66 protein-coding genes, 3 tRNA genes and 2 pseudogenes (1 of these 71 cut by a window edge) are annotated in these 54,460 nt (G+C 49.8%); 39 read left to right on the top strand and 32 right to left on the bottom strand.

Features of this window, described 5'->3' with window-relative positions; translation table 11 throughout:
• Window positions 1-341, bottom strand: partial view of an arabinose ABC transporter substrate-binding protein AraF gene (araF, locus tag ACJHXB_RS14170; RefSeq protein ID WP_000548675.1) — the start only. Its footprint begins 649 nt before the window's first position; only the first 341 of its 990 coding nucleotides appear in the window; it begins with the start codon at window positions 339-341; its stop codon lies beyond the left edge, outside the window.
• A gap of 796 nt (window positions 342-1,137) precedes the next feature.
• Between araF and ACJHXB_RS14165 the strand changes: the two genes are divergently transcribed.
• On the top strand, window positions 1,138-1,641 hold the full coding sequence (locus ACJHXB_RS14165) for a non-heme ferritin-like protein (RefSeq protein ID WP_000179469.1): 504 nt from the start codon (window positions 1,138-1,140) through the stop codon (window positions 1,639-1,641).
• A 79-nt stretch (window positions 1,642-1,720) separates the two neighbouring features.
• Here ACJHXB_RS14165 and yecJ read toward each other — a convergent pair whose 3' ends face one another.
• Entirely contained in the window at window positions 1,721-1,972 is a 252-nt protein-coding gene (yecJ, locus tag ACJHXB_RS14160) for a DUF2766 family protein YecJ (RefSeq protein ID WP_000082127.1), read from the bottom strand.
• 113 nt (window positions 1,973-2,085) lie between these two features.
• Window positions 2,086-2,172: a stress response protein AzuC gene (gene azuC, locus ACJHXB_RS14155; RefSeq protein ID WP_010723106.1), complete on the bottom strand. Its 87-nt coding sequence runs from the start codon at window positions 2,170-2,172 to the stop codon at window positions 2,086-2,088.
• 262 nt (window positions 2,173-2,434) lie between these two features.
• Here azuC and ACJHXB_RS14150 point away from each other — a divergent pair, with 262 nt between their 5' ends.
• Together ACJHXB_RS14150 and ftnA are read left to right on the top strand one after the other, a co-directional pair.
• Window positions 2,435-2,758 carry a YecR-like lipofamily protein gene (locus tag ACJHXB_RS14150; RefSeq protein WP_001237859.1) on the top strand — a complete coding sequence of 108 codons (324 nt, stop codon included), beginning with the start codon at window positions 2,435-2,437 and terminating at the stop codon, window positions 2,756-2,758.
• Between the two features lie 170 nt (window positions 2,759-2,928).
• Window positions 2,929-3,426 (top strand): non-heme ferritin, encoded by a 498-nt coding sequence (ftnA, locus tag ACJHXB_RS14145; RefSeq protein ID WP_000917208.1) that lies wholly within the window; start codon window positions 2,929-2,931, stop codon window positions 3,424-3,426.
• A 37-nt stretch (window positions 3,427-3,463) separates the two neighbouring features.
• Here ftnA and ACJHXB_RS14140 read toward each other — a convergent pair whose 3' ends face one another.
• Window positions 3,464-3,703: a YecH family metal-binding protein gene (locus ACJHXB_RS14140; RefSeq protein ID WP_000377224.1), complete on the bottom strand. Its 240-nt coding sequence runs from the start codon at window positions 3,701-3,703 to the stop codon at window positions 3,464-3,466.
• 190 nt (window positions 3,704-3,893) lie between these two features.
• Between ACJHXB_RS14140 and tyrP the strand changes: the two genes are divergently transcribed.
• Window positions 3,894-5,105, top strand: a complete 1,212-nt coding sequence (gene tyrP / locus ACJHXB_RS14135) for a tyrosine transporter TyrP (protein WP_000797561.1) — start codon at window positions 3,894-3,896, stop codon at window positions 5,103-5,105.
• Window positions 5,106-5,166: 61 nt separating this feature from the next.
• On the opposite strand, the gene yecA is transcribed toward tyrP, so the two are convergent.
• The 7 genes from yecA to uvrY all read right to left on the bottom strand — a co-directional run bounded on the left by yecA (window position 5,167) and on the right by uvrY (window position 9,572).
• Window positions 5,167-5,832 (bottom strand): UPF0149 family protein YecA, encoded by a 666-nt coding sequence (gene yecA, locus ACJHXB_RS14130; RefSeq protein ID WP_000847874.1) that lies wholly within the window; start codon window positions 5,830-5,832, stop codon window positions 5,167-5,169.
• Window positions 5,833-6,027: 195 nt separating this feature from the next.
• A tRNA-Leu gene (locus ACJHXB_RS14125) sits at window positions 6,028-6,114 on the bottom strand.
• 12 nt (window positions 6,115-6,126) lie between these two features.
• Window positions 6,127-6,200 (bottom strand) — tRNA-Cys (locus ACJHXB_RS14120).
• Between the two features lie 54 nt (window positions 6,201-6,254).
• A tRNA-Gly gene (locus ACJHXB_RS14115) sits at window positions 6,255-6,330 on the bottom strand.
• A 151-nt stretch (window positions 6,331-6,481) separates the two neighbouring features.
• Window positions 6,482-7,030 carry a CDP-diacylglycerol--glycerol-3-phosphate 3-phosphatidyltransferase gene (pgsA, locus tag ACJHXB_RS14110; protein ID WP_001160187.1) on the bottom strand — a complete coding sequence of 183 codons (549 nt, stop codon included), beginning with the start codon at window positions 7,028-7,030 and terminating at the stop codon, window positions 6,482-6,484.
• A 56-nt stretch (window positions 7,031-7,086) separates the two neighbouring features.
• Window positions 7,087-8,919, bottom strand: a complete 1,833-nt coding sequence (gene uvrC / locus ACJHXB_RS14105) for an excinuclease ABC subunit UvrC (protein WP_001283421.1) — start codon at window positions 8,917-8,919, stop codon at window positions 7,087-7,089.
• Window positions 8,916-9,572, bottom strand: a complete 657-nt coding sequence (uvrY, locus tag ACJHXB_RS14100) for a UvrY/SirA/GacA family response regulator transcription factor (protein ID WP_000611328.1) — start codon at window positions 9,570-9,572, stop codon at window positions 8,916-8,918. The genes uvrC and uvrY overlap by 4 nt, the downstream gene beginning before the upstream one ends.
• 141 nt (window positions 9,573-9,713) lie before the next feature.
• Between uvrY and ACJHXB_RS14095 the strand changes: the two are divergent.
• The 3 genes and pseudogenes from ACJHXB_RS14095 to yecF all read left to right on the top strand — a co-directional run.
• Window positions 9,714-9,785: pseudogene (locus ACJHXB_RS14095) on the top strand (transcriptional regulator); the annotation flags it as partial.
• 82 nt (window positions 9,786-9,867) lie between these two features.
• A complete protein-coding gene (gene yecU, locus ACJHXB_RS14090) occupies window positions 9,868-10,044 on the top strand; it encodes a protein YecU (protein WP_000590347.1) in 177 nt (58 codons plus the stop codon).
• On the top strand, window positions 10,031-10,255 hold the full coding sequence (gene yecF, locus ACJHXB_RS14085) for a DUF2594 family protein YecF (protein ID WP_000106474.1): 225 nt from the start codon (window positions 10,031-10,033) through the stop codon (window positions 10,253-10,255). The genes yecU and yecF overlap by 14 nt, the downstream gene beginning before the upstream one ends.
• 66 nt (window positions 10,256-10,321) lie before the next feature.
• Here the strand turns inward: yecF and sdiA are convergent, their stop codons facing one another.
• The 8 genes from sdiA to ACJHXB_RS14045 form a co-directional block, all read right to left on the bottom strand.
• Entirely contained in the window at window positions 10,322-11,044 is a 723-nt protein-coding gene (gene sdiA, locus ACJHXB_RS14080; protein ID WP_001154271.1) for a transcriptional regulator SdiA, read from the bottom strand.
• Window positions 11,045-11,273: 229 nt separating this feature from the next.
• Window positions 11,274-12,026 carry an L-cystine ABC transporter ATP-binding protein TcyN gene (tcyN, locus tag ACJHXB_RS14075; RefSeq protein ID WP_001272991.1) on the bottom strand — a complete coding sequence of 251 codons (753 nt, stop codon included), beginning with the start codon at window positions 12,024-12,026 and terminating at the stop codon, window positions 11,274-11,276.
• Window positions 12,023-12,691 carry a cystine ABC transporter permease gene (tcyL, locus tag ACJHXB_RS14070; protein ID WP_001158220.1) on the bottom strand — a complete coding sequence of 223 codons (669 nt, stop codon included), beginning with the start codon at window positions 12,689-12,691 and terminating at the stop codon, window positions 12,023-12,025. Before tcyL ends, tcyN begins: the two co-directional genes overlap by 4 nt.
• A 14-nt stretch (window positions 12,692-12,705) precedes the next feature.
• Window positions 12,706-13,692 carry a D-cysteine desulfhydrase gene (gene dcyD, locus ACJHXB_RS14065; protein ID WP_001128215.1) on the bottom strand — a complete coding sequence of 329 codons (987 nt, stop codon included), beginning with the start codon at window positions 13,690-13,692 and terminating at the stop codon, window positions 12,706-12,708.
• Between the two features lie 104 nt (window positions 13,693-13,796).
• Window positions 13,797-14,597 carry a cystine ABC transporter substrate-binding protein gene (gene tcyJ, locus ACJHXB_RS14060; RefSeq protein WP_001295643.1) on the bottom strand — a complete coding sequence of 267 codons (801 nt, stop codon included), beginning with the start codon at window positions 14,595-14,597 and terminating at the stop codon, window positions 13,797-13,799.
• 87 nt (window positions 14,598-14,684) lie between these two features.
• Window positions 14,685-15,236, bottom strand: coding sequence for a flagella biosynthesis regulatory protein FliZ (gene fliZ, locus ACJHXB_RS14055; RefSeq protein ID WP_001366384.1), 552 nt, complete (start codon window positions 15,234-15,236; stop codon window positions 14,685-14,687).
• 45 nt (window positions 15,237-15,281) lie between these two features.
• Entirely contained in the window at window positions 15,282-16,001 is a 720-nt protein-coding gene (fliA, locus tag ACJHXB_RS14050) for an RNA polymerase sigma factor FliA (protein ID WP_001087467.1), read from the bottom strand.
• A gap of 319 nt (window positions 16,002-16,320) precedes the next feature.
• Window positions 16,321-18,009 (bottom strand): FliC/FljB family flagellin, encoded by a 1,689-nt coding sequence (locus ACJHXB_RS14045; protein ID WP_000079748.1) that lies wholly within the window; start codon window positions 18,007-18,009, stop codon window positions 16,321-16,323.
• A 265-nt stretch (window positions 18,010-18,274) separates the two neighbouring features.
• On the opposite strand from ACJHXB_RS14045, the gene fliD reads away from it, so the two are divergent.
• The 4 genes from fliD to amyA all read left to right on the top strand — a co-directional run bounded on the left by fliD (window position 18,275) and on the right by amyA (window position 22,046).
• On the top strand, window positions 18,275-19,681 hold the full coding sequence (fliD, locus tag ACJHXB_RS14040) for a flagellar filament capping protein FliD (RefSeq protein ID WP_000146793.1): 1,407 nt from the start codon (window positions 18,275-18,277) through the stop codon (window positions 19,679-19,681).
• 24 nt (window positions 19,682-19,705) lie between these two features.
• Window positions 19,706-20,116: a flagellar export chaperone FliS gene (fliS, locus tag ACJHXB_RS14035; protein ID WP_000270663.1), complete on the top strand. Its 411-nt coding sequence runs from the start codon at window positions 19,706-19,708 to the stop codon at window positions 20,114-20,116.
• The gene (gene fliT / locus ACJHXB_RS14030; RefSeq protein ID WP_001015036.1) at window positions 20,116-20,481 is read left to right on the top strand and encodes a flagella biosynthesis regulatory protein FliT; all 366 of its coding nucleotides are present in this window, start codon (window positions 20,116-20,118) and stop codon (window positions 20,479-20,481) included. Before fliS ends, fliT begins: the two co-directional genes overlap by 1 nt.
• Window positions 20,482-20,558: 77 nt before the next feature.
• Window positions 20,559-22,046 (top strand): alpha-amylase, encoded by a 1,488-nt coding sequence (gene amyA / locus ACJHXB_RS14025; RefSeq protein ID WP_001245703.1) that lies wholly within the window; start codon window positions 20,559-20,561, stop codon window positions 22,044-22,046.
• Window positions 22,047-22,079: 33 nt separating this feature from the next.
• On the opposite strand, the gene yedD is transcribed toward amyA, so the two are convergent.
• Window positions 22,080-22,493, bottom strand: coding sequence for a lipoprotein YedD (yedD, locus tag ACJHXB_RS14020; protein WP_001353137.1), 414 nt, complete (start codon window positions 22,491-22,493; stop codon window positions 22,080-22,082).
• A gap of 186 nt (window positions 22,494-22,679) precedes the next feature.
• Between yedD and yedE the strand changes: the two genes are divergently transcribed.
• The 5 genes and pseudogenes from yedE to ACJHXB_RS13995 all read left to right on the top strand — a co-directional run.
• Window positions 22,680-23,885 (top strand): selenium metabolism membrane protein YedE/FdhT, encoded by a 1,206-nt coding sequence (gene yedE / locus ACJHXB_RS14015; RefSeq protein WP_000118897.1) that lies wholly within the window; start codon window positions 22,680-22,682, stop codon window positions 23,883-23,885.
• Window positions 23,882-24,115, top strand: a complete 234-nt coding sequence (gene yedF, locus ACJHXB_RS14010) for a sulfurtransferase-like selenium metabolism protein YedF (RefSeq protein WP_000790504.1) — start codon at window positions 23,882-23,884, stop codon at window positions 24,113-24,115. Before yedE ends, yedF begins: the two co-directional genes overlap by 4 nt.
• Window positions 24,116-24,223: 108 nt before the next feature.
• Window positions 24,224-24,892 carry an SOS response-associated peptidase gene (locus tag ACJHXB_RS14005; protein WP_000334570.1) on the top strand — a complete coding sequence of 223 codons (669 nt, stop codon included), beginning with the start codon at window positions 24,224-24,226 and terminating at the stop codon, window positions 24,890-24,892.
• A gap of 110 nt (window positions 24,893-25,002) precedes the next feature.
• Window positions 25,003-25,482: a GNAT family N-acetyltransferase gene (locus ACJHXB_RS14000; protein ID WP_000494158.1), complete on the top strand. Its 480-nt coding sequence runs from the start codon at window positions 25,003-25,005 to the stop codon at window positions 25,480-25,482.
• 253 nt (window positions 25,483-25,735) lie between these two features.
• Window positions 25,736-25,882, top strand: a pseudogene (locus ACJHXB_RS13995) (integrase); the annotation flags it as partial.
• A 17-nt stretch (window positions 25,883-25,899) separates the two neighbouring features.
• Here ACJHXB_RS13995 and fliE read toward each other — a convergent pair.
• A complete protein-coding gene (gene fliE, locus ACJHXB_RS13990) occupies window positions 25,900-26,214 on the bottom strand; it encodes a flagellar hook-basal body complex protein FliE (RefSeq protein ID WP_001301376.1) in 315 nt (104 codons plus the stop codon).
• A 214-nt stretch (window positions 26,215-26,428) separates the two neighbouring features.
• Between fliE and fliF the strand changes: the two genes are divergently transcribed.
• The 14 genes from fliF (at window position 26,429) to rcsA (ending at window position 37,791) form a co-directional block, all read left to right on the top strand.
• Window positions 26,429-28,087 carry a flagellar basal-body MS-ring/collar protein FliF gene (gene fliF / locus ACJHXB_RS13985; RefSeq protein WP_000994438.1) on the top strand — a complete coding sequence of 553 codons (1,659 nt, stop codon included), beginning with the start codon at window positions 26,429-26,431 and terminating at the stop codon, window positions 28,085-28,087.
• Entirely contained in the window at window positions 28,080-29,075 is a 996-nt protein-coding gene (fliG, locus tag ACJHXB_RS13980; RefSeq protein WP_000067950.1) for a flagellar motor switch protein FliG, read from the top strand. The genes fliF and fliG overlap by 8 nt, the downstream gene beginning before the upstream one ends.
• A complete protein-coding gene (fliH, locus tag ACJHXB_RS13975) occupies window positions 29,068-29,754 on the top strand; it encodes a flagellar assembly protein FliH (RefSeq protein ID WP_001282659.1) in 687 nt (228 codons plus the stop codon). Before fliG ends, fliH begins: the two co-directional genes overlap by 8 nt.
• Window positions 29,754-31,127 carry a flagellar protein export ATPase FliI gene (gene fliI / locus ACJHXB_RS13970; RefSeq protein WP_000213277.1) on the top strand — a complete coding sequence of 458 codons (1,374 nt, stop codon included), beginning with the start codon at window positions 29,754-29,756 and terminating at the stop codon, window positions 31,125-31,127. Before fliH ends, fliI begins: the two co-directional genes overlap by 1 nt.
• A gap of 18 nt (window positions 31,128-31,145) precedes the next feature.
• A complete protein-coding gene (gene fliJ / locus ACJHXB_RS13965) occupies window positions 31,146-31,589 on the top strand; it encodes a flagellar export protein FliJ (RefSeq protein ID WP_000807584.1) in 444 nt (147 codons plus the stop codon).
• On the top strand, window positions 31,586-32,713 hold the full coding sequence (locus tag ACJHXB_RS13960; protein WP_097446960.1) for a flagellar hook-length control protein FliK: 1,128 nt from the start codon (window positions 31,586-31,588) through the stop codon (window positions 32,711-32,713). Before fliJ ends, ACJHXB_RS13960 begins: the two co-directional genes overlap by 4 nt.
• A 104-nt stretch (window positions 32,714-32,817) precedes the next feature.
• The gene (gene fliL, locus ACJHXB_RS13955) at window positions 32,818-33,282 is read left to right on the top strand and encodes a flagellar basal body-associated protein FliL (RefSeq protein ID WP_000133118.1); all 465 of its coding nucleotides are present in this window, start codon (window positions 32,818-32,820) and stop codon (window positions 33,280-33,282) included.
• Between the two features lie 4 nt (window positions 33,283-33,286).
• On the top strand, window positions 33,287-34,291 hold the full coding sequence (gene fliM, locus ACJHXB_RS13950; protein ID WP_001295641.1) for a flagellar motor switch protein FliM: 1,005 nt from the start codon (window positions 33,287-33,289) through the stop codon (window positions 34,289-34,291).
• Window positions 34,288-34,701, top strand: a complete 414-nt coding sequence (gene fliN / locus ACJHXB_RS13945) for a flagellar motor switch protein FliN (RefSeq protein ID WP_001282091.1) — start codon at window positions 34,288-34,290, stop codon at window positions 34,699-34,701. The genes fliM and fliN overlap by 4 nt, the downstream gene beginning before the upstream one ends.
• Before the next feature lie 2 nt (window positions 34,702-34,703).
• Entirely contained in the window at window positions 34,704-35,069 is a 366-nt protein-coding gene (gene fliO / locus ACJHXB_RS13940; RefSeq protein WP_001302429.1) for a flagellar biosynthetic protein FliO, read from the top strand.
• The gene (fliP, locus tag ACJHXB_RS13935; RefSeq protein WP_001253450.1) at window positions 35,069-35,806 is read left to right on the top strand and encodes a flagellar type III secretion system pore protein FliP; all 738 of its coding nucleotides are present in this window, start codon (window positions 35,069-35,071) and stop codon (window positions 35,804-35,806) included. The genes fliO and fliP overlap by 1 nt, the downstream gene beginning before the upstream one ends.
• A gap of 9 nt (window positions 35,807-35,815) precedes the next feature.
• Entirely contained in the window at window positions 35,816-36,085 is a 270-nt protein-coding gene (gene fliQ / locus ACJHXB_RS13930) for a flagellar biosynthesis protein FliQ (protein WP_000187358.1), read from the top strand.
• Window positions 36,086-36,092: 7 nt separating this feature from the next.
• Window positions 36,093-36,878: a flagellar biosynthetic protein FliR gene (gene fliR, locus ACJHXB_RS13925; RefSeq protein ID WP_000942314.1), complete on the top strand. Its 786-nt coding sequence runs from the start codon at window positions 36,093-36,095 to the stop codon at window positions 36,876-36,878.
• A 289-nt stretch (window positions 36,879-37,167) separates the two neighbouring features.
• Complete coding sequence (gene rcsA / locus ACJHXB_RS13920) at window positions 37,168-37,791, top strand: transcriptional regulator RcsA (protein ID WP_000104001.1); 624 nt, start codon at window positions 37,168-37,170, stop codon at window positions 37,789-37,791.
• A 43-nt stretch (window positions 37,792-37,834) separates the two neighbouring features.
• On the opposite strand, the gene dsrB is transcribed toward rcsA, so the two are convergent.
• Window positions 37,835-38,023, bottom strand: a complete 189-nt coding sequence (gene dsrB / locus ACJHXB_RS13915) for a protein DsrB (RefSeq protein ID WP_000867217.1) — start codon at window positions 38,021-38,023, stop codon at window positions 37,835-37,837.
• 162 nt (window positions 38,024-38,185) lie between these two features.
• Here dsrB and yodD point away from each other — a divergent pair, with 162 nt between their 5' ends.
• On the top strand, window positions 38,186-38,413 hold the full coding sequence (yodD, locus tag ACJHXB_RS13910; RefSeq protein ID WP_000844800.1) for a peroxide/acid resistance protein YodD: 228 nt from the start codon (window positions 38,186-38,188) through the stop codon (window positions 38,411-38,413).
• Window positions 38,414-38,710: 297 nt separating this feature from the next.
• Entirely contained in the window at window positions 38,711-39,526 is an 816-nt protein-coding gene (locus ACJHXB_RS13905; protein WP_000949107.1) for a mannosyl-3-phosphoglycerate phosphatase-related protein, read from the top strand.
• On the opposite strand, the gene dgcQ is transcribed toward ACJHXB_RS13905, so the two are convergent.
• The 3 genes from dgcQ to ACJHXB_RS13890 form a co-directional block, all read right to left on the bottom strand.
• Window positions 39,523-41,217, bottom strand: coding sequence for a cellulose biosynthesis regulator diguanylate cyclase DgcQ (gene dgcQ / locus ACJHXB_RS13900; protein ID WP_001353855.1), 1,695 nt, complete (start codon window positions 41,215-41,217; stop codon window positions 39,523-39,525). The genes ACJHXB_RS13905 and dgcQ overlap by 4 nt on opposite strands.
• Before the next feature lie 170 nt (window positions 41,218-41,387).
• Window positions 41,388-41,570, bottom strand: coding sequence for a YodC family protein (locus ACJHXB_RS13895; protein WP_000009306.1), 183 nt, complete (start codon window positions 41,568-41,570; stop codon window positions 41,388-41,390).
• Window positions 41,571-41,648: 78 nt separating this feature from the next.
• Entirely contained in the window at window positions 41,649-42,566 is a 918-nt protein-coding gene (locus ACJHXB_RS13890; RefSeq protein WP_000922683.1) for a DUF808 domain-containing protein, read from the bottom strand.
• 172 nt (window positions 42,567-42,738) lie between these two features.
• Between ACJHXB_RS13890 and yedA the strand changes: the two genes are divergently transcribed.
• On the top strand, window positions 42,739-43,659 hold the full coding sequence (yedA, locus tag ACJHXB_RS13885; protein ID WP_001212226.1) for a drug/metabolite exporter YedA: 921 nt from the start codon (window positions 42,739-42,741) through the stop codon (window positions 43,657-43,659).
• Here the strand turns inward: yedA and vsr are convergent.
• From vsr to drpB, 4 genes are all read right to left on the bottom strand, one after another.
• On the bottom strand, window positions 43,648-44,118 hold the full coding sequence (gene vsr / locus ACJHXB_RS13880; protein WP_000785999.1) for a VSPR family DNA mismatch endonuclease: 471 nt from the start codon (window positions 44,116-44,118) through the stop codon (window positions 43,648-43,650). The genes yedA and vsr overlap by 12 nt on opposite strands.
• The gene (gene dcm / locus ACJHXB_RS13875) at window positions 44,099-45,517 is read right to left on the bottom strand and encodes a DNA-cytosine methyltransferase (protein ID WP_001157232.1); all 1,419 of its coding nucleotides are present in this window, start codon (window positions 45,515-45,517) and stop codon (window positions 44,099-44,101) included. The genes vsr and dcm overlap by 20 nt, the downstream gene beginning before the upstream one ends.
• 66 nt (window positions 45,518-45,583) lie before the next feature.
• On the bottom strand, window positions 45,584-46,279 hold the full coding sequence (locus tag ACJHXB_RS13870; protein ID WP_000365573.1) for a phosphohydrolase: 696 nt from the start codon (window positions 46,277-46,279) through the stop codon (window positions 45,584-45,586).
• A gap of 39 nt (window positions 46,280-46,318) precedes the next feature.
• Complete coding sequence (drpB, locus tag ACJHXB_RS13865) at window positions 46,319-46,600, bottom strand: cell division protein DrpB (RefSeq protein ID WP_001297704.1); 282 nt, start codon at window positions 46,598-46,600, stop codon at window positions 46,319-46,321.
• A 649-nt stretch (window positions 46,601-47,249) separates the two neighbouring features.
• Here drpB and ACJHXB_RS13860 point away from each other — a divergent pair.
• Entirely contained in the window at window positions 47,250-48,323 is a 1,074-nt protein-coding gene (locus tag ACJHXB_RS13860; protein ID WP_000824361.1) for a porin, read from the top strand.
• Between the two features lie 208 nt (window positions 48,324-48,531).
• Here the strand turns inward: ACJHXB_RS13860 and ACJHXB_RS13855 are convergent, their stop codons facing one another.
• Entirely contained in the window at window positions 48,532-48,768 is a 237-nt protein-coding gene (locus ACJHXB_RS13855) for a hypothetical protein (protein WP_071528350.1), read from the bottom strand.
• A 145-nt stretch (window positions 48,769-48,913) separates the two neighbouring features.
• Between ACJHXB_RS13855 and hchA the strand changes: the two genes are divergently transcribed.
• Window positions 48,914-49,765: a glyoxalase III HchA gene (gene hchA / locus ACJHXB_RS13850; protein WP_000218214.1), complete on the top strand. Its 852-nt coding sequence runs from the start codon at window positions 48,914-48,916 to the stop codon at window positions 49,763-49,765.
• 106 nt (window positions 49,766-49,871) lie between these two features.
• Here hchA and hprS read toward each other — a convergent pair whose 3' ends face one another.
• Both hprS and hprR read right to left on the bottom strand, forming a co-directional pair.
• Window positions 49,872-51,230 (bottom strand): two-component system sensor histidine kinase HprS, encoded by a 1,359-nt coding sequence (gene hprS, locus ACJHXB_RS13845; RefSeq protein WP_000826793.1) that lies wholly within the window; start codon window positions 51,228-51,230, stop codon window positions 49,872-49,874.
• Entirely contained in the window at window positions 51,230-51,901 is a 672-nt protein-coding gene (gene hprR, locus ACJHXB_RS13840) for a response regulator transcription factor HprR (RefSeq protein ID WP_001339045.1), read from the bottom strand. Before hprR ends, hprS begins: the two co-directional genes overlap by 1 nt.
• Window positions 51,902-52,033: 132 nt before the next feature.
• Between hprR and hiuH the strand changes: the two genes are divergently transcribed.
• The 4 genes from hiuH to ACJHXB_RS13820 all read left to right on the top strand — a co-directional run.
• Window positions 52,034-52,447: a hydroxyisourate hydrolase gene (gene hiuH, locus ACJHXB_RS13835; protein WP_000920135.1), complete on the top strand. Its 414-nt coding sequence runs from the start codon at window positions 52,034-52,036 to the stop codon at window positions 52,445-52,447.
• 108 nt (window positions 52,448-52,555) lie between these two features.
• On the top strand, window positions 52,556-53,560 hold the full coding sequence (gene msrP, locus ACJHXB_RS13830; protein ID WP_000740080.1) for a protein-methionine-sulfoxide reductase catalytic subunit MsrP: 1,005 nt from the start codon (window positions 52,556-52,558) through the stop codon (window positions 53,558-53,560).
• On the top strand, window positions 53,561-54,196 hold the full coding sequence (gene msrQ, locus ACJHXB_RS13825; RefSeq protein ID WP_001240089.1) for a protein-methionine-sulfoxide reductase heme-binding subunit MsrQ: 636 nt from the start codon (window positions 53,561-53,563) through the stop codon (window positions 54,194-54,196). It begins immediately after the preceding gene.
• Between the two features lie 102 nt (window positions 54,197-54,298).
• Window positions 54,299-54,460: helix-turn-helix domain-containing protein (locus tag ACJHXB_RS13820; protein ID WP_021535487.1), on the top strand; the 162-nt coding region annotated here is incomplete at its 3' end.

Raw genomic sequence — 54,460 nt, 5'->3', positions numbered from 1 at the left:
TGGTCATCCACGGCAATGACTTTCATATCGTAGCCACGCGCTTTCGCCACGATGGCAGAGCCGAGTTTCGGGTCCGGAGTACAAATAACGAAACCTTTCGCGCCACTGGCAGCCAGGCTGTCGATAGCGTTCAATGTTTTTTCGCCATCCGGCACGGCAATCTTAATAACTTCAAACCCTAAATCCTTCCCGGCTTTATCGGCAAACTTCCATTCGGTCTGGAACCACGGCTCTTCCGGTTGCTTCACCAGGAAACCGAGCTTCAGGTTCTCCGCCATAGCGGATTGTGACATAACGGCTGCCAGACCAATGGCTGCCAGGGCTTTAGTAAATTTGTGCATGGTTCTCTCCAGCTTTAGTGTCGTTTTGTGTAGGGCAAAAACGAATGACTTTCGTTAAATTAATCGGAAAACAAAGCATTACCTTTTAACTAAAAGATAAGTGACTGTGTTGACATAGTTTTAGCGAGAAATTAATTCTCCATAGGAGAGCAATATCACATCGCAGAATTACAGTGAGAACGTGCATAAATTTAGCGGGAAAAGACATAAGGGAAAGCCAATTTGTCAGACAAATTGTCGAATGCACAGCAGATTAATCCATAAGATTAGCCTGGAAATCCTTGTTGTCTTTGGTACCCATGCGGGATGTCTTCTTTTTAACCAGTCAACAGGCCGCATTACCTGGCGTTGAGTTTTTGAAATGGTGTAATAACCACAACTCAAAGATGTGGAAAATGCGCGTCATTCATTTCGCCATTAATTATCACTGTGCTCATTAATTAACAGAACACGTATAATGAGAGCCATCTCGCAAAAATGAAAAAACGTTTTATAAAATCATCACTTCATCATGAATTCAAATTCATCGATTAATATCAACAAGATACAAAAAGCACTATCATTAAAATTCATTGCAGTTACATTGATTTCATCAATGAAATGTAAAAATATATAAACTTGATGATTTAAGCATTTTCTTATACCCGCTCAGACGTTATTCTTATTTCAGATCATCGTCAGAATTGACTCCACGATCACATTTCGGACCGGCAGAAAGGAATTATTCTGCAAACAGTAATTATGGTGTTTTGATTTATCTTGCACCTCTCCACTTCTGGATATAAGGATATTAGGTATGGCAACCGCTGGAATGCTTCTCAAACTCAACTCTCAAATGAACCGCGAGTTTTACGCATCCAATCTCTACCTTCACCTGAGTAACTGGTGTTCTGAACAGAGTCTGAACGGCACCGCCACTTTCCTTCGCGCCCAGGCACAGAGTAACGTGACCCAAATGATGCGCATGTTTAACTTTATGAAGAGTGTCGGCGCTACCCCCATCGTTAAAGCCATTGATGTTCCCGGTGAAAAACTGAACTCTCTGGAAGAACTGTTCCAAAAAACGATGGAAGAATACGAGCAACGTTCAAGCACGCTGGCGCAGTTAGCCGATGAAGCGAAAGAACTGAATGATGATTCAACCGTCAATTTCCTGCGCGATCTGGAAAAAGAACAGCAGCATGATGGCCTGTTGCTGCAAACCATTCTTGATGAAGTGCGCAGTGCGAAACTTGCGGGTATGTGCCCTGTGCAGACCGACCAACATGTTCTGAATGTCGTGTCGCATCAGCTGCATTGATCATACATCGGCGCTAATGCATTGCGCCGATGAAGTTTTTGAGAAACCGCTGCCTCATCTTTTTGAAGCAGCGGTTTTTTTAATGGGATTCGCCCTGTGGGGTAAACTTGAGTTCAATCAGCGCGATGGCTTTTTGGATTGCCCGCATGGTGACCGGGTCTGCGGCGGCGGGATGGTTAGTAAAGTCGATATTCTTCAGCTGGCTGGACATTTTTTCACGAACTTCAACGGGCGCGATTACATCGAGAACATCCAGAATTTGTTTGATAACCAACTGGCAAGCAACCACATCAGAAACCAGTTCCTGATCGGCATTCAGCGGCTGGGACATCGTAAACTCCTGATAGCATTTTGAAAGCCGTTATAGTAGCGGCTTCACATCTTCAGCGATAGTCACATCCACCGTCATCAGGACACAAAAAACCTGCCGGAGCAGGTTTTTTGTTATCGGAACATATTGCCTGGCGGTACGTCTTTGAACGTCTTGCAATAGTTGTTGAACATACTTTTCAGGATTTTGCGCAGTTTCATCGCGGCACTCCGACCATTTGTTATACAGGTGTTATTGTCTTTGCGCTTATAATATGACAACCATCACAAAAATCAATCTTTATGTGATGCAAATCACATAAATACCCCTTTAATGTTATAAAAATGATAATCAAAAAGCAGCTACCCCCTTTCTGACACCTACAGATGGCAAGAAATAGCGCCTGCCAGGCGTCTTTTCCGGCCATTGTCGCAGCGCTGTAACGCGTAAAATACTGCTTTCTTTTACTCTTCTGGCTGGACCATGAGACTTCTGATTCTGACTCTTTCATTAATAACGCTGGCGGGGTGCACAGTTACTCGCCAGGCTCATGTGGGCGAAGTTGACGCGGCAACAGGTATTGTTCGGTTGGTTTATGATCAGGCTTTTTTGCAGCATGCCCGTACCGATCGTTATGTCAGTCGCGGGATCGCCGATCGCGCATGCCAGCAGGAAGGCTATACCCACGCTATCCCCTTTGGTCAGCCAGTAGGCAACTGTAGCCTCTTTGCGGGTTCCTTATGTTTGAATACGGAATTCACTTTGTCATATCAGTGCCATCATTCCGCCTTCCCTGTCTTTCTCTAAATATTTTAATCAGCGAGGGGATCTTCGCTGATTAAAGAAATAGCGGTAATGCGTTTTATTCCCATTCGTATTTTTAATAAATGAAGTTTATATTTTACCTTTTGCAAATAATAAAATAACAAATTATAGTGACGCCACAGCAACAAATATAACCTTTGTGGAGCACTATCATGCTGAAACCAGAAATGATTGAAAAACTTAATGAGCAGATGAACCTGGAACTGTACTCTTCACTGCTTTATCAGCAAATGAGCGCCTGGTGCAGCTATCATACCTTCGAAGGTGCTGCCGCGTTCCTGCGCCGCCACGCCCAGGAAGAGATGACGCATATGCAGCGTCTGTTTGATTATCTGACTGATACCGGCAATTTACCGCGTATTAATACCGTTGAATCTCCGTTTGCTGAATATTCCTCACTTGATGAATTATTCCAGGAAACCTATAAACACGAACAATTAATCACGCAGAAAATTAACGAACTGGCTCATGCTGCAATGACCAATCAGGACTACCCAACTTTTAATTTCCTGCAATGGTATGTTTCTGAGCAGCATGAAGAAGAGAAACTGTTCAAATCGATTATTGATAAATTAAGCCTGGCAGGCAAAAGCGGCGAAGGTTTGTATTTTATCGACAAAGAACTCTCTACCCTCGACACACAAAACTAATGTTCTCCGGCGGCAGGTTTACTGCCGCCGTTTCAAATCAGTGACGGCAAATCTTACTCTGATCGGTCGAAAAACCTTCTTCCGAAGGTATAAATTTGCCTTTTGCTGCCAGAAACGCTACCAGCTCTCCCGCTGTCATCCCTTCTGCCGAGCAAGTGTGAAAACGTGCCTGTTCACCAAAACGCGCTTTAATCGCAGCTTCCAGACTGGCATGCGTATATTGCTCACCTGATTCAATCATCATATTTAACACTTCATGACCGTGAATAGAGTCCATCGTTCCTCCTCGAAAAAAGGCTAGCGTAGCGATTGCCGCTTACCAAGACTTTGCGCCAGCGCAGGACTGAACGCATTTTATTGTACATTTATATTTACACCATATGTAACGCCGGCTTGACGAAGCAGCCGTTATGCCTTAACCTGCGCCGCAGATATCACTCATAAAGATCGTCAGGACAGAAGAAAGCGTGAAAAACAGAACTCTGGGAAGTGTTTTTATCGTGGCGGGAACCACAATTGGCGCAGGCATGCTGGCAATGCCGCTGGCTGCGGCAGGTGTTGGTTTTAGCGTCACGTTAATCTTGTTGATTGGGCTTTGGGCGTTGATGTGCTACACGGCGCTATTACTGCTGGAGGTGTACCAGCATGTACCGGCAGATACTGGCCTGGGCACGCTGGCAAAACGCTATCTGGGACGCTACGGTCAGTGGCTGACGGGCTTCAGTATGATGTTCTTAATGTATGCTCTGACTGCGGCATACATCAGCGGTGCCGGTGAATTGTTGGCCTCCAGCATCAGCGACTGGACAGGTATTTCAATGTCGGCAACCGCTGGCGTGCTGTTGTTCACTTTTGTTGCCGGTGGCGTGGTTTGTGTCGGGACATCGCTGGTCGATTTGTTTAACCGTTTTCTGTTCAGCGCCAAGATTATTTTTCTGGTGGTAATGCTGGTACTACTGCTGCCGCATATTCACAAAGTGAATCTTTTAACCCTGCCGTTGCAACAGGGGCTGGCACTATCTGCAATCCCGGTGATTTTTACATCGTTTGGTTTTCACGGTAGCGTGCCGAGTATTGTCAGCTATATGGATGGCAACATTCGTAAGCTACGCTGGGTGTTTATAATCGGTAGTGCGATCCCCCTGGTGGCATATATTTTCTGGCAGGTGGCGACGCTTGGCAGCATTGATTCAACAACCTTTATGGGATTGCTGGCTAATCATGCCGGATTAAACGGGCTGTTACAGGCGTTACGCGAAATGGTAGCCTCTCCGCATGTTGAACTGGCGGTGCATTTATTTGCTGATTTAGCCCTCGCCACGTCATTTCTCGGCGTTGCGTTAGGCTTATTTGATTATCTGGCTGATTTGTTTCAGCGTTCAAATACCGTTGGTGGACGATTGCAAACTGGTGCAATTACCTTTCTGCCGCCGTTAGCGTTTGCACTGTTTTATCCACGAGGATTTGTGATGGCGCTGGGTTACGCCGGTGTGGCGCTGGCGGTACTGGCATTGATTATCCCTTCGCTGTTGACCTGGCAAAGCAGAAAGCACAATCCTCAGGCGGGTTACCGGGTGAAAGGTGGTCGTCCGGCGCTGGTGGTGGTGTTTCTCTGTGGTATTGCTGTGATTAGCGTGCAATTTTTGATTGCGGCAGGCTTGTTACCAGAAGTGGGGTGATCAGATAGCCTCAAATTCCTTATTGGGTGCCAGAATTAACGCTGACACCCAATTTGATCTCTTAATGCAGGCAGCACTGCTTAAATTTCTTACCACTACCGCACGGGCAAGGATCATTACGCCCCGGTTTCTCTTCTGCTTTGATCGGTTGCTGAACAGCTTTTTCCTGCGGATGCGCCATCCAGTATGCATGTAAATCAAGCGCCGCCAGTCGAATGGCATCTACGCTCTCTTCAAACGCTTCTGGCGACATCTTCTCTACCCGCTCGAAGTTTTCCTCAGTACCGTGCAGCGCAATCGCATCCAGCGCTGGTTTTAACGAATCGGGCAACGTTGACCAGTCAGAAAGTGCCACGCCCCGCATATAGCCAAAGCACCACTCCTCAACAATCGTCAGCTCGCTGCCATCGACTTCTCGCAAGCCGAATAACGGCTCAAACTGCTCCGGGAATTCGTTCAGACGCTCTGCGGTATCGGCCATATGTTGAAAAGCCAGGTTCATAAAGCGTGTCATCTCTTTCTCTGACGCCCAGTGCGGCACATAGTCAGCCCCACCCCACACGGCAACCAGCCACTGTGCCGGTTCAATCTCTTGCGGAGAACTCAACACCGCCGTCAATAAACCGTCCAGCTCCGCCACATCAAGGATGGCGTGGTCAGTGTTGTATTTGGTCAGAATATCGTCCAGCCATTCCAACTCACTTTCGTTTAACGGTCCCGTTTTCATACGCTTTTCCTTGTGGATCTCAACTCGCCAGCACCTATCTTACATGCCGGTCCGTATCAGAGATACTTTTTGAGTGGCTTTGCCGGTGATTAAAAATTAAGGAGGGTGTAACGACAAGTTGCAGGCACAAAAAAACCACCCGAAGGTGGTTTCACGACACTGCTTATTGCTTTGATTTTATTCTTATCTTTCCCATGGTACCCGGAGCGGGACTTGAACCCGCACAGCGCGAACGCCGAGGGATTTTAAATCCCTTGTGTCTACCGATTCCACCATCCGGGCTCGGGAAGAAAGTGGAGGCGCGTTCCGGAGTCGAACCGGACTAGACGGATTTGCAATCCGCTACATAACCGCTTTGTTAACGCGCCAAATTCTTCAGGCCTTTCAGCCAGACATCCGCTTGACGCCGATGTCTTTTAAACTGGAGCGGGAAACGAGACTCGAACTCGCGACCCCGACCTTGGCAAGGTCGTGCTCTACCAACTGAGCTATTCCCGCATTCATCAAGCAATCAGTTAATCACTTGATTTTATTATCGTCTGGCAATCAGTGCCGCCGTTCGATGCGTTGCATTCTACTTACCTGGCGCGATGAGTCAACGATATTTTTCACCACTTTTGATCGTTTGCTGAAAATTGCGCCGAAACGATCACTGATCAAGCAAATCTGCACGCGCAGCGCTCAAATATTGCAACATTGACCACAGAGTCAGTACCGCAGCCACAAAGAAAAGTGCAATACCGGCGTACTCAACCCAAATGTTCGGACGCCACAGCAGCCAGGCCAGCGCTACCATCTGGGCAGTGGTTTTCACTTTCCCAATCCAGGAGACAGCCACGCTACTGCGTTTACCCAACTCCGCCATCCATTCGCGTAGCGCAGAAATAATAATTTCACGGGCGATCATCGTTGCCGCCGGCAAGGTCACCCACCAGCTGTGATAATGCTCGGTTACCAGCACCATGGCGATAGCCACGAGAACTTTATCTGCCACAGGGTCAAGGAAAGCACCAAACCGGGTACTCTGGTTCCAGCGGCGTGCCAGAAAACCATCGAACCAGTCAGTCACCGCCGCGACGCAGAAAATGAGCGCGGCGGCAAACGGCGACCAGGTGACAGGCAGATAAAAGACCAATACAAAGAATGGGATAAGGATGACACGGAACAGTGTAAGCAACGTAGGGATATTAAATTGCATAATGACGGGTAACTATCTGTTGTCAGTAAGATTACCCCTATGTTGCTACAGAGACATCAATGTTTCAACGACCAGAAGATCTTTTCTGCCAGACCTTGCGAAATACCCGGCACTTTTGCAATTTCCTCAACGCTGGCGTTACGTAAACCTTGCAAACCGCCCATATATTTCAACAACATTTGCCGACGTTTTGGCCCGACGCCTTCAATGGTTTCCAGGGAACTGGTATTTTTGACCTTCGCCCGTTTCTTACGGTGCCCGCCAATCGCGTGATCGTGTGATTCATCGCGAATATGCTGGATAACATGCAGCGCGGGAGAATCTGGCGGCAAACTAAATCCCTCACCTTCCGGCTCAAAGAACAGCGTTTCCAGCCCAGCCTTACGATCTGCTCCTTTGGCAACGCCAAGTAGCAGCGGATGATTTTTATCCCATGAGACATCCAGTTCGGCGAAGACATTTTTCGCCTGCGCAAGCTGGCCTTTGCCGCCGTCAATAAGGATCACATCCGGGATCTTACTGTCGTCGATGGCTTTACCATAACGCCGACGCAGCACCTGATTCATCGCCGCATAATCATCGCCCGGCGTAATGCCAGTAATGTTATAGCGCCGATACTCCGCACGCAGCGGGCCGTTAGCATCAAACACCACACAGGAGGCGACGGTTTGTTCACCCATGGTATGGCTGATGTCAAAGCACTCCATCCGCTTCACTTCCGGCAATTTCAACACGCTGGCAAGCGCGGTCAGCCGCTGGTGAACGGTAGATTGCTGCGAAAGTTTGCTGGTTAAGGCCGTCGCCGCATTGGTACGCGCGAGTTTCAGATAACGCGCCCGATCGCCGCGAGGTTTGGTTTGAACATTAATCTTGCGTCCCGCCAGTTCTGAAAGGGAATCGGCGAGCAGCGTTTTATCGCTAAGATTAAAATCGAGCAGGATCTCACCCGGTAAGGTGCGCATCTGGCTGCCTTGTAAATAGAACTGACCTACGAAGGTTTCCACCACCTCGCTCAGTTCCGTACCTCCAGGCACTTTCGGGAAATAGCTGCGGCTGCCGAGCACTTTGCCCTGACGAATGAACAATACGTGGACACAAGCCATGCCCGCATCGAACGCCACACCAATAACGTCAAGGTCGTCGCCGGTATTGGACACAAACTGTTTTTCGGTGACGCGTCGCACCGCCTGAATTTGGTCGCGAATACGTGCCGCTTCTTCAAACTCCAGATTCTGGCTGGCAGTTTCCATACGACTAATGAGTTGCGTAAGCACCTGATCATCTTTGCCAGACAAAAACAGGCGCACATACTCGACCTGCTGAGCGTATTCTTCTTCACTCACAAGTCCTTCAACGCACGGTCCCAGACAGCGCCCTATCTGATATTGCAGACACGGACGCGAGCGATTGCGATAAACACTATTTTCGCACTGGCGAATGGGGAATATCTTTTGCAGTAGCGCCAGTGTTTCACGTACGGCATAGCCATTCGGGAACGGGCCGAAATATTCACCTTTAGCATGCTTCGCACCACGATGCATCGCCAGACGCGGATGGGTATCGCCACTCAGGAAGATAAAGGGATAAGATTTATCATCGCGTAGCAAAACGTTGTAACGCGGCTGATAGAGTTTGATGTAGTTGTGTTCCAGCAACAGCGCTTCGGTTTCTGTATGAGTAACCGTTACATCAATTTGCTGGATCTGGGCGACCAGCGCTTCGGTTTTGCGCGAAGCGAGGTTGCTACGGAAATAGCTGGAAAGCCGTTTTTTCAGGTCTTTCGCTTTGCCGACATAGATAACCGTACCACCAGCATCGTACATGCGATAAACGCCTGGCTGGCTGGTTACGGTTTTTAAAAACGCTTTTGCGTCAAACTGATCACTCACTGACTTGATAATGTCTCCGCATTACACAGACCATGGCGAATTGCCAGGTGAGTCAGCTCAACATCGCCATGAATGTTTAGTTTACTGAACATACGATAGCGGTAGCTGTTCACCGTTTTCGGACTGAGATTGAGCTGTTCTGAGATCTCATTGACCTTCTGGCCCTTGGTGATCATCAGCATAATCTGCAATTCACGTTCAGACAAACTGGCAAATGGGCTTTCTGTTTTTTCTGGTTCGATCTGGCTTAACGCCATTTGTTGAGCGATGTCAGAAGCAATGTAACGCTGCCCTGAATAGACAGAACGGATCGCACTCACGACTTCCTGCGGAGCCGCGCCTTTGCTGAGGTAGCCCGCAGCACCGGCCTGCATGACTTTCGCTGGTAAAGGGTTTTCTGTATGGACGGTAAGCATGATGATTTTGACATCAGCTGTGGAACGTGCGATTTTACGCGTCGCCTCAAGACCGCCAATGCCCGGCATACTCATGTCCATTAGCACCACGTCAACGGCATTTGCCCGGCACCATTTAACGGCGTCTTCACCGCACGATGCCTCTCCGACGACTTTTATACCCTTTATATCTTCCAGAATGCGTCGTATCCCTGCGCGCACCAGTTCGTGGTCATCAACAAGTAGAACGTTGATCAAAGGAATATCTCCAGAAATAGGGATAACGCTACTGATAGTTAGTCATTCGTATATTAGCGGTTTTTATTGCAACTTTGAAACGTTAAAAATGGTGGGTATTCGATTTTTCTCTCGTTTTTGTCAATTCGATTGTCCACAGTTATGGTCACGCCCGTCACCAACGGCTTACCGGATCGTTTCACAGCAAGCCCTGCGACGAAATGTGACAAAAATTGACTTTATTCAGCAAAAATGAAAATCAGCCCGCTGAATATGTAACATTAATTAACCCGAACAATACGGGCAAAAAACATTCATGATAAAAATATTTATTGGTCATTATATTAACGTATTTTATAGCACTGCCGATATCACGCTCAAAAAACAACCACTGCTATTTTTAGCAAAGCTTATGGTATACTCCGCCGCCTTAACATTTTTCACCGCAAATTTTCATTGCAACATGACGAGGAAAATAAATGAGTACGCCTGATTTTTCTACTGCCGAGAATAATCAAGAACTGGCAAATGAAGTCTCCTGCCTGAAAGCGATGCTGACGCTGATGCTGCAGGCGATGGGACAAGCTGACGCGGGCCGCGTGATGTTAAAGATGGAAAAACAGCTTGCGCTGATCGAAGACGAAACCCAGGCTGCAGTATTTTCCAAAACGGTTAAGCAAATTAAACAAGCCTACCGTCAGTAATATAAAACCGGCTGAGAGCGTGCCTTTCAGCCGGTTTTTGCATCTGGCACGCAGAAAGAAAAGCGATCAAATTAAGCCAGTAGCGGCCGCATAACAGGCCACCTGGGTCTTATTTGGTGCATTGATTTTTTTCTGCATGTTTTTCTGATGGAAATTGACCGTATTCTCAGAGATTGACAAAATCATCGCTATCTCTGCTGATGTCTTCCCTTCCGCCGTCCATTTCAGAATTTCTTTTTCGCGCTTGCTGAAATTCATCTCTGGCGTCATCACTATTTCATCATTTAAACGCATCAGAGCCATCAGACTTTCGCGCACCAGTAACTGCATTTTTAATTGCAGTTCATCACTAAGAATGGGTATTTCGCGCGTGCTGCAACGGGAAAAGGACAAAAAGCCCAGCGCCCGATTTGGCAGCATTAAATACTGAGTGACACCGCGGCGTAAACCATGCGCGCGCGCGGCTTCCCATAACGGCTGAGCTTCGCTGAATAAGTCATCATTCCACATTAAATGGCCCTGACTAAAGTTTTCAGGGTTCAGAACAGGATCAATTGCGAGAAAATTTTTTGCCTGATAATAACTAACCCACGCCTCAGGGTAATTGGTGTAGAAAGCCACTTTAGGTCGCGTGAATGGTACCGGGTGGCGAACACATAACGAATAGTAATCGTACTCCAGCTGCTGAGCCTGAAGCTCTATTTCATGGTAGACCTCTTCTGCGGCCTCCATCCTCTGAAAACGCAACAGCATCGTGCGACGCCAGCTGAAAAAATCCGTATCCTGCATAGTAAACCGCAACGCCCCTGAGAGTGAGTATCATTTATAATGATAATTCAAACTATCACATAAATAAGATTTATATATAATTTATATTATTCAGGCAATGAATTACTTTTGCAAGCCATCGCATTCTCTTATGTTATTAATGAGTTATGCTGATTTGTTAAGCAGTTTTATCACGTTTGAAGTGGCGCACCGCCCCGACAGGTGAATCGTCGGGGCTGATTTTTTCTTATTATTGCAGCAGAAACTTCTCGAGAAACTGGCGGGTGCGAGGCTGCTCGGGATCGGCAAATAACGCTTTTGCGGCCCCCTGTTCGACTATCCGCCCCTGGTCCATAAAGATCGCCCGGTCCGCAACATCCCGGGCAAAACTCATTTCGTGCGTCACAATCACCATCGTGCGCTTTTCCTGCGCCAGCTGACGGATGGTGTTCAGGACTTCGCCCACCAGCTCTGGATCCAGCGCCGACGTTGGCTCGTCAAACAAAATCACCTCAGGACGCATAGCCAGCGCTCGCGCAATCGCGACACGCTGCTGTTGACCGCCAGACAAACGACGTGGATAGCTGGTTTCTTTACCTGCCAGCCCAACTTTCGCCAGCAGCTCGCGAGCGCGCGCCGTGGCCTCTTCTTTTGGTTCGCCTTTGACGATCACCGGCCCTTCAATAATGTTTTCCAGCACCGTACGATGCGGAAACAAATTAAAGTTCTGGAAGACAAACCCGACGTGCTGACGCAACTGGCGAATCAGCGATTTTTGCTGACTTAATGAACGTGCAGTATCAATGGTGATATCGCCAACGGTGATGGTTCCCGCTTCCGGTTGTTCCAGCAGATTTATGCTGCGTAGCAACGTGGTTTTGCCGGAACCACTCGGACCGATAATTGCCACTACTTCGCCAGGCTTTACCTCGAGGTCGATACCGTGCAGCACCGTCTGACCGTGAAATTTTTTCACCAGGTTCTTAACTTCAATGGCACTCATTTTGGTTCTCTCTCCTGGCGATTAAGTTGATTCTCAAAATGGTTCTGCAACGTCGATAATACTGTCGCCATGATCCAGTAGATGAGCGAAGCCGCCAGGTACATGGTGAACACTTCCAGCGTGCGTGAGGTAATCAACTGCGCCTGACGGAATAGCTCCGGCACCTGGATTGTCGCGGCCAGCGACGTATCTTTTACCAGGCTGATAAAGCTGTTCGACAGCGGCGGCAACGCCACCCGCGCCGCCTGTGGCAAAATCGCGCGACGCATGGTCTGCCACGGCGTCATACCAATACTGGCAGCAGCTTCCCACTGACCTTTATCAATAGAAGAAATGGCGGCGCGCAGCGTTTCGGCAGCATAGGCGGCAGTGTTTAGCGACAGACCAATCATTGCTGACGGAATGGGATCTAGTTCGATGCCAAACTGCGGCAAGCCGTAATAGATCATAAACAGTTGGGCGATGAGCGGCGTACCACGAAAAATAGAGATATAAAAACGCGCCAGCCAGCGCACGGGCCAGATTGGCGAAAGGCGCATCAGCGCGAGAATAAACCCTAGCAGTAAGCCAAAAAACATGCCGCCGATACTGAGTTGCAGCGTATACCCAGCCCCTTTCAGCAGGAACGGCAAGGAATCAATAACCAGTTGTATACTTTCTTGCATGAGCGTTTCCGGAGCTAAACGTGGGGATGATAGGCGAACAGCGCAGGCGCGCCGCCGGTATGAATAAACAGAATCGGCCCTTCATCTTTGAAGCGTTTCTGACTGATACCGTCAATCAGCCCCGCCATCGCTTTTCCGGTATACACAGGATCAAGCAGAATGCCTTCCAGCCGCGCCAGCAATTTCACTGCTTCCATGCCTTCGTCGTTCGGCACGCCGTAGCCAGGTGCAAAATAGTCATCCCAGAGTAAAATTTCCGCTGATGCGGTCAGCTCCAGTTCTTTCGCAATCGCCTGTTGGAGGTTAACCACTTTCGGCAATTGATCGGCAACGGAACGCGACACGGTCACGCCAATCAGTTCGCTTTCAGGCATCAGGTGTTCCAGCCCAACAGCCAGTCCGGCGTGAGTTCCGGCACTGCCCGACGCGACCACCACCGACGAAATATTAACTGCCCCTTCACACTGTTGCGCAATTTCCAGCGCACTCTCCACATAACCCAATGCGCCCAAAGCATTAGAACCGCCAACCGGAATGACATACGGGCGAAAGCCTTGTGCTTCGACTCGCGTCGCCAGCTCTTCCAGTTGGGCATTGGGATCGGTCAGTGCGTCGCACATTTCAATCTGGGTATTGAACAGATCCAGCAACAAACGATTGCCGTTGGTTAAATAGTTTTCTGCGGTTGTGCCAATAGGATTTTCCAGCAGCGCCACGCAGTGCAGACCGAGTTTCGCCGCAACTGCGGCAGTCTGGCGCACATGGTTAGACTGGATCGCGCCGGCAGTAATCAGCGTATCGGCACCTTCGCGCAGGGCATCTGCCGCGAGAAATTCCAGCTTACGTAATTTATTGCCGCCCATAGCCATGGGTGTGACGTCATCCCGTTTGATGAAAATTTCCCGTCCAAGATAATCAGAAAAGCGCGGCAGATATTCGAGCGGCGTTGGCGCGCCGATAAACTCCAACCGTGGAAAACGGGTTAAATTATGCAGTGGCATAACAGCCTCCGATGTGTGTTGTTGTGATTTTCTTATTATGCACGCTGAAAACGCGTAAATAAAAAAGGCGCTAGTGAAAGCGCCCTTTTTTGTCATTATGCTGATTATTTGGTCACATCAGCACCAAACCATTTTTCGGAAAGCGCTTGCAGAGTGCCATCTTTTTGCATTTCCGCAATTGCATCATTCACCGCTTTCAGCAGGTCTTCATTTCCTTTACGCAGCGCCACACCAGACTCCTGACGGGAGAATGCTTCACCGGTTACTGCCAGCGTATCGTTGGTTTTCTTCACCAGATCCAGCGCCGCCAGACGGTCAACGAGGATCGCATCGATACGGCCTACGCGCAAATCCTGATATTTGGTCGGGTCATCATCATAGGTACGCACATCGACGCCCTGAACATTCTGACGCAGCCACTCTTCATAGTTGGTGCCCAGACCGACACCCACTTTTTTGCCTTTCAGATCAGCAGCCGTTTTAATAGTGCCTTCGTTACCTTTTTTCACCAGCGCCTGAATACCAGAAATAGTGTACGGGGTAGAGAAATCGTATTTTTTCTTGCGCTCGTCAGAAATGGTGACCTGATTAATCACCACATCAATGCGTTTAGAGTCCAGCGACGCCAGCATACCGTCCCATTTGGTCGGTTTTAGTGACGCCTCAACGCCAAGATGTTTTGCCAGCTGTTGGGCAAATTCCACTTCAAAACCGGTTAATTTGCCGTCATCCCCCTGAAAACTGAACGGCGGATAAGTTCCTTCCAGCCCTACCAGCAGCGTGCCGCGCTCTTTGACTTTATTAAGCAGACCTTCATCTGCAAAACTTTTAACGCTCATGCCCGCAACCAGCGCCACGGCCATCACACCCATCAATGCCTGACGTCCCAGATGTGCTAATTTCATATTCACCCCGAATGTTGTTATGTCTGTTTGCAGTGTAGAGCCATTGTTTGTAAACACAAAAACAACTCCGCTACATCTTATTCTTATTTAATATATATCAGAAGCAGGCAGGCTGGAGGATTTCTGCACAAGTCCGGTACACGTTTGACGCTGATAGTGTTGATACTTCCGTAATGCGATGCGGTAATTGTTGGTGCTGGTGGTGGGCAGCCACGGGGCGAGGATTTCATCAAGGAAACCACCCTGCAGCTGATCGAGGGAAATATTTTGCTCGTGTAGATGATTCCCCAAACGGCGCAGACGAACGACATATTCACGCACCGTACCTGGGCTCATTTCAGTTTGCTCAAAAAGAAATTGCTTAAAGCCGATAATATCGAAAAAATCACTCTGCGTTTTGCAATGTAAATCACCGCAAAATCGGCACAATGCCGCCCATGATTTTTGTTCCGTTTGCCAGCCATTTTCATCAAGCAGCATGTCCAGGCGGGAAATCTCGATTTTATTCACTATTTTGCCGTCGCGAACGAGGGTAATGCGGTCGAGTAATTTACGGCAATGCGCGCAATGGGTCTGGCTGTGTTTAAAGTCTTTAAGATAGCGGCTTAATGGCCGTCTTTTCAGGTGCTGCACCATCATTAAGAACTCCTGGTAGTCAAAATTAAAGTGCGGCATTTACTGACGTTATAACTTACCCAGTTTAGTGCGTAACCGTTTAATGGCCTGGCTGTGTAACTGACTGACCCGCGATTCCCCGACCTCCAGCACCGCGCCAATCTCTTTGAGATTCAGCTCTTCCTGGTAATAGAGGGTTAATACCAGTTTTTCGCGCTCCGGCAACGTTTCGATGGCTTCCATCACCCGCTGGCGCAGATTACTGTCCAGCAGTTGTTGTAGCGGGTTTTCTCGCTGATGATCATCAGTAACCAGTTCGATGCTATCGCCGTGCTCTTCGCGCCACTCATCGTAGGAGAAGAGCTGGCTGTTATTGGTGTCGAGCAACATTTGGCGATAGTCGGCAATATCGATCCCTAAACGTTCCGCTACCTCAGTTTCCGTGGCGTTGCGGCCAAGTTCCTGCTCCAGTTGCCCTATTGCCTGTGCCACTTCACGCGCGTTGCGTCGCACGCTGCGCGGCACCCAGTCACGGCTGCGAAGTTCATCCAGCATAGCGCCACGGATACGCTGCACTGCGTAAGTTGTAAATGCCGTTCCTTGTAGGGCGTCATAGCGTTCGACGGCATTAAGTAACCCAATGCCGCCCGCCTGTAGCAGATCGTCAAGTTCCACGCTCGCGGGCAGTCGAACCTGCAGGCGCAATGCTTCGTGACGCACCAGCGGGACATAACGCTGCCACAGCGAGTGTTTATCCATTACACCTTCAGCGGTATAGAGTGAATTCACGATAAACAGCCCTGCGTTATATGAGTTATCGGCATGATTATCCGTTTCTGCAGGGTTTTTAATCGGACGATTAGTGGGTGAAATGAGGGGTTATTTGGGGGTTACCGGTAAATTGCGGACAGAAAAAACCCCGCCGGTGGCGGGGGATCACGTTGCTGACAAATTACGCTTCATGTTGCCGGATGCGGCGTAAACGCCTTATCCGGCCTACAAAAATGTGCAAATTCAATAAATTGCAATTCACCTTGTAGGCCTGATAAGCGCAGCGCATCAGGCAATTTGGCGTTGCCATCAGTCTCAGTTAATCAGGTTAGGACGATTAGCCCTGCAGCAGAGACAGAACCTGTTGCGGTACCTGGTTGGCTTTTGCCAGCACGGAGTTACCGGCCTGCTGAATGATCTGCGCTTTCGACATGTTGGACACTTCGGTCGCATAGTCGGCGTCCTGAATACGGGACTGCGCTTCAGACAGGTTGGTAGTGGTGTTGTTCAGGTTGGTGACCGCGGAATCCAGACGGTTCTGGATAGCACCCAGGGATGAACGGAACTTATCGATCTGGCTGATTGCCTCATCCAGGGCTTTCAGCGGATCGGTGGTGGTTGCGGCTTTGGTTGCAGCGTCGGTAGTGAAATCACCATCCGCTTCTACATAGACCGCTTTACCTGAACCGTTGGTTACAGAGCCATCTTTCTGCAGATACAGTTTAGTGGTGTTATCAGTAGTCAGGGAACCATCTTTGCTGGTGTAGGACTGAGCAGTAGTCCCGCCGATAGTCACTTTACCATCAGTACCTACGGTCAGACCTGTAGCGCCAGTACCAACAGTAAAGCCCGTAGATTTAGTCGCTGACTGCAGAGAATCAGCACTGATACGAACACCGGTCAGACCAATATTACCGTTAGCAGCAATATCAATATTAGTGCCATCTTCAGTAGTGATGGTTGAAGCAACACCAGAGCCCTGAAGGCCAGTCAGAGTAGCCAGTTTAGCAGAGGTCAAGCCAGCACTGTTCTGAGTCAGGTTACCTGTACTGTCGATATATAATGCAGAACCATCTTTTGCTGTAATCTTACCATCACTGGCCAGAACGACATCAACCGATGTCGTACCAACGGTTACTTTCAGATTTGCGGTATCACCTGCTTTCGGCGTCAGGAAGGACTGAACCTGGGCAGCAGTATTATTGGCGCTTGAAGCTACGTCGTAAGTGAAGTCGCCTTTTGCTGGGTCATAAGTATAGTCATTGGAAGTCAGCGCACTGGAATCACCGAAGCCATTATTAATGGTTGCAGTAATTGCAGAAGTCGGAGCACTGCCGTCTTTGATGCTAGCAATAACATCTGCAGCAGTGGATTCTTTATAACCAGCACTGACAGTATAAGTAACTGTACCATTTGCGTCTGCTGCACCCGGTGCAGAGAGTTGAGCAGCGGTTAAATCAGCTTTAGTTGCTGCAGTATTCGCCACAGAACCAGAACCGTTAACGTTAAAACCTGTCAGGTTCAAGGTAGAAGAGTCAATCTTCTTCAGGTCGATAGTGATGGTCTGGCCATCGTTCGCGCCAACCTGAATTTTCATGGAACCGTCTTTTGCCAGCACGTTCACGCCGTTGAACTGGGTCTGACCGGATACGCGATCAATTTCGTCCAGACGGGATTTAATTTCGTCCTGGATAGAGTCCAGGTCAGACTGGGAGTTGGTACCGGTGGTTGCCTGAACGGTCAGTTCACGCACACGCTGTAAGTTGTTGTTGATTTCGGACAGCGCGCCTTCAGTGGTCTGTGCAACAGAAATACCGTCGTTGGCGTTACGTGCAGCCTGAGTCAGGCCTTTAATGTTAGAAGTAAAACGGTTAGCAATCGCCTGACCTGCGGCGTCATCCTTCGCGCTGTTAATACGCAAGCCAGAAGACAGACGCTCGATAGAACTCGACAGCGCAGACTGGTTCTTGTTGATATTATTTTGAGTGATCAGCGAGAGGCTGTTGGTATTAATGACTTGTGCCATGATTCGTTATCCTATATTGCAAGTCGTTGATTACGTATTGGGTTTCCACCCGTCGGCTCAATCGCCGTCAACCCTGTTATCGTCTGTCGTAAAACAACCTTTAGAATTTTTTTCACAAACAGCCATTTTTTGTTAGTCGCCGAAATACTCTTTTCTCTGCCCCTTATTCCCGCTATTAAAAAAAACAATTAAACGTAAACTTTGCGCAATTCAGGCCGATAACCCCGGTATTCGTTTTACGTGTCGAAAGATAAAAGGAAATCGCATGGCAAGTATTTCATCGCTGGGAGTCGGGTCAGGTCTGGATTTAAGTTCAATCCTTGATAGCCTCACCGCCGCGCAAAAAGCGACGCTAACCCCCATTTCAAATCAGCAATCGTCGTTTACCGCTAAACTTAGCGCCTACGGTACGCTGAAAAGCGCGCTGACGACTTTCCAGACCGCCAATACTGCATTGTCTAAAGCCGATCTTTTTTCCGCCACCAGCACCACCAGCAGCACCACCGCATTCAGTGCCACCACTGCGGGTAACGCCATCGCCGGGAAATACACCATCAGTGTCACCCATCTGGCGCAGGCGCAAACCCTGACCACGCGCACCACCAGAGACGATACGAAAACGGCGATCGCCACCAGCGACAGCAAACTCACCATTCAACAAGGCGGCGACAAAGAGCCGATCACCATTGATATCAGCGCGGCTAACTCGTCGTTAAGCGGGATCCGTGATGCCATCAACAACGCAAAAGCAGGTGTAAGCGCAAGCATCATTAACGTGGGTAACGGTGAATATCGTCTGTCAGTCACATCGAATGACACCGGCCTTGATAATGCGATGACGCTCTCGGTTAGCGGTGATGATGCGCTACAAAGTTTTATGGGCTATGACGCCAGTGCCAGCAGCAACGGCATGGAGGTCTCGGTCGCCGCCCAGAATGCGCAGCTGACGGTCAACAACGTCGCCATTGAGAACAGCAGCAACACCATCAGCGACGCGCTGGAAAACATCACCCTGAACCTGAACGATGTCACCACGGGCAACCAGACGCTAACCATCACTCAGGACACCTCCAAAGCGCAAACGGCGATTAAAGACTGGGTGAATGCCTATAACTCGCTAATAGATACCTTCAGCAGCCTGACCAAATACACCGCCGTAGATGCGGGAGCTGATAGCCAGAGTTCTAGCAATGGCGCACTGCTCGGCGACTCCACGTTGCGGACGATTCAGACGCAGTTGAAGTCGATGCTGAGTAATACCGTTAGTTCTTCCAACTATAAAACGTTGGCGCAGATTGGTATCACGACCGATCCCAGCGATGGCAAACTGGAGCTGGATGCCGACAAACTCACCGCTGCATTGAAAAAAGATGCCAGCGGCGTAGGTGCATTGATTGTTGGCGATGGTAAAAAAACCGGCATCACGACCACCATCGGCAGCAACCTGACCAGTTGGCTTTCGACAACGGGCATTATTAAAGCCGCTACCGATGGCGTTAGTAAGACCCTGAATAAGTTAACTAAAGACTATAACGCCGCCAGCGATCGCATTGATGCGCAGGTCGCTCGCTACAAAGAACAATTTACCCAGCTGGACGTTTTAATGACCTCGTTAAACAGCACCAGCAGCTACTTAACGCAGCAGTTCGAAAACAACAGTAATTCCAAGTAATCATTATTTATCGGGAGACAGGTCATGTACGCGGCAAAAGGCACCCAGGCCTATGCACAAATTGGCGTCGAAAGCGCCGTAATGAGCGCCAGCCAGCAACAGCTGGTCACCATGCTATTTGATGGAGTGCTGAGCGCACTGGTTAGAGCGCGCCTGTTTATGCAGGACAACAATCAGCAAGGCAAAGGCGTCTCTTTGTCAAAAGCGATCAACATCATTGAGAACGGGCTGCGGGTGAGTCTTGATGAAGAGAGCAAAGACGAACTAACCCAAAACTTGATTGCTCTTTATAGCTATATGGTCAGGCGCTTGCTGCAAGCCAATTTACGCAACGATGTCTCCGCAGTCGAAGAAGTGGAAGCATTAATGCGCAATATTGCCGATGCCTGGAAAGAGTCTTTACTCTCCCCTTCATTGATTCAGGACCCAGTCTGATGAACCATGCACCGCATTTGTATTTCGCCTGGCAACAACTCGTCGAAAAAAGCCAGCTCATGTTACGCCTGGCAACAGAAGAACAGTGGGACGAACTCATCGCCAGCGAAATGGCGTATGTGAATGCGGTGCAGGAGATTGCACACCTGACTGAAGAGGTTGAGCCGTCCACCACGATGCAGGAGCAACTCCGCCCGATGCTGCGCCTGATTCTCGATAACGAAAGCAAGGTGAAGCAGTTATTACAGATTCGGATGGATGAACTGGCGAAACTGGTCGGTCAGTCATCGGTGCAAAAATCAGTGTTAAGTGCCTATGGCGATCAGGGCGGCTTTGTGCTGGCTCCGCAGGATAACCTCTTTTGAATCTTAACGAGCCGATGGCTCGCGAATAATCCGATTACGGCTACGCTTCTAATGTTCCCCTTGAATGGAGTCGAAGAATGCGTAATCCCACGCTGTTACAATGTTTTCACTGGTATTACCCGGAAGGCGGTAAGCTCTGGCCTGAACTGGCCGAGCGCGCCGACGGTTTTAATGATATTGGTATCAATATGGTCTGGTTGCCGCCCGCCTATAAAGGCGCATCGGGCGGGTATTCGGTCGGCTACGACTCCTATGATTTATTTGATTTAGGCGAGTTTGATCAGAAAGGCAGCATCCCTACTAAATATGGCGATAAAGCACAACTGCTGGCCGCCATTGACGCCCTGAAACGTAATGACATTGCGGTGCTGCTGGACGTGGTAGTCAACCACAAAATGGGCGCGGATGAAAAAGAAGCTATTCGCGTGCAACGTGTAAATGCTGATGACCGTACGCAAATTGATGAAGAAATCATTGAGTGCGAAGGCTGGACGCGTTACACCTTCCCCGCCCGTGCCGGGCAATACTCGCAGTTTATCTGGGATTTCAAATGTTTTAGCGGTATCGACCATATCGAAAACCCTGATGAAGATGGCATATTTAAAATTGTTAACGACTACACCGGCGAAGGCTGGAACGATCAGGTTGATGATGAACTCGGTAATTTCGATTATCTGATGGGCGAGAATATCGATTTTCGCAATCATGCCGTGACGGAAGAGATTAAATACTGGGCGCGCTGGGTGATGGAACAAACACAATGCGACGGTTTTCGTCTTGATGCGGTCAAACATATTCCGGCGTGGTTTTATAAAGAGTGGATCGAACACGTACAAGAAGTTGCGCCAAAGCCGCTGTTTATTGTGGCAGAGTACTGGTCGCATGAAGTCGATAAACTGCAAACGTATATTGATCAGGTGGAAGGCAAAACCATGCTGTTCGATGCGCCGCTGCAGATGAAATTCCATGAAGCATCGCGCATGGGACGCGACTACGACATGACGCAGATTTTCACGGGTACATTAGTGGAAGCCGATCCTTTCCACGCCGTAACCCTCGTTGCCAACCACGACACCCAACCGTTGCAAGCCCTCGAAGCACCGGTCGAACCGTGGTTTAAACCGCTGGCGTATGCTCTAATTTTGTTGCGGGAAAATGGCGTTCCTTCGGTATTCTATCCTGACCTCTATGGCGCGCATTACGAAGATGTTGGCGGTGACGGGCAAACCTATCCGATAGATATGCCAATAATCGAACAACTTGATGAGTTAATTCTCGCCCGTCAGCGTTTCGCCCACGGTGTACAGACGTTATTTTTCGACCATCCGAACTGCATTGCCTTTAGCCGCAGTGGCACCGACGAATATCCCGGCTGCGTGGTGGTCATGTCGAACGGGGATGATGGCGAAAAAACCATTCATCTGGGAGAGAATTACGGCAATAAAACCTGGCGTGATTTTCTGCGGAACCGGCAAGAGAGCGTAGTGACCGACGAAAACGGCGAAGCAACCTTCTTTTGCAACGGCGGCAGCGTCAGCGTGTGGGTTATCGAAGAGGTGATTTAAATTCATCCCCGGCGGCAAGCCGGGGAGATTTCATTACGGCAGTGGCGTCGGTAACGGCGCTTTATCCAGCGCGGCGGCACACTCTGCCGTCGGGCGATCCACACGCTCCATCGTCATACCATCGTACTCAATGGTGTTACCGTCACGCTCAACCTCGTACAGCTCCCGTTTCACGGTAACGTTAGTGAGATCATCAGACATCAATGTCAACTTACCCGGCACGGCAATCACCCGCTGCCACTGACGACAATCCAGGGTATCGCCCTCTTTAGTGACAATCAGGCTGCCTATCGCTTCCGGACTGACCAGCGCACTTTGCGGCCCTTTGGTCTGCCAGTAGCCCGCCAGCCAGTCCGGCGCGGGGGTTTTCACGACATTGTTATAGTTTTCGACTTCGGCACAGCCCGCCAGCAACATGAGCGCGCCTGCAATTGCGAGTTTTTTCATCATTCGTCCTGCATGAGAAGAAAAGAGGATTGTGGCATTAAAGCCCTGATGTCGCCAGCCTTTCCAGGTTCAGAGAGAAATTTGATCTAACTATTATTTTTGTGAATTATTACCCTGAAAATAAATTTGCTTGATGTATGATTCGCGACTCTTGTTTCAAACCTTCTGAGTTCAGAGGCTACATACATGTCATGGCAGCAATTCAAACACGCCTGGTTGATTAAATTCTGGGCACCCATCCCTGCGGTCATCGCGGCGGGTATTCTCTCCACTTACTACTTTGGCATCACTGGCACCTTTTGGGCTGTCACGGGTGAATTTACCCGTTGGGGCGGTCAGCTTCTGCAGCTGTTCGGCGTCCATGCTGAAGAGTGGGGTTATTTTAAAATTATCCATCTGGAAGGATCGCCATTAACCCGCATCGACGGGATGATGATCCTCGGTATGTTTGGCGGCTGCTTTGCTGCAGCGCTGTGGGCCAACAATGTCAAACTACGCATGCCGCGCAGCCGTATCCGCATTATGCAGGCCATTATTGGCGGCATTATCGCCGGTTTTGGCGCGCGTCTGGCAATGGGCTGTAACCTGGCGGCGTTCTTTACCGGCATTCCTCAGTTCTCGCTGCATGCCTGGTTCTTTGCCATCGCCACTGCCATTGGTTCATGGTTTGGCGCGCGCTTTACCCTGCTGCCCATCTTCCGTATTCCCGTGAAAATGCAGAAAGTTTCTGCCGCCTCACCGCTGACGCAAAAACCGGATCAGGCGCGGCGTCGTTTTCGTCTCGGGATGCTGGTCTTTTTCGGCATGCTGGGCTGGGCACTGCTGACGGCGATGAACCAACCAAAACTGGGGCTGGCAATGCTGTTTGGCGTCGGCTTTGGTTTACTGATTGAACGTGCGCAAATCTGCTTTACTTCGGCGTTCCGCGATATGTGGATCACCGGACGTACCCACATGGCGAAAGCAATCATTATCGGTATGGCGGTAAGTGCCATCGGGATCTTCAGTTACGTACAGTTAGGCGTTGAACCCAAAATCATGTGGGCGGGACCAAACGCGGTAATTGGTGGTTTACTGTTTGGATTTGGCATCGTGCTGGCAGGCGGCTGCGAAACCGGCTGGATGTACCGCGCGGTAGAAGGCCAGGTGCACTACTGGTGGGTCGGTCTGGGCAATGTGATCGGCTCAACGATTCTGGCGTACTACTGGGATGATTTCGCTCCGGCGCTGGCCACCGACTGGGACAAAATCAACCTGCTAAAAACCTTTGGTCCGATGGGTGGCCTGCTGGTGACATATTTGCTGCTGTTTGCTGCGCTGATGTTGATTATCGGCTGGGAAAAACGCTTCTTCCGCCGTGCGGCACCGCAGACTGCTAAGGAGATCGCATGAAAAATATCGTTCCTGATTACCGCCTTGATATGGTGGGTGAACCCTGCCCTTATCCGGCAGTCGCAACCCTTGAGGCGATGCCGCAGTTAAAAAAAGGTGAGATCCTGGAAGTGGTGAGCGACTGTCCGCAGTCGATCAATAATATTCCACTGGATGCGCGTAATCACGGCTATACGGTGCTGGATATTCAGCAAGACGGGCCGACCATTCGTTATTTAATTCAGAAGTAATCCCTCATTCCCGCTGTGGCCAACAGCGGGAACATCGTTACCTCTGTATCACATAGATTTTACCCGCCCCCTCTCCTATTCTTTTCAGTATGATCTCAGGAGGTTGCTATGTGTGGACGCTTTGCCCAATCCCAAACGCGTGAAGATTACCTTGCGCTTCTCGCGGAAGATATTGAACGCGATATTCCCTACGATCCCGAACCCATTGGCAAATACAACGTCGCGCCAGGAACCAAAGTTCTTCTGCTCAGTGAACGTGATGAACACCTTCATCTGGATCCGGTTTTCTGGGGATATGCTCCCGGATGGTGGGATAAACCGCCGCTGATTAACGCCCGCGTAGAAACTGCGGCAACCAGTCGTATGTTTAAACCGCTCTGGCAACATGGTCGGGCAATCTGTTTTGCCGATGGCTGGTTTGAGTGGAAAAAAGAAGGCGACAAAAAGCAGCCTTATTTTATCTATCGTGCTGACGGACAACCTGTTTTTATGGCCGCGATAGGAAGCACACCATTTGAGCGTGGTGACGAAGCCGAAGGATTTTTGATCGTCACTGCGGCGGCAGATCAAGGTCTGGTAGATATTCATGACCGCCGCCCGCTGGTTCTGTCGCCAGAAGCTGCACGGGAATGGATGCGGCAAGAGATTAGCGGTAAAGAAGCCTCTGAAATTGCTGCCAGTGGCTGTGTGCCAGCAAACCAGTTCACCTGGCACCCGGTATCGCGCGCGGTGGGTAATGTTAAAAACCAGGGCGCGGAGTTAATTCAACCTGTTTGATAAGCCTGGAGATTATTGATCAACAATACTGCGTCATAAGAAATCTCTATTAGACAAAGATTTCATTACCTGTTGGCATATTGCAAAAATAACACCAATACGGAATCGTCATGTTCACGATTAAAACAGATGATCTCACCCATCCAGCAGTGCAAGCATTAGTGGCTTACCATATTTCCGGCATGCTGCAGCAGTCTCCCCCCGAAAGCAGTCATGCTTTAGATGTGCAAAAATTACGTAACCCGGCAGTGACATTCTGGTCAGTATGGGAAGGCGAACAACTCGCAGGAATTGGTGCGCTGAAGTTGCTGGATGATAAACATGGCGAACTGAAATCAATGCGTACCGCGCCAAATTATTTACGTCGAGGTGTCGCCAGTCTGATTTTACGCCACATTTTGCAGGTCGCCCATGACAGATGCCTTCATCGCCTGAGCTTAGAAACGGGTACACAGGCTGGATTTACGGCCTGCCATCAACTTTATTTGAATCATGGTTTCGTTGATTGCGAACCGTTTGCTGATTATCAACTTGATCCACACAGTCGATTTTTGTCATTGACGCTATGCGAAAATAATGAATTGCCATGAGCCAGACGCAGCACATTCTTGCATTCGACGTGCTGCGCCTTTATTCATCACCAGCCGCATATGTCTTGTCCTTAGACGCTCCTTCCACATGCGCCACAAGAAACCTCTATTCCAGTGACACAATTATGCCTAATTATTTCCATTGCCCGGAATATGAATAAAAACATCAACAAAGATTAAATTATTCAAACGTTACTGTTGCGTCAGTGGTCGTAGCAACATCCGACGTGGTGATGTGTGTTAAAGGAGACGCTCTGATGCTCAGATGGTTTATCGCGTTTACGGATCGTGGATGGCAGAAAACAATCAGGATCAGGTATCCATTTTAAACCAGAAATTGATTGAGTTTGCCCCATCCATGCCCCACGCTGTGGGATCGGATGTAATTAAACAAGCATAGTCAACAGGTTACACAACCTACACCTGCATGCTCATCACTTCCTGATACGCCGCCACCAGCTTATTACGCACCTGAATCCCCATTTGCATTGAAACTGAGGCTTTTTGCATATCGGTCATCACATCGTTTAACGCCACGCCGGGTTCACCGAGAGTGAATTTTTCTGCCTGCGTGCGGGCGGCTGTTTGTGTATCGCTTATGCGATCGAGCGCGGCGTGCAGCTGCCCGGCAAAACTAATGGTCGGTTGCGGCAGTGATTCCTGCGCACGTGCACTCATCGCCGTGGTCTGTAACTGGCTGATAACCCCTTCAATCCCCTGTATCGCTGACATTTTCATCTCCCGGATAATTTCTGGTAGCAAAGCCTACCAGTAAGTCAATAAGACAAAGGCGCTAAATAGCAACAAAAAAACGGGTTTATTGGCGGATAGAAAAAAACGAAAGCACAAATAATGGGAGCGTCAATTTTTCGAGTTTGCTGACCCGGGAGTGAGTCTTGTTCCACTTTGCCAATAACGCCGTCCATAATCAGCCACGAGGTGCGCGATGAATGCGACTGCAGCCCAGACAAAATCTCTTGAGTGGCTTAATCGCCTGCGTGCGAATCCGAAAATTCCATTGATTGTTGCCGGTTCCGCAGCAGTGGCGGTCATGGTCGCACTGATCCTGTGGGCGAAAGCCCCCGACTACCGCACATTATTCAGCAATCTTTCCGATCAGGATGGTGGCGCAATTGTCAGCCAACTGACGCAAATGAATATTCCTTACCGCTTCAGCGAAGCCAGCGGCGCTATTGAAGTTCCGGCAGATAAAGTTCACGAACTGCGTCTGCGCCTGGCACAACAAGGTTTGCCCAAAGGCGGCGCGGTCGGTTTCGAACTGCTCGATCAGGAAAAGTTTGGTATCAGCCAGTTCAGCGAACAGGTGAATTATCAGCGGGCGCTGGAAGGCGAGCTTTCTCGTACCATCGAAACTATCGGCCCGGTAAAAGGGGCGCGCGTACATCTGGCAATGCCGAAACCGTCTTTATTCGTCCGTGAACAAAAATCCCCTTCTGCATCGGTGACGGTAAATCTGTTACCCGGCCGCGCACTCGATGAAGGGCAAATTAGCGCCATTGTGCATCTGGTTTCCAGCGCGGTTGCTGGTCTGCCGCCGGGGAACGTCACGCTGGTGGATCAGGGTGGACATCTGTTAACCCAGTCCAATACCAGCGGGCGCGATCTTAATGACGCTCAGTTGAAATATGCCAGCGATGTCGAAGGCCGGATTCAGCGGCGTATTGAAGCGATCCTGTCGCCAATTGTTGGTAACGGTAATATTCACGCCCAGGTTACGGCGCAACTGGACTTCGCCAGTAAAGAACAAACGGAAGAACAGTATCGCCCTAACGGTGATGAATCTCAGGCGGCGCTTCGTTCACGCCAGCTTAATGAGAGCGAGCAAAGCGGTTCCGGTTATCCGGGCGGCGTACCGGGGGCGTTGTCGAATCAACCGGCTCCAGCGAATAACGCGCCAATCAGCACGCCTCCGGCAAATCAAAATAACCGTCAGCAGCAGGCGAGCACCACCAGCAATAGTGGGCCGCGTAGCACACAGCGGAATGAAACCAGTAACTACGAAGTCGATCGCACCATTCGTCATACCAAAATGAACGTGGGCGATGTGCAACGTCTGTCCGTCGCGGTAGTGGTGAATTACAAAACCTTGCCAGATGGCAAACCGTTGCCTCTCAGCAACGAACAGATGAAGCAAATTGAAGATCTGACCCGCGAGGCGATGGGCTTTTCTGAAAAACGCGGTGATTCGCTCAATGTTGTTAACTCGCCGTTCAATAGCAGTGACGAAAGCGGTGGAGAACTGCCGTTCTGGCAACAGCAAGCGTTTATCGATCAGTTAATGGCTGCCGGCCGCTGGTTGCTGGTACTGCTGGTGGCGTGGCTGCTGTGGCGGAAAGCGGTACGCCCGCAGCTAACACGTCGCGCTGAGGCGATGAAAGCTGTGCAGCAACAGGCGCAGGCCCGCGAGGAAGTGGAAGATGCGGTGGAAGTCCGCCTGAGCAAAGACGAACAACTCCAACAACGGCGCGCTAACCAACGTCTGGGGGCAGAAGTCATGAGCCAGCGTATCCGTGAAATGTCTGATAACGATCCGCGCGTGGTGGCGCTGGTCATTCGCCAGTGGATAAATAACGATCATGAGTAACCTGACAGGCACCGATAAAAGCGTCATCCTGCTGATGACCATTGGCGAAGACCGGGCGGCAGAGGTGTTCAAGCACCTCTCCCAGCGCGAGGTGCAAACCCTGAGCGCTGCAATGGCGAACGTTACGCAGATCTCCAACAAGCAGCTAACCGATGTGCTGGCGGAGTTTGAGCAAGAAGCTGAACAGTTTGCCGCACTGAATATCAACGCCAACGATTATCTGCGTTCGGTATTGGTCAAAGCTCTGGGTGAAGAACGTGCCGCCAGCCTGCTGGAAGATATTCTCGAAACCCGCGATACCGCCAGCGGTATTGAAACGCTCAACTTTATGGAGCCGCAGAGCGCCGCCGATCTGATTCGCGATGAGCATCCACAAATTATCGCCACCATTCTGGTGCATCTGAAGCGCGCCCAGGCCGCCGATATTCTGGCGTTGTTCGATGAACGTCTGCGCCACGACGTGATGTTGCGTATCGCCACCTTTGGCGGTGTGCAGCCTGCCGCACTGGCGGAGCTGACCGAAGTACTGAATGGCTTGCTCGACGGTCAGAATCTCAAGCGCAGCAAAATGGGCGGCGTGAGAACGGCAGCCGAAATTATCAACCTGATGAAAACTCAGCAGGAAGAAGCCGTTATTACCGCCGTGCGTGAATTCGACGGCGAGCTGGCGCAGAAAATCATCGACGAGATGTTCCTGTTCGAGAATCTGGTGGATGTCGACGATCGCAGCATTCAGCGTCTGTTGCAGGAAGTGGATTCCGAATCGCTGTTGATCGCGCTGAAAGGGGCCGAGCAGCCACTGCGCGAGAAATTCCTGCGCAATATGTCGCAACGTGCCGCCGATATTCTGCGCGACGATCTCGCCAACCGTGGTCCGGTGCGTCTGTCGCAGGTGGAAAACGAACAGAAAGCGATTCTGCTGATTGTGCGCCGCCTTGCCGAAACTGGCGAGATGGTGATTGGCAGCGGCGAGGATACCTATGTCTGATAATCTGCCGTGGAAAACCTGGATGCCGGACGATCTTGCGCCACCACCGGCAGAGTTTGTGCCAATAGTCGAGCCGGAAGAAACCATCATTGAAGAGGCCGAACCCAGCCTTGAGCAGCAACTGGCGCAACTGCAAATGCAGGCCCACGAGCAGGGTTATCAGGCGGGGATTGCCGAAGGTCGCCAGCAAGGTCACGAACAGGGCTATCAGGAAGGACTGGCCCAGGGGCTGGAACAAGGTCTGGCAGAGGCGAAGTCTCAACAAGCGCCAATTCATGCCCGGATGCAGCAACTGGTCAGCGAATTTCAAACTACCCTTGATGCGCTTGATAGTGTGATTGCTTCACGCCTGATGCAGATGGCGCTGGAAGCGGCACGCCAGGTGATCGGTCAGACGCCAACGGTGGATAACTCGGCACTGATCAAACAGATCCAACAGTTGTTGCAGCAAGAACCGTTATTCAGCGGGAAACCACAGCTGCGCGTACACCCGGATGATCTGCAACGTGTGGATGATATGCTCGGCGCAACCTTAAGTTTGCATGGCTGGCGCTTGCGGGGCGATCCCACACTCCATCCTGGCGGCTGTAAAGTCTCCGCCGATGAAGGCGATCTCGACGCCAGTGTCGCCACTCGCTGGCAAGAACTCTGCCGTCTGGCAGCACCAGGAGTGGTGTAATGACCACGCGCCTGACTCGCTGGCTAACCACGCTGGATAACTTTGAAGCCAAAATGGCGCAGTTGCCTGCGGTACGTCGCTATGGACGATTAACCCGCGCTACCGGGCTGGTGCTGGAAGCCACCGGATTACAATTGCCGCTCGGCGCAACCTGTGTCATTGAGCGCCAGAACGGCAGCGAAACGCACGAAGTAGAAAGCGAAGTCGTTGGCTTTAACGGTCAACGGCTGTTTTTAATGCCGCTGGAGGAAGTGGAAGGTGTCCTGCCCGGCGCGCGTGTATATGCCAAAAACATTTCGGCAGAAGGGCTGCAAAGCGGCAAGCAGTTGCCGCTCGGTCCGGCGTTATTAGGTCGTGTTCTGGACGGTAGCGGTAAACCGCTCGATGGCCTGCCCTTCCCCGATACGACGGAAACCGGTGCGCTGATTACCCCGCCATTTAACCCGTTGCAACGTACACCGATTGAACATGTGCTGGACACCGGCGTGCGCCCAATCAATGCCCTGCTTACCGTCGGGCGCGGGCAGCGTATGGGGCTGTTTGCCGGGTCGGGCGTTGGTAAAAGTGTGCTGCTGGGGATGATGGCACGTTACACCCGCGCCGATGTCATTGTCGTGGGTTTGATTGGTGAACGTGGGCGCGAAGTAAAAGATTTTATTGAGAATATCCTCGGTGCCGAAGGGCGTGCACGCTCCGTGGTGATTGCCGCTCCGGCGGATGTTTCTCCGCTCCTGCGAATGCAGGGTGCCGCCTATGCCACACGCATTGCCGAAGATTTTCGCGATCGTGGTCAGCATGTGTTGCTGATTATGGACTCCCTCACCCGCTACGCGATGGCCCAGCGTGAGATTGCGCTGGCGATTGGCGAACCACCTGCCACTAAAGGTTATCCACCGTCGGTGTTTGCCAAATTACCGGCACTGGTCGAGCGTGCCGGAAATGGCATTAGCGGCGGCGGCTCGATTACCGCGTTTTATACCGTGCTCACCGAAGGCGATGACCAGCAGGACCCCATTGCCGACTCCGCGCGAGCCATCCTCGACGGTCATATTGTGCTGTCTCGCCGACTGGCGGAAGCCGGGCACTATCCGGCTATCGATATTGAAGCGTCGATCAGCCGCGCAATGACGGCGTTGATCAGTGAGCAACATTACGCGCGAGTGCGCACCTTCAAACAACTGTTGTCGAGTTTTCAGCGTAACCGAGATCTGGTTAGCGTCGGCGCGTATGCCAAAGGCAGCGATCCGATGCTCGACAAAGCCATCGCCCTGTGGCCGCAGCTGGAGGGCTATTTACAACAAGGCATTTTTGAACGCGCGGACTGGGAAGCGTCTCTCCAGGGGCTGGAGCGTATTTTCCCGACAGTGTCATAACCCAGGAGATAACGGCAGATGGCAGAACATGGTGCGCTGGCGACCCTGAAAGATCTGGCAGAAAAAGAGGTAGAGGATGCCGCGCGCCTGCTGGGTGAAATGCGTCGCGGATGTCAGCAGGCGGAAGAACAGCTCAAAATGCTGATCGATTATCAGAATGAATATCGCAATAACCTCAATAGCGATATGAGTGCCGGGATGACCAGCAACCGCTGGATCAACTATCAGCAGTTTATCCAGACGCTGGAAAAAGCCATTACTCAGCATCGCCAGCAACTTAATCAGTGGACGCAGAAAGTTGACATTGCCCTGAACAGCTGGCGAGAAAAGAAACAACGTTTGCAGGCCTGGCAAACACTGCAGGAACGGCAATCCACGGCGGCACTGCTTGCAGAAAACCGCCTCGATCAGAAAAAGATGGATGAGTTCGCCCAGCGCGCCGCCATGAGGAAACCTGAATGATTCGCATAGCGCCCTTGATTACCGCTGACGTTGATATCGCCACATTGTCTGGCGGCAAAGCCAGCGATGCTGCACAAGATTTTCTCGCGTTGTTGAGCGAAGCATTAACAGGCGAGGCAACAACCGACAAAGCGACTCCCCAGTTGCTGGTGGCAACAGATAAGCCCACGACAAAAGGCGAGCCGCTGGTCAGCGATATTGTTTCCGACGGGCAACAAGCGGATTTACTGATCCCTGTGGATGAAACACCGCCTGTCATCAACGACGAACAATCCACATCAACACCGTTAACCACCGCTCAGACGATAACGTTGGCTGCGGCGGCTGACAACAATACGACAAAAGACGAAAAAGCGGATGATCTTAATGAAGACGTCACCGCCAGCCTGAGCGCTCTTTTTGCGATGTTGCCGGGTTTTGACAATACGCCCAAAGTGACTGATGTGCCGTCAACCGTGTTACCGACAGAGAAACCAACGCTCTTCACAAAACTGACTTCTGCGCAACTCACAACAGCACAGCCTGATGACGCCCCCAGCACACCAGCTCAGCCATTAACACCGCTGGTAGCAGAAGCCCAGAGTAAAGCGGAAGTCATCAGCACACCTTCGCCGGTGACTGCTGCCGCCAGCCCGCTAATCACTCCACACCAGACACAGCCACTGCCTACCGTCGCCGCGCCTGTTTTGAGTGCACCGCTGGGTTCTCACGAATGGCAACAATCATTAAGCCAGCATATTTCGCTGTTCACCCGCCAGGGGCAACAAAGTGCAGAGTTGCGTCTGCACCCACAGGATTTAGGTGAAGTGCAAATCTCCCTCAAAGTGGATGATAACCAGGCGCAAATCCAGATGGTTTCACCGCATCAACACGTACGCGCCGCCCTGGAAGCAGCGCTTCCGGTACTGCGTACGCAGCTGGCCGAAAGTGGCATTCAGTTAGGGCAAAGCAACATCAGTGGCGAAAGCTTTAGTGGTCAGCAGCAGGCCGCTTCCCAACAACAGCAAAGCCAACGCACAGCAACCCATGAACCTCTGGCGGGGGAAGACGACGATACGCTTCCGGTTCCCGTCTCTTTACAAGGGCGTGTAACAGGCAACAGCGGCGTTGATATTTTCGCCTAACGTCAGAGGTAGCACCGTAATCCGCGTCTTTTCCCCGCTTTGTTGCGCTCAAGACGCAGGATAATTAGCCGATAAGCAGTAGCGACACAGGAAGACCGCAACACATGACTGATTACGCGATAAGCAAGAAAAGCAAGCGATCGCTTTGGATCCCGATTCTGGTATTCATTACCCTCGCGGCCTGTGCCAGCGCAGGTTACAGCTACTGGCATTCGCATCAGGTTGCCGCTGAAGACAAAGCGCAGCAACGCGTCGTGCCCTCCCCGGTCTTCTATGCGCTGGATACCTTTACGGTCAATCTGGGCGATGCGGATCGCGTGCTTTATATCGGCATAACCCTGCGACTGAAAGATGAAGCTACCCGCTCGCGGCTGAGTGAGTATTTGCCGGAAGTCCGTAGCCGTTTGCTGTTACTGTTTTCGCGTCAGGATGCTGCCGTACTGGCGACAGAAGAAGGCAAGAAAAAACTGATTGCCGAGATTAAAACCACACTTTCCACCCCGCTTGTTGCCGGGCAACCGAAACAGGATGTCACCGACGTGCTGTATACCGCTTTTATTCTGCGATAACGACATGGGCGATAGTATTCTTTCTCAAGCTGAAATTGATGCGCTGTTGAATGGTGACAGCGAAGTCAAAGACGAACCGACAGCCAGTGTAAGCGGCGAAAGTGACATTCGTCCGTACGATCCGAATACCCAACGACGGGTTGTGCGCGAACGTTTGCAGGCGCTGGAAATCATTAATGAGCGCTTTGCCCGCCATTTTCGTATGGGGCTGTTCAACCTGCTGCGCCGTAGCCCGGACATTACCGTCGGGGCCATCCGCATTCAGCCGTACCATGAATTTGCCCGCAACCTGCCGGTGCCGACCAACCTGAACCTTATCCATCTGAAACCGCTGCGCGGCACAGGGCTGGTGGTGTTCTCACCGAGTCTGGTGTTTATCGCCGTGGATAACCTGTTTGGCGGCGATGGACGCTTTCCGACCAAAGTGGAAGGTCGCGAGTTTACCCATACCGAACAGCGCGTCATCAACCGCATGTTAAAGCTGGCGCTTGAAGGCTATAGCGACGCATGGAAGGCGATTAATCCGCTGGAAGTTGAGTACGTACGTTCGGAAATGCAGGTGAAATTTACCAATATCACCACCTCGCCGAACGACATCGTGGTTAACACGCCGTTCCATGTGGAGATTGGCAACCTGACCGGCGAATTTAATATCTGCCTGCCATTCAGCATGATCGAGCCGCTACGGGAATTGTTGGTTAACCCGCCGCTGGAAAATTCGCGTAATGAAGATCAGAACTGGCGCGATAACCTGGTGCGCCAGGTGCAGCATTCACAGCTGGAGCTGGTCGCCAACTTTGCCGATATCTCGCTACGCCTGTCGCAGATTTTAAAACTGAAACCCGGCGACGTCCTGCCGATAGAAAAACCCGACCGCATCATCGCCCATGTTGACGGCGTCCCGGTGCTGACCAGTCAGTACGGCACACTCAACGGTCAATATGCGTTACGGATAGAACATTTGATTAACCCGATTTTAAATTCTCTGAACGAGGAACAGCCCAAATGAGTGACATGAATAATCCGGCCGATGACAACAACGGCGCAATGGACGATCTGTGGGCTGAAGCGTTGAGCGAACAAAAATCAACCAGCGGCAAAAGCGCTGCCGACGCGGTGTTCCAGCAATTTGGCGGTGGTGATGTCAGCGGAACGTTGCAGGATATCGACCTGATTATGGATATTCCGGTCAAGCTGACCGTCGAGCTGGGCCGCACACGAATGACCATCAAAGAGTTATTGCGTCTGACGCAAGGATCAGTCGTGGCGCTGGACGGTCTGGCGGGCGAACCGCTGGATATTCTGATCAACGGTTATTTAATTGCTCAGGGCGAAGTTGTCGTAGTCGCTGATAAATATGGCGTGCGGATCACCGATATCATTACTCCGTCTGAGCGGATGCGCCGCCTGAGCCGTTAGTGATGAATAACCACGCTACTGTGCAATCTTCCGCGCCGGTTTCTGCTGCGCCACTGCTGCAGGTGAGCGGCGCACTCATCGCCATTATTGCCCTGATCCTCGCTGCTGCCTGGCTGGTAAAACGGCTGGGATTTGCCCCGAAACGCACTGGCGTTAACGGTCTGAAAATTAGCGCCAGTGCTTCGCTGGGCGCGCGTGAACGGGTCGTGGTGGTCGATGTGGAAGATGCACGGCTGGTGCTCGGCGTTACCGCTGGGCAAATCAATCTGCTGCATAAACTTCCCCCTTCAGCACCAACGGAAGAGATACCGCAGACCGATTTTCAGTCGGTCATGAAAAACTTGCTTAAGCGTAGCGGGAGATCCTGATGCGTCGTTTGTTGTCTGTCGCACCTGTCCTTCTCTGGCTGGTTACGCCCCTCGCCTTCGCGCAACTGCCGGGTATCACCAGCCAGCCGCTGCCTGGCGGTGGACAAAGCTGGTCGCTCCCGGTGCAGACGCTGGTGTTCATCACCTCGTTGACGTTTATTCCGGCAATTTTACTGATGATGACCAGTTTCACCCGCATCATCATTGTTTTTGGTTTATTGCGTAACGCGCTGGGAACGCCCTCCGCGCCACCTAACCAGGTATTGCTGGGGCTGGCACTGTTTTTGACCTTTTTTATTATGTCACCGGTGATCGACAAAATTTATGTCGATGCGTACCAGCCATTCAGCGAAGAGAAAATATCAATGCAGGAGGCGCTGGAAAAAGGGGCGCAGCCGCTACGTGAGTTTATGCTGCGTCAGACCCGTGAGGCAGATTTAGGGTTGTTTGCCAGACTGGCGAATACCGGCCCGTTGCAGGGACCTGAAGCCGTGCCGATGCGCATTTTGCTCCCGGCCTACGTGACCAGCGAGTTGAAAACCGCATTTCAGATAGGCTTCACGATCTTCATTCCGTTTTTGATTATTGACCTGGTGATTGCCAGCGTGTTGATGGCATTGGGGATGATGATGGTCCCCCCCGCCACCATTGCTCTGCCCTTTAAACTGATGCTATTTGTACTGGTGGATGGCTGGCAATTGCTGGTCGGTTCGCTGGCGCAGAGCTTTTACAGCTAGAGAGGCAAAATGACACCTGAATCGGTCATGATGATGGGGACTGAAGCGATGAAAGTCGCGCTGGCACTGGCTGCCCCGCTATTGCTGGTGGCGCTGGTCACGGGCCTTATCATCAGTATTTTGCAGGCCGCCACGCAGATTAACGAAATGACGCTGTCGTTTATTCCGAAAATCATCGCCGTATTTATCGCCATTATTATTGCCGGACCGTGGATGCTCAATCTGTTGCTGGATTACGTCCGCACCTTGTTCACTAACCTGCCGTATATCATCGGGTAGCCGTACTATGTTGCAGGTGACAAGCGATCAATGGCTTTCCTGGCTAAGCCTGTACTTCTGGCCGTTACTGCGCGTGCTGGCGCTGATCTCCACCGCGCCAATTCTGAGCGAACGCAGCGTGCCGAAACGGGTAAAACTGGGTCTGGCAATGATGATCACGTTCGCCATTGCCCCATCATTACCAGCCAACGATGTTCCTGTTTTTTCGTTCTTTGCTCTGTGGCTGGCCGTGCAGCAGATCCTGATCGGCATTGCGCTTGGTTTTACCATGCAATTTGCCTTTGCCGCTGTGCGAACCGCTGGCGAAATTATCGGTCTGCAAATGGGGCTGTCATTTGCGACATTTGTCGATCCGGCCAGCCATCTTAATATGCCCGTTTTAGCGCGTATAATGGATATGCTGGCGTTACTGCTGTTCCTGACATTTAACGGTCATTTATGGTTGATTTCACTGCTGGTCGATACCTTTCACACCCTGCCGATTGGTGGCGAACCGTTGAACAGCAATGCGTTTCTGGCACTCACCAAAGCAGGGAGTTTGATTTTCCTTAACGGGCTGATGCTGGCGTTACCGCTCATTACTCTGCTGCTGACACTGAATCTGGCATTAGGTTTACTGAATCGTATGGCCCCGCAATTATCCATTTTTGTTATTGGATTTCCATTAACTCTGACTGTCGGTATCTCTTTAATGGCGGCATTAATGCCGTTAATTGCGCCTTTTTGCGAACATTTATTCAGTGAGATGTTTAATTTGCTGGCTGATATTATTAGTGAATTGCCATTAATATAATTCCGTAACGTTTATCATGTTATCCTAAGGATTATCCGAAAAATAATACCTACGAACATCTTCCAGGATACTCCTGCGGCGAAATATTTGTTTTAAGCTCACTCACATATCGCAACATTTACTTTACTTTAAGACAATTCCAGGCAAATTATACAACACTTTACGGGATAGTAAGTCCGCCTGAAAAATCGCGAGAGTGGCGCATTAGGTGACCCATGTTGTTCCGTTTAGTCATGATGAAATATTCAGGTAAGGGGAATTATCGTTACGCATTGAGTGAGGGTATGCCATGTCAACGATTATTATGGATTTATGTAGTTACACCCGACTAGGTTTAACCGGGTATCTGTTGAGTAGAGGGGTTAAAAAAAGAGAAATCAACGACATTGAAACCGTTGATGACCTTGCCATAGCTTGTGATTCACAGCGCCCTTCAGTGGTGTTTATTAATGAGGACTGTTTCATCCACGATGCTTCTAACAGTCAGCGTATCAAGCTCATCATTAATCAACATCCCAATACGTTATTTATCGTTTTTATGGCAATAGCCAATGTTCATTTTGATGAATATCTATTGGTCAGAAAAAATTTATTGATCAGTTCTAAATCGATTAAACCGGAATCTCTCGACGATATCCTTGGCGATATTCTGAAAAAAGAGACAACGATAACCTCGTTTTTAAATATGCCGACGTTATCATTGAGCCGAACCGAATCGAGTATGTTGCGAATGTGGATGGCAGGTCAGGGAACCATTCAAATCTCCGACCAAATGAATATCAAAGCCAAGACCGTTTCATCGCATAAAGGTAATATTAAACGTAAGATCAAAACGCATAATAAACAGGTTATCTACCATGTCGTCCGACTGACGGATAATGTGACTAATGGTATTTTTGTCAACATGCGCTAACACATTCTGACTGGTGGTTTCCCACCAGTCAGGCTGAATTAAATTACTCTGCTTTCTCCACAAAGATACCGTCCTGATGCCCTGCTTCATTAAAGAACCAGATGCCGAGCGGGTAGTCTTCCAGCGAAACCAGGTACATTGTGCCTTCACTAAACTCCTCAACTGCCAGTACCACGCCAGGACGACGCGGACCGCCATCCGTTTTGACTGTTACCCGATCATTCACCTTCATCGTTTTCCTCCTGTGGCTTTGTGCCAGTGTAGAACAATTTCGTTTTTCTGGCAGCGCCAGGCGCGCGCGAGTGCTGATTTTCTCGACGGTCTATACTTAAGAGATGCGAGGCGGACTTAACGACTGGCGGCAACAACAGAGTAATGGTTGCGAGGAAAGATGATGAAAACCGCAAAAGAGTACAGCGATACCGCAAAACGTGAGGTCAGCGTCGATGTCGATGCCCTGCTGGCGGCGATCAATGAAATTAGCGAAAGCGAAGTTCATCGCAGCCAGAACGATTCTGAACACGTTAGCGTCGATGGACGTGAATATCATACATGGCGTGAATTGGCGGATGCCTTCGAACTGGATATTCATGACTTCAGCGTCTCTGAAGTGAATCGTTGAATGCACAATAAAAAAATCCCGACCCTGAGGGGGTCGGGATGAAACTTGCTTAAGCAAGAAGCACTTAAAAAATTCGTTACACCAGGAAATCTGATGTGTTCATCACCTTATCCGCAATTTTTTTCGCTGACAAGAAAATATTCGTGATATGAATGATTAACGCTACTTATGAATAGAAATGTGACGCGCGTCACCCCTTGGTGGCTCTGGCGTCAACGGGATCGCTCCCGAAAAAATCATCTTTGATAATTTGTGCTGTTTTAAGAATCATCCTGGTAAGGGGAGTACTGCGCAACCATGCTTTCAATTCAACAACCACTACTGGTTTTTAGCGATCTTGATGGCACCCTGCTGGACAGTCATAGTTATGACTGGCAACCAGCAGCCCCCTGGCTCAGCCGTTTACGCGAAGCGAATGTTCCCGTCATTCTCTGTAGCAGTAAGACATCAGCGGAAATGCTGTACTTGCAAAAAACGTTGGGGCTACAAGGTTTACCGCTGATTGCCGAAAATGGCGCAGTGATCCAGCTTGCTGAGCAATGGCAGGATATAGACGGTTTTCCACGCATCATCTCAGGTATTAGCCATGGCGAAATCAGCCAGGTTTTAAATACGCTACGCGAGAAAGAACATTTTAAATTCACAACTTTTGATGATGTCGACGATGCAACCATCGCCGAATGGACGGGATTAAGCCGTAGCCAGGCGGCGCTGACGCAGCTACATGAGGCGTCGGTAACGCTAATCTGGCGCGACAGTGACGAGCGTATGGCACAATTTACCGCTCGTCTGAACGAACTGGGCTTGCAGTTTATGCAGGGTGCGCGCTTCTGGCACGTCCTGGATGCCTCTGCCGGAAAAGATCAGGCTGCCAACTGGATTATCGCGACCTATCAACAATTGTCAGGCAAACGCCCAACCACACTTGGCCTGGGCGATGGGCCAAACGATGCGCCCTTACTGGAGGTAATGGATTACGCGGTGATTGTGAAAGGGTTAAACCGTGAAGGGGTGCATCTGCATGATGAGGATCCAGCCCGCGTCTGGCGAACGCAGCGTGAAGGACCGGAAGGCTGGCGTGAAGGGCTGGACCATTTTTTCTCCGCCCATTAAGCGTTATCGCTCGCGAATACCCGATTGCGCCCGGCCTGTTTAGCGAGATAAAGTCGACGGTCGGCCAGTGACTGGAGTTGTTCAAAATCATAATCACCGGTTTCCTCGCTGCTGCTTACCCCCAGCGAGGCACTGATGCGTATCGTCGTACTCTTGGCGATCAACATCTCTTTTTCATTTAGCTTCAGGCGAATACGTTCTGCAACCTCCGCAGCCTGCGTCAGGCTCGCGCCTGGCAGAATCACACAAAACTCCTCACCACCGACCCGCCCGGCAACGTCCTGCGCACGCAAGGAACTGCTAATTAATCCGGCAGCATGAGAAAGAACACGGTCGCCCGCCTGATGACCAAAGCGGTCATTAATCGCTTTAAAATGGTCAAGGTCGACCTGAATGACAGAAAAAGGATGTTGGTGCGTCTGACACAATTTAGCGAGCGGACGGGCTTTTTCGAACAGTGCGCCACGGTTATATAAACGCGTTAAGGTGTCGTGCCACGCCTGCCACTGCAACGAGCTTTGCAAAACATACATGTTGCTGACCATCCGGCGAATCACATACCAGGAGATGAGTAACATGGTGGTAAAGAGCGCCCACAGCAGGGTTAATGCAATGCTGATACTGCCGAAATCACCACGCACGCCTTCGCTTAGCGTATGGACGCGCACCAGCACACCGTCGAAATGGTCCAGACGTTCCCAGCTAACATAACGACTGTTCATACGAATGCCGCCCCGCGTGTCATGTTCCATTGCCTGCGCCAGCAAGGCCAGTTCACGAGGATCAAAAATATTCCCTGTTGGATGGTCAGGATTGGAAGAGGTCAAAAATCTCAGCTTACTGTCATAGAGCTGATACTCACCATCGAGGTTTTTATCGATGGCGTTTCTTAAAAATTGCTGCATGGTACGCACGGGAATACTCATCCCCAGCACGCCATACCAGTAGTTATTACTGTCTACCGGAACACTGACGGTAACCTGCGGTTCAGTATTGCTGGCGTGTTCCGGTTGCGAAGTGAACCAGCGTACCGCGCGGTGACGATTTTCTCGTTGCGAATGGCCGATAAACCAGGGTTGGGTGACATAGCCGTAATAACGCGTTGGTACATTGCGCGTAAACAAGGTCGGCTGCGTCGAAACGTAAAATCCGGCACGCGAGACATACATCGCCTGTTCAACCATCGACGAGGAGTTGTGTGCCAGTCGCAGCAAGTAACCAACTTCCAGTGCAGCGGTAATTTCATTGTCGAGGCTTTCATTTTCGCGAGACAGGAGATTCCCCTCGCTGACTAATGCATCCGACACGCCATTGACTGGCAGGGTGCGTCGTCGGTTGAGTTCGATTTGCCAGGCGTGCTCGTCGCGATGCTGTTCGAACTCGGTTACGGCATTACGCAGAGAGGTGAAATCCAGTGGCGCTACGAGAGCTTCGCGCATGCCATTACGCAAAAAGATCAGTTTGTCGACGTTATACTGCAAATGCTTATCGAGCGCGTTGGCTACGTTTTCCAGATGATTACGCTGGCTGGAGATATAGGCATCTTCCAGCACCACCACTTCACGCCAGGTCAGCAAGGTGGAAAAAAGCAATACCACGATAAAGCAGAGATTAACGACATGACCAGGCCCCAGGCGGCGTGCGAGTTTTTTCAACCAGCTCTGGTTTTCCATTTTTGTCTCGTGCTGCACCCTGACGACTCCCAACCTGCTTTTTTATGATTCTGGCATAACCCGGCGATAACGTACCGCAAAACAGCGATAATTTTATAATGGTGGCATGATAAGACGCGACTATCATTCATTGCAGGCATTGGCACACCAGGCCGGATGTGATCCGGCCTGGTGTTAATGATACCCTTTCAAACTTCTTCCGCAGGACGACTCCCCTCCCCTGGAACAAGCTCGGTTTCATGAAAAGCTTCCCGCTTGACCCCGTAACCGTCATACCAACGACACTCAACCATACCGCTGGAGTATCCGGTGACAATCATCCGCGGGCCGCCCTCTTTAACCGTAACTTCCTCACTAACCATAAAGCTCATACTCGCCTCCTTTTTTCGAGTGAAACTTGTTCACCTTAGTTGAAGATGGCGAATTTTGCATAATAGCCAGTGCGAGTATTAATGTGCCTGACCGCGCATTTTCGCTACTGCTTTCACTCCCAGCACCACGATGCCGCCGATGATAAATCCAAGAATCAGATTTAAAACAGTCGGTAATATCATCGCCACCACTGCACTTTGCTGCCCGGCGAAATGTTCAATGGCGTGATGCAACGGCGCAATACCATGTACCACAATCCCGCCGCCGACGAGGAACATCGCCAGCGTGCCGACAATCGATAACGCTTTCATCAACCAGGGCGCGATAATCAATAACCCTTTACCTAATGCCTGCATCAGCGCGCTGGATTTTTCCGCCAGCCAATACCCCAGGTCATCAATCTTAACGATAACCCCTACCAGACCGTAGACGCCTACGGTCACTACCAGCGCGATGCCTGAAAGCACCAGCACCTGATTAAGCAACGGCGCTTCTGCCACAATCCCCAGCGTGATGGCGACGATTTCCGCAGACAATATAAAATCGGTACGAATCGCCCCTTTTATTTTGTCCTTTTCAAACTTCAGCGGATCCTGCGCCGCCAGCTTCTCCAGACGCTGCTGACTCTGCGCCGGATCTTCTTTATGTTTACGCGCCTCCAGCATATGCAGCACTTTCTCTACCCCTTCAAAGCAGAGAAACGCGCCGCCAATCATCAACAGTGGCGTAATCGCCCACGGGATAAACGCACTGATGATCAGCGCCAGCGGCACCAGAATCACTTTATTGATCAGCGATCCTTTCGCCACGCCCCAGACCACGGGAAGTTCCCGGTTGGCGCGCACGCCTGAAACTTGTTGCGCATTGAGCGATAAGTCATCCCCTAATACACCGGCGGTTTTCTTCGCCGCCAGTTTGCCCATCACGGAAATATCGTCCAGCAGTGTGGCGATATCATCGAGCAAAGTCAGTAAACTACTCCCGGCCAAAAGCATTCCCTCTCATTTTTATTGTTGAAGGGTGTAAGTATGAAGCAAAAACGGCAGCTCTGATACTTGCTTCACAGGTCAACATTTTTTTAACAATCAAGTGCAATTATATCTCTCGCCAGCAGAATGATTTTCACGTTTACTATGAACCACCTTTTTATTTCCACCGTGAGGGATTATGCGTTTCCGCCAGTTGTTACCGCTTTTTGGCGCGTTGTTTGCGTTGTATATCATTTGGGGCTCAACCTATTTTGTCATTCGGATTGGCGTGGAAAGCTGGCCGCCGTTAATGATGGCGGGCGTGCGATTCCTGGCAGCCGGTATTTTATTGCTGGCATTTTTGCTACTGCGCGGACACAAACTCCCCCCGCTACGTCCGCTGCTCAATGCCGCACTGATTGGCCTGTTATTATTGGCTGTCGGTAATGGCATGGTGACGGTTGCCGAGCATCAAAATGTTCCTTCCGGCATCGCCGCCGTAGTGGTTGCAACCGTGCCCCTCTTTACCCTGTGCTTCAGCCGCCTGTTTGGCATTAAAACGCGCAAACTGGAATGGGTGGGTATCGCCATTGGGCTTGCCGGAATCATCATGCTCAATAGCGGTGGAAATTTAAGCGGCAATCCGTGGGGCGCGATTCTGATTTTAATCGGCTCGATTAGCTGGGCGTTTGGCTCGGTTTATGGCTCGCGCATTACCTTACCTGTAGGGATGATGGCGGGTGCGATTGAGATGCTGGCGGCAGGCGTGGTGTTAATGATTGCGTCGATGATTGCGGGTGAAAAACTGACGGCGCTCCCTTCCCTTTCAGGCTTCCTTGCGGTCGGCTATCTGGCGCTGTTTGGTTCGATTATCGCCATCAACGCTTATATGTATTTAATCCGTAATGTCAGTCCGGCTCTCGCCACCAGCTACGCCTACGTTAACCCGGTGGTCGCGGTCTTGCTGGGTACGGGACTGGGCGGAGAGACGCTGTCGAAGATTGAATGGCTGGCGCTCGGCGTGATTGTCTTCGCGGTGGTACTGGTCACGTTGGGAAAATATCTCTTCCCGGCCAAACCCGTAGTTGCGCCAGTTATTCAGGACGCATCAAGCGAGTAAATGAATCCCCTGCGTGTCGATCTGCGCGCTGGCACCTTCGCCGCAGATCCACTCTTCCAGACGCTCGCTAAGCGCTTCATCCGTCAGCTTCTCGCGCCCACGTAACGTACACTCCCAGACAATCAATACGCGCCAGCCGAGTGCCTGCAAGCGACTGATATCGCGGCGATCGCGTTCAACATTTTTACCTATCTTCTCCAGCCAGAACTCGGTTCGAGTCGCAGGCACTTTAAACAAATAGCAGTGATGATGGTGCCAGAAGCAGCCGTGGGTAAATATCACGCAGCGATATTCATCAACGACAAAATCCGGGCGTCCGGGCAGACTGGCGTCCTGAACGCGAAATGCCAGGCCCTGCCCGGTTAACAGACTGGCGAGGCGCTTCTCAATCGCCGTATCACGCGTGGCAATTGCGCGCATATTTTTGCTGCGTGTGGCCTTATCGTGAACGTCGGCCATGTTGTGCCTCTTGCTGACGCAACGCCATCGCCAGTTTGATTTTTGGCTCAAGCAGTTTTGCCACCGCGGCAAAGACCGGCACGACCACCGAGTTACCGAACTGGCGATAGGCCTGAGTGTCCGAAACCGGAATGCGGAATTTCGCTTCTCCCGGCGCTTCAAAACCCATTAAGCGCGCACATTCCCGAGGCGTTAACCGACGTGGGCGATGTTGCTGATTCAGCGGATCGTCAAAGTCTTTCTCACCCGTTGCCATATCCCAGCCGCGATCGATTAAAATTTCCGCGCCATCTTTGTAATAACGCGCAGACAACGTACGCGTGACGCTTTGCGGATTGTTCGGATAAACCATTCCATAACCGAAGCCATTACCACGCGCCTGATGTTTTTTCGCATAACGATAGAGGTACTTCCACAGCACCGGCGTCAGGATATATTTCGCCTCGACCATCGGGTCCAGCAGCTGGGCCAGCGTCACTCGCTGCGCAGGGAAACATTCGCTGATATCACGCAGAGTAAAATCGGCTTTAAGATTCAGATCGCGACGAAAACCCACCAGCACGATGCGTTCACGGTGCTGCGGCAGGAAATGTTTGCCATCGATGATTTTCGGATCGTCCGGCCCGTTATCGTCTGCGTCGGCCACGTCATAGCCCAGTTCGTCCAGCGTCTGCATGATGATGCGGAACGTTTTACCCTGGTCGTGGCTTTTCAGGTTTTTGACGTTTTCGAGCACAAAAATCGCCGGTCGACGCGCGTCGATAATACGCACCACATCAAAGAACAGCGTGCCCTGGGTATCACAGGCAAAACCGTGCGCCCGCCCGAGCGAGTTCTTTTTCGATACGCCAGCCAGCGAAAATGGCTGACAAGGAAAACCCGCCAGTAATACATCGTGTTCAGGAATGTGTTGACGAATATGTTCCGCCGCCGCCTCATCACTCACGCCTTCTTTATGGCTGAGGGTGATGTCGCGGATATCTTCATTAAAATGATGCGTCGCCGGATCGCAATAATGGTTGGCTTTATAAGTGCGTACCGCATGTTTGTTCCATTCGCTGGTAAACACGCACTGTCCGCCAATCGATTCAAAACCGCGACGGATGCCGCCAATTCCGGCAAATAGATCGATAAAGCGAAACGCATAATGCGGATGATGCGCCGGTGGTTTGGGTAACAACGTTTGCAGATGGGCGAACTCTTTCTCACTTAAACGGTGCCATGCCGAGTCATTCGCCAGCGCACGTTTTAAAATTGCCGCGCTCCAGTGATTCTCACCCACACCATTAAGCTGCGCCACCAGCGTTTTAACATCATAAATTTGCAGCAGTTTCTCCAGCATTGCCTGTGCGGCATTCCCGGTGCTGTATGAATCGGTTACTGATATATTTTCCTGCATAGATTTAACCGGCCATCTGAGATGGCCGACAGGTTAACATAATTACAGCCATTTAGGGCCACGCGCTCAGCCCGCGGGTGAAAACGCATCTATCACCTTGTGATCGACACCTTCATTCTCCCCCGCCAGTTCGGCACTGAGCTTCGCCATAAACTCGACTAAAAATTGCGCGTTGTGCTGCGCCAGCTGCTTGCCTCTTGCGGTTTGCATGGTTTGCGGTAGCTTCAGCAACTTAGTCTGGAAATGATCCAGCGCGTAGCGTTTATCATCAAACGGGCGATGCTGTGCGAACGGATCTTCGCCATCAAACAGCGCCACGCCCAATGCCCCTGAAACGGCAAACACGCGCGCCAGGCCAATCGCCCCCAAGGCTTCCAGCCGATCCGCATCCTGGACGATTTTAGCTTCCGTTGTTAAGGGGGCGATTTGCGCGCTGAAACTGTGAGCGGCAATGGCATGACAAACGGCCTCGATTTTCTCCGCCGGAAATTGCACGAATTCTTCACGCAGCAGGCGACGCGTCTCTTCTGCCGCCAGGATTGAAGAACGCTGCCGTTGTGGATGATTTTTCGCCAGGCTCACAATATCGTGAAAATAACAAGCGGTTAAAATCACCAACATATCGACATCGTCATCTGCCGCCAGCTTCTGTGCCGTAGCCCAGACGCGGCGAAAATGACACACGTCATGGGCCGCGTCCTGGTGCTGATGATGGTTTTTCAACCAGTTTTCGAACTGTGCCTGCCAGTGTTGTAAGTCCATACGCGCTCCGTTGCCAAAGAGTCGCAACCTTAGCAGTTTTTATTCATAGCGTCTGCTACGTGCGGGACGAGGTCGGGTGTACCAGGCAATGCTGCCTAACAATGCCCCGACCAGAGCCATAAATAAAAATCCGACCAGTGCCCCTAACCACTTTCCCGCGGTAGAGCCTAAATCGCTTTCAAATCCCGACACCGGGGCATCAGGGATCCGGCTCATCACCCAGATGTAACGCGCCATTGCCCAGACGAAATAGCCACACCATGTATAGAAAGCCCACAAAGCCAGTTTGCCACCAGGACTGCGAGAGAGTCTCTCTTCCATCTTTGTCGAACCGTATTCCATTTTGAGATAACCCGGAAAATTCAGACTTAGTACTATTATGTGATAAAAGTCACATTTTTCCACATTGGATGAGCCAGTCAAGACTCAATCATTTTTTGAACAAATAGATAACTTTTGCGCAATGGCAGTGAATACAGGAAAAATCGTTTTGAGCGATTTTATTTATCTTTGATATCGGCTTTATTAATTCATTCAATCAATATATTAGCACTGATTACAATTATACCTTTTTATTTTTCTGTGTCATGATGCCTCCGTTATTAGCCTTTTATCGTCTTGTTTATATTTTTTGGGCCGGAATGATGCCGGCTTTTTTTATGCCTTCATTAATGTGCGCGTGATCACACCAGCCGTTTGGCGCAACAATCATTGATACCCCCTATGTTTCCGCTCAACTCATAACATATTGATATACATTTATAATTTTCATGAATATTTATATTTAGAATTCATAATTCTGAATCATATTAAATAGATTAGAAACATTTTGAAATCTTTTAAATACATTTGTTACATGTAATCTTTAAAATAAAATGAACTTCATAGAATAGTATCCAAATGTGCTTTTTTTTGGATAACGGCACTTATTGATATATTCATGAAGATTATAATCACAAGGGAATACATAATGAAAAGAAAAGTTCTGGCAATGCTGGTCCCGGCGTTATTAGTTGCTGGCGCAGCAAATGCGGCTGAAATTTATAATAAAGATGGCAATAAAGTTGATTTCTACGGCAAGATGGTTGGCGAACGCATCTGGTCAAATACTGATGATAATAACAGCGAAAACGAAGATACCTCCTATGCTCGTTTCGGTGTTAAAGGTGAAACCCAAATCACCAGCGAACTGACTGGTTTTGGTCAGTTTGAATACAACCTCGACGCCAGCAAGCCCGAAGGCTCTAATCAGGAAAAAACCCGTTTAACCTTCGCAGGTTTGAAATATAACGAGTTAGGATCTTTCGACTATGGTCGTAACTACGGTGTTGCTTATGATGCCGCAGCTTATACCGATATGTTAGTTGAATGGGGTGGTGATTCCTGGGCTTCCGCTGACAACTTCATGAACGGTCGTACCAACGGTGTTGCAACCTACCGTAACTCTGATTTCTTTGGTCTGGTTGATGGTCTGAATTTTGCTGTGCAATATCAAGGTAAGAACAGCAATCGTGGCGTTACTAAACAAAACGGTGATGGCTATGCGTTGTCTGTAGACTACAACATCGAAGGTTTTGGTTTTGTAGGTGCATATAGCAAATCTGATCGTACTAATGAACAAGCTGGTGACGGCTACGGTGATAACGCTGAAGTGTGGTCATTAGCAGCCAAGTATGATGCAAATAATATCTATGCAGCAATGATGTACGGTGAAACCCGCAACATGACCGTTTTGGCTAATGATCATTTTGCAAATAAAACCCAAAACTTTGAAGCTGTTGTACAGTATCAGTTCGACTTCGGTTTACGTCCGTCTTTAGGCTACGTATATTCCAAAGGCAAAGATCTTTATGCTCGTGATGGACATAAAGGTGTTGATGCTGACCGCGTAAATTATATCGAAGTTGGTACCTGGTACTACTTCAATAAGAACATGAACGTCTACACAGCATACAAATTTAACCTGCTGGATAAAGACGATGCAGCGATTACCGATGCCGCAACTGATGACCAGTTTGCAGTTGGTATCGTCTACCAGTTCTAATCAGCCAACGCGCCGCGGCGTGTTACTGTAAAACTTAACAATAGCCTGAGTTCGTCCCTCATCGAACTCAGGCTTTTTTATTGGCATTTCATCTCCATCTGCGGCACACGCATTTGCCAAAGCATATCGATACAGCACATTACCCCGCCCCTCCTGGCTCAATAAAATCTACCAGCGTCTCTTCCAGCCAACACCCAAATGCATTTCTTTATGAATTAATCTGCAACAAAACCGCCCCCCATATAGAAATATTTGCAAAAATAGTGCATGAAAAAAGCTTTTTCTCTGCCAATCCGGGATATAAATATTCATCAGCACCACGATATTCCACAGCACTAAATCTCTCCCCGCCGCCCCGTACCTCTGATAATGGTCTAAAATCATTGAGGCCACTTGCGACGACGTAGCTCAATAAGGAAAATTTGGCGTGAATAATATTCAACACCAGTGCAGCATCATCATTACATACTTACACCCACGACTACCGCTTTCGATATATTGACTCAATTTTCCAGCCTGGTTAAAAATAGCGACCAGCTCAGTCGCAAATATAGTGACTACCCTAACTAAGCAACAATAAGGAATACACTATGACTGTTCAAACAAGTAAAAATCCGCAGGTCGATATTGCTGAAGATAATGCATTCTTCCCTTCAGAATATTCGCTTAGCCAATATACCAGTCCTGTCTCTGATCTTGATGGCGTGGACTATCCAAAACCGTATCGCGGTAAACATAAAATTCTGGTGATCGCCGCGGACGAACGTTATTTGCCGACCGATAACGGAAAACTGTTCTCGACCGGTAACCATCCGATTGAAACATTGCTGCCGTTGTATCATCTCCACGCTGCAGGTTTCGAATTCGAAGTGGCGACCATTTCCGGTCTGATGACCAAGTTTGAATACTGGGCTATGCCGCACAAAGATGAAAAAGTAATGCCATTCTTTGAGCAGCATAAATCTTTGTTCCGCAATCCGAAGAAACTCGCGGATGTTGTCGCCAGCCTCAACGCTGACAGCGAATATGCAGCAATCTTTGTTCCTGGTGGTCATGGCGCACTTATTGGTTTACCAGAAAGCCAGGACGTGGCTGCCGCTTTACAGTGGGCAATCAAAAATGACCGTTTTGTTATCTCCCTTTGCCACGGCCCGGCGGCATTTCTGGCGCTTCGCCACGGCGATAACCCACTGAATGGTTATTCCATTTGCGCATTCCCAGACGCCGCAGACAAACAAACGCCAGAGATAGGCTATATGCCGGGTCATCTCACCTGGTACTTCGGCGAAGAGCTGAAGAAAATGGGCATGAACATCATTAATGACGACATCACCGGGCGAGTACATAAGGACCGTAAAGTTCTCACCGGCGACAGTCCTTTCGCAGCGAATGCGTTGGGTAAACTGGCGGCGCAGGAAATGCTGGCAGCTTACGCGGGTTAATCCCTGTTACGTTTGAATGTAAGCACATAATCAATCGCAGCCGCGTTAGTACTCACGACGTGGCTGCGTTTTTCACGGTTAATTTATGGCGTACTGAAGCCCTATGTTAATTTCTTTGCGGTAACGTAATCCGGAACACATTATGCTTATTGAGATAGTGATACGTAGCACTTCCCCCATGCAATTCGGCAATCGCTTTGACTAAAGAAAGACCAAGTCCCTGACCTACGGAATGACGCGAATTATCTCCCCGCCAAAATCTACGGAAGAGTTTTTCAGGCTCATGAATTTTCGTTCCAGGACTGGCGATATCAATATTAAGAGAACCGTTGGTATCAAGAAAACTGGTTATCTGAATACGCGATTTTTCTGGCGAATATCGAATAGCGTTAACAATAAGATTCGATAACATTCGTTGTAGTAAAATTTTATCCGCAAAGATTTGCTGATTGCACTCGACCTTAAAGCAAATCTCTTTCTCGTCTGAAAGGTATTCAAGATAGTCCAACAAATTTTCGACTTCCTTATTGAGAGAAAGCGAATCCAGTTTCACCAAAACATTGTTTTTATCTGCCCTGGCAAGAAACAGTATGTTCTCTGTTAACCGCGAAATATTTTCCAGCTCTTCAATGTTTCCGGCAATTGTTTTTTGATATTCAGCGATACTTCTGGTTTGACTGAGCGTAACCTGATTCTGACCCAGTAATGCATTAATTGGCGTTCTAAGTTCATGAGCGAGATCGTCAGCAAATTGACTTAGGCGTTCAAAATCTTTGACTAAGGCTTGGTGCATTTTATTCAACGCCTGCCCAAGAGGTTTTAGTTCTCTCGGTAATGCGCTAACCTCAACAGGCTCCCGGTTATCGTTATAATTCAGCGCTTCCGTTACACCACTCAACTTTTTGATCTCTCGTAACCCCGTTCTGATTAACAACGGACTTAATACTGAGCAAAGTATAATGGCGACAATGCAAATTATAATGCTATTAATTTTATACTGTTCAAGCATGTTATGTCTGGCTGAAGCCAATTTAGCCACAGTAACCGTTAATGATGGCGAAACTTCATCAATATTAATTCGTAAAGCATCTATCTCTGTATCATTAATAATGCTTCTGTAAATGCCAGCTGCGCTGATTGTCTCAGTAGCAGGTATGTTATTTAACATGCCATCACTGACATTTGTCCGGTTAACAATTTTATTGATGCTATCACCATGAATGATCAAGATATCCTGACTAACATCCATCATCCGGTTAAAGTACACAGGTAACGTATCTGGATTTACCCCATCAATTAACAACTGCTTGATCTGCGCTGTCCGGTTAATGAGTGTTGTATCATCGCGCCATTTCAACTCACTTGCCAGGCCATTATAGAGAGTCCAGACAATTCCAGCGCCAGCAACAGACAGCAGCAATATAAAAAGCAAGGTTAAACGGACGGTTATAGATAATCTTTTCATTATTTTTTTACCGCTACGAATGAATAGCCCATCCCCCGGATTGTGGCGATTAGCTTTTCAGGAAAAGGATCATCAACTTTTGCGCGGAGCCTGCGAATGGCGACGTCCACCGTATTGGTATCACTATCAAAGTTGATTCCCCAAATTTCACTCGCAATAACCGTTCTGGGGATAATCTCGCCAGCTCTGGAGGCCAGTAGCCAAAGTAACTGAAACTCCTTGCGCGTCAGTGTAATACTGATATTGTCCCTGCTCACACTTTGACTAACAGAGTCCATTCTTAAGCCACTGATTTCTAATGTTGAATTCAAAGCGTGATGTTGCCTTAATTGTGCCCGAACCCTTGCCAGCAACTCAGAAAATGAAAAAGGTTTTACCAGATAATCATTTGCCCCACTGTCCAGCCCTCTGACTCTGTCATCGACAGAATCTCTTGCAGTAAGGCAAATAACAGGAGTTTGCTTTGCCGTTCTTAACGTTTGTAAGATCTGCCAGCCATCCATACCCGGAAGCATAATATCCAGAATGATCAATGCATAATCATCCTTAAGCGCAAGATAAAGCCCATCTCTGCCATCAGAAACGGCATCAATGACATAACCCGCTTCGGAAAGCCCCTGCGTTACCCACTCCTGGGTCCTTTGATTATCTTCAATAAGTAAAATCTTCATGAAAATAATATGCCATAAATCATATGTTATAGAAACAGCCTGGTTCATTACAAAATTGTAATGCTGCTGTAAGGTTACCCTGGACGTTTTTTCGCTATCCTCAAAACTCATTCACATGACAAGGATATAAACATGTTAAAGCGTTATTTAGTACTCTCCGTAGTAACGGCTGCATTTTCATTACCTTCTTTGGTCTATGCTGCGCAACAAAACATTCTTAGCGTGCACATTTTGAACCAGCAAACAGGAAAACCCGCTGCCGACGTGACAGTCACTCTTGAAAAGAAAGCGGACAACGGCTGGTTACAACTTAATACCGCCAAAACAGATAAGGATGGACGAATTAAGGCACTGTGGCCCGAGCAAACTGTAACTACGGGCGATTACCGTGTCGTATTTAAAACCGGGGACTATTTCAAGAAACAAAATCTTGAAAGTTTCTTCCCTGAGATCCCCGTTGAATTTCATATCAATAAAGTGAACGAGCATTATCATGTGCCTTTATTACTTAGCCAATATGGGTATTCAACCTATCGTGGCAGTTAATGCATAAATATGTAAAAGCAGATCTCTGCTACTGTTAGGGAGGACACTCCCTGACAGATTAACAGTAAACGGCTCTTGCTGGCTAACGACAAAAAAGTGCGATGGCTTATGAAAAAGAATCAATTTTTAAAAGAATCAGATGTTACGGCCGAGTCGGTATTCTTTATGAAGCGTCGGCAGGTGTTAAAAGCACTGGGCATCAGCGCGGCTGCACTTTCTTTGCCTCACGCTGCGCATGCCGATCTGCTTAGCTGGTTTAAAGGGAACGATCGCCCACCCGCCCCCGCCGGAAAAGCGCTGGAGTTCAGCAAGCCTGCCGCCTGGCAAAATAACCTGCCACTGACGCCAGCAGATAAAGTCTCCGGTTATAACAACTTCTATGAATTCGGGTTGGATAAAGCCGATCCCGCCGCTAATGCTGGTAGCCTGAAAACCGATCCATGGACACTGAAAATCAGCGGCGAAGTGGCAAAACCATTGACCCTCGATCACGATGATTTAACCCGTCGCTTCCCGCTGGAAGAGCGTATTTATCGTATGCGCTGCGTAGAAGCATGGTCGATGGTGGTGCCGTGGATTGGTTTTCCGCTGCACAAATTGCTGGCGCTTGCCGAACCCACCAGCAATGCGAAGTATGTCGCTTTCGAAACAATTTATGCACCGGAACAGATGCCAGGCCAGCAGGACCGCTTTATCGGCGGCGGGCTGAAATATCCTTATGTCGAAGGATTGCGTCTCGACGAAGCAATGCATCCGCTCACACTGATGACCGTGGGTGTTTATGGCAAGGCGTTACCGCCACAAAATGGCGCGCCGGTGCGACTGATTGTGCCGTGGAAATATGGCTTTAAAGGGATTAAATCGATCGTCAGTATTAAGCTGACCCGCGAGCGTCCGCCAACCACCTGGAATCTGGCAGCGCCTGACGAATACGGTTTTTACGCCAACGTTAATCCGCATGTTGATCACCCGCGCTGGTCACAGGCTACCGAACGATTTATTGGTTCAGGCGGCATCCTCGATGTACAGCGCCAGCCAACGCTACTGTTTAATGGTTACGCCGAGCAGGTGGCATCGCTGTATCGTGGCCTGGATTTGCGGGAGAATTTCTAAATGCGTCTGACAGCAAAACAGGTGACATGGCTGAAAGTTTGCCTGCATCTTGCCGGATTGTTGCCGTTTCTCTGGCTGGTCTGGGCGATCAATCACGGTGGACTGGGTGCCGATCCCGTGAAAGATATTCAGCATTTTACCGGTCGCACTGCACTGAAATTTTTGCTGGCGACCTTGTTAATCACACCTCTGGCACGCTACGCAAAACAGCCGTTATTGATACGCACTCGCCGCCTATTAGGCTTATGGTGCTTTGCCTGGGCGACACTGCATTTAACCAGTTACGCATTACTGGAGCTGGGCGTGAATAATCTGGCGTTATTAGGTAAGGAGTTAATTACCCGGCCTTATTTAACGTTAGGAATTATCAGCTGGGTTATTTTGCTTGCTTTAGCGTTTACTTCAACCCAGGCGATGCAGCGAAAACTCGGCAAGCACTGGCAACAGTTGCATAATTTCGTCTATCTTGTCGCGATCCTGGCCCCAATACATTATCTGTGGTCAGTGAAGATTATTTCACCGCAGCCACTCATCTACGCTGGGCTGGCGGTACTGCTTTTAGCCTTACGGTATAAGAAGTTGCTTTCCCTTTTCAACCGGTTACGCAAGCAGGTTCACAACAAATTATCTCTATAACTTGATATTGCCGACAAAGTACGCGTTATCCCTGCCGGATGCGGCGCGAGCTGAACTGCACCCCAAATGTTGGACATAATCTGACATCTGAAGGTGCAGTTTATGAAACATTCATTTGAAGTAAAACTTGCCGCTGTAAATCATTACCTGGCTGGTCATGCAGGCATCATTTCTACGGCAAAACTCTTTCAACTTTCTCACACCAGCCTCTCACACTGGATTAATCTTTTTCTTCTTCACGGTCCTCGGGCACTGGATTGCAGA

The organism is Escherichia sp. WS3227_2 (assembly GCF_046486495.1).
Classification (GTDB): domain Bacteria; phylum Pseudomonadota; class Gammaproteobacteria; order Enterobacterales; family Enterobacteriaceae; genus Escherichia; species Escherichia coli.
Note: the sequence above shows the minus strand (reverse complement) of the source record. Positions and strands in the feature narration are given on the sequence as shown.

What these genes read in the sequence shown, in the direction of transcription:
- azuC (WP_010723106.1), bottom strand. Translation starts at nt 2,172, where the DNA reads ATGAAACTGCGCAAAATCCTGAAAAGTATGTTCAACAACTATTGCAAG.
- fliF (WP_000994438.1), top strand. Translation starts at nt 26,429, where the DNA reads ATGAATGCGACTGCAGCCCAGACAAAATCTCTTGAGTGGCTTAATCGC.
- yedF (WP_000790504.1), top strand. Translation starts at nt 23,882, where the DNA reads ATGAAAAATATCGTTCCTGATTACCGCCTTGATATGGTGGGTGAACCC.
- drpB (WP_001297704.1), bottom strand. Translation starts at nt 46,600, where the DNA reads ATGGAAGAGAGACTCTCTCGCAGTCCTGGTGGCAAACTGGCTTTGTGG.
- yecU (WP_000590347.1), top strand. Translation starts at nt 9,868, where the DNA reads ATGATAAAAATATTTATTGGTCATTATATTAACGTATTTTATAGCACT.
- ACJHXB_RS14045 (WP_000079748.1), bottom strand. Translation starts at nt 18,009, where the DNA reads ATGGCACAAGTCATTAATACCAACAGCCTCTCGCTGATCACTCAAAAT.
- yedE (WP_000118897.1), top strand. Translation starts at nt 22,680, where the DNA reads ATGTCATGGCAGCAATTCAAACACGCCTGGTTGATTAAATTCTGGGCA.
- pgsA (WP_001160187.1), bottom strand. Translation starts at nt 7,030, where the DNA reads ATGCAATTTAATATCCCTACGTTGCTTACACTGTTCCGTGTCATCCTT.
- vsr (WP_000785999.1), bottom strand. Translation starts at nt 44,118, where the DNA reads ATGGCCGACGTTCACGATAAGGCCACACGCAGCAAAAATATGCGCGCA.
- fliT (WP_001015036.1), top strand. Translation starts at nt 20,116, where the DNA reads ATGAACCATGCACCGCATTTGTATTTCGCCTGGCAACAACTCGTCGAA.
- fliG (WP_000067950.1), top strand. Translation starts at nt 28,080, where the DNA reads ATGAGTAACCTGACAGGCACCGATAAAAGCGTCATCCTGCTGATGACC.
- tcyN (WP_001272991.1), bottom strand. Translation starts at nt 12,026, where the DNA reads ATGAGTGCCATTGAAGTTAAGAACCTGGTGAAAAAATTTCACGGTCAG.
- tcyL (WP_001158220.1), bottom strand. Translation starts at nt 12,691, where the DNA reads ATGCAAGAAAGTATACAACTGGTTATTGATTCCTTGCCGTTCCTGCTG.
- fliN (WP_001282091.1), top strand. Translation starts at nt 34,288, where the DNA reads ATGAGTGACATGAATAATCCGGCCGATGACAACAACGGCGCAATGGAC.
- hprR (WP_001339045.1), bottom strand. Translation starts at nt 51,901, where the DNA reads ATGAAGATTTTACTTATTGAAGATAATCAAAGGACCCAGGAGTGGGTA.
- fliO (WP_001302429.1), top strand. Translation starts at nt 34,704, where the DNA reads ATGAATAACCACGCTACTGTGCAATCTTCCGCGCCGGTTTCTGCTGCG.
- hchA (WP_000218214.1), top strand. Translation starts at nt 48,914, where the DNA reads ATGACTGTTCAAACAAGTAAAAATCCGCAGGTCGATATTGCTGAAGAT.
- tcyJ (WP_001295643.1), bottom strand. Translation starts at nt 14,597, where the DNA reads ATGAAATTAGCACATCTGGGACGTCAGGCATTGATGGGTGTGATGGCC.
- yedA (WP_001212226.1), top strand. Translation starts at nt 42,739, where the DNA reads ATGCGTTTCCGCCAGTTGTTACCGCTTTTTGGCGCGTTGTTTGCGTTG.
- ACJHXB_RS14000 (WP_000494158.1), top strand. Translation starts at nt 25,003, where the DNA reads ATGTTCACGATTAAAACAGATGATCTCACCCATCCAGCAGTGCAAGCA.
- yodD (WP_000844800.1), top strand. Translation starts at nt 38,186, where the DNA reads ATGAAAACCGCAAAAGAGTACAGCGATACCGCAAAACGTGAGGTCAGC.
- dsrB (WP_000867217.1), bottom strand. Translation starts at nt 38,023, where the DNA reads ATGAAGGTGAATGATCGGGTAACAGTCAAAACGGATGGCGGTCCGCGT.
- fliD (WP_000146793.1), top strand. Translation starts at nt 18,275, where the DNA reads ATGGCAAGTATTTCATCGCTGGGAGTCGGGTCAGGTCTGGATTTAAGT.
- fliJ (WP_000807584.1), top strand. Translation starts at nt 31,146, where the DNA reads ATGGCAGAACATGGTGCGCTGGCGACCCTGAAAGATCTGGCAGAAAAA.
- dcm (WP_001157232.1), bottom strand. Translation starts at nt 45,517, where the DNA reads ATGCAGGAAAATATATCAGTAACCGATTCATACAGCACCGGGAATGCC.
- ftnA (WP_000917208.1), top strand. Translation starts at nt 2,929, where the DNA reads ATGCTGAAACCAGAAATGATTGAAAAACTTAATGAGCAGATGAACCTG.
- fliS (WP_000270663.1), top strand. Translation starts at nt 19,706, where the DNA reads ATGTACGCGGCAAAAGGCACCCAGGCCTATGCACAAATTGGCGTCGAA.
- yecF (WP_000106474.1), top strand. Translation starts at nt 10,031, where the DNA reads ATGAGTACGCCTGATTTTTCTACTGCCGAGAATAATCAAGAACTGGCA.
- fliZ (WP_001366384.1), bottom strand. Translation starts at nt 15,236, where the DNA reads ATGATGGTGCAGCACCTGAAAAGACGGCCATTAAGCCGCTATCTTAAA.
- fliR (WP_000942314.1), top strand. Translation starts at nt 36,093, where the DNA reads ATGTTGCAGGTGACAAGCGATCAATGGCTTTCCTGGCTAAGCCTGTAC.
- ACJHXB_RS13960 (WP_097446960.1), top strand. Translation starts at nt 31,586, where the DNA reads ATGATTCGCATAGCGCCCTTGATTACCGCTGACGTTGATATCGCCACA.
- ACJHXB_RS14140 (WP_000377224.1), bottom strand. Translation starts at nt 3,703, where the DNA reads ATGGACTCTATTCACGGTCATGAAGTGTTAAATATGATGATTGAATCA.
- fliE (WP_001301376.1), bottom strand. Translation starts at nt 26,214, where the DNA reads ATGTCAGCGATACAGGGGATTGAAGGGGTTATCAGCCAGTTACAGACC.
- yecJ (WP_000082127.1), bottom strand. Translation starts at nt 1,972, where the DNA reads ATGTCCCAGCCGCTGAATGCCGATCAGGAACTGGTTTCTGATGTGGTT.
- yedD (WP_001353137.1), bottom strand. Translation starts at nt 22,493, where the DNA reads ATGAAAAAACTCGCAATTGCAGGCGCGCTCATGTTGCTGGCGGGCTGT.
- ACJHXB_RS13870 (WP_000365573.1), bottom strand. Translation starts at nt 46,279, where the DNA reads ATGGACTTACAACACTGGCAGGCACAGTTCGAAAACTGGTTGAAAAAC.
- fliH (WP_001282659.1), top strand. Translation starts at nt 29,068, where the DNA reads ATGTCTGATAATCTGCCGTGGAAAACCTGGATGCCGGACGATCTTGCG.
- hiuH (WP_000920135.1), top strand. Translation starts at nt 52,034, where the DNA reads ATGTTAAAGCGTTATTTAGTACTCTCCGTAGTAACGGCTGCATTTTCA.
- fliL (WP_000133118.1), top strand. Translation starts at nt 32,818, where the DNA reads ATGACTGATTACGCGATAAGCAAGAAAAGCAAGCGATCGCTTTGGATC.
- sdiA (WP_001154271.1), bottom strand. Translation starts at nt 11,044, where the DNA reads ATGCAGGATACGGATTTTTTCAGCTGGCGTCGCACGATGCTGTTGCGT.
- yecA (WP_000847874.1), bottom strand. Translation starts at nt 5,832, where the DNA reads ATGAAAACGGGACCGTTAAACGAAAGTGAGTTGGAATGGCTGGACGAT.
- ACJHXB_RS13860 (WP_000824361.1), top strand. Translation starts at nt 47,250, where the DNA reads ATGAAAAGAAAAGTTCTGGCAATGCTGGTCCCGGCGTTATTAGTTGCT.
- msrQ (WP_001240089.1), top strand. Translation starts at nt 53,561, where the DNA reads ATGCGTCTGACAGCAAAACAGGTGACATGGCTGAAAGTTTGCCTGCAT.
- ACJHXB_RS14165 (WP_000179469.1), top strand. Translation starts at nt 1,138, where the DNA reads ATGGCAACCGCTGGAATGCTTCTCAAACTCAACTCTCAAATGAACCGC.
- dcyD (WP_001128215.1), bottom strand. Translation starts at nt 13,692, where the DNA reads ATGCCACTGCATAATTTAACCCGTTTTCCACGGTTGGAGTTTATCGGC.
- ACJHXB_RS13895 (WP_000009306.1), bottom strand. Translation starts at nt 41,570, where the DNA reads ATGAGCTTTATGGTTAGTGAGGAAGTTACGGTTAAAGAGGGCGGCCCG.
- rcsA (WP_000104001.1), top strand. Translation starts at nt 37,168, where the DNA reads ATGTCAACGATTATTATGGATTTATGTAGTTACACCCGACTAGGTTTA.
- msrP (WP_000740080.1), top strand. Translation starts at nt 52,556, where the DNA reads ATGAAAAAGAATCAATTTTTAAAAGAATCAGATGTTACGGCCGAGTCG.
- ACJHXB_RS14005 (WP_000334570.1), top strand. Translation starts at nt 24,224, where the DNA reads ATGTGTGGACGCTTTGCCCAATCCCAAACGCGTGAAGATTACCTTGCG.
- fliM (WP_001295641.1), top strand. Translation starts at nt 33,287, where the DNA reads ATGGGCGATAGTATTCTTTCTCAAGCTGAAATTGATGCGCTGTTGAAT.
- fliQ (WP_000187358.1), top strand. Translation starts at nt 35,816, where the DNA reads ATGACACCTGAATCGGTCATGATGATGGGGACTGAAGCGATGAAAGTC.
- ACJHXB_RS13905 (WP_000949107.1), top strand. Translation starts at nt 38,711, where the DNA reads ATGCTTTCAATTCAACAACCACTACTGGTTTTTAGCGATCTTGATGGC.
- ACJHXB_RS13890 (WP_000922683.1), bottom strand. Translation starts at nt 42,566, where the DNA reads ATGCTTTTGGCCGGGAGTAGTTTACTGACTTTGCTCGATGATATCGCC.
- fliP (WP_001253450.1), top strand. Translation starts at nt 35,069, where the DNA reads ATGCGTCGTTTGTTGTCTGTCGCACCTGTCCTTCTCTGGCTGGTTACG.
- hprS (WP_000826793.1), bottom strand. Translation starts at nt 51,230, where the DNA reads ATGAAAAGATTATCTATAACCGTCCGTTTAACCTTGCTTTTTATATTG.
- amyA (WP_001245703.1), top strand. Translation starts at nt 20,559, where the DNA reads ATGCGTAATCCCACGCTGTTACAATGTTTTCACTGGTATTACCCGGAA.
- fliI (WP_000213277.1), top strand. Translation starts at nt 29,754, where the DNA reads ATGACCACGCGCCTGACTCGCTGGCTAACCACGCTGGATAACTTTGAA.
- ACJHXB_RS14150 (WP_001237859.1), top strand. Translation starts at nt 2,435, where the DNA reads ATGAGACTTCTGATTCTGACTCTTTCATTAATAACGCTGGCGGGGTGC.